The 56,737-nt window shown below is 69.1% G+C and carries 53 protein-coding genes and 1 tRNA gene (2 of these 54 running past the window's edge); 23 read left to right on the top strand and 31 right to left on the bottom strand.

The window, feature by feature from the left end; translation table 11 throughout:
* A protein-coding gene (mutY, locus tag DBV35_RS22685) for an A/G-specific adenine glycosylase (RefSeq protein WP_108662810.1) crosses the window boundary here: on the bottom strand, positions 1-555 show its 5' portion. Its footprint begins 528 nt before the window's first position; the window shows 555 of its 1,083 coding nt (coding positions 1-555); its start codon is at positions 553-555; its stop codon lies beyond the left edge, outside the window.
* A 140-nt stretch (positions 556-695) separates the two neighbouring features.
* Here mutY and DBV35_RS22680 point away from each other — a divergent pair, with 140 nt between their 5' ends.
* The 3 genes from DBV35_RS22680 to smc are packed head-to-tail and all read left to right on the top strand — an operon-like array spanning position 696 to position 5,346.
* Positions 696-1,226: a DUF721 domain-containing protein gene (locus tag DBV35_RS22680; protein WP_108662634.1), complete on the top strand. Its 531-nt coding sequence runs from the start codon at positions 696-698 to the stop codon at positions 1,224-1,226.
* Positions 1,227-1,257: 31 nt separating this feature from the next.
* A complete protein-coding gene (locus DBV35_RS22675) occupies positions 1,258-1,875 on the top strand; it encodes a DsbA family protein (protein ID WP_211100028.1) in 618 nt (205 codons plus the stop codon).
* A gap of 24 nt (positions 1,876-1,899) precedes the next feature.
* The gene (gene smc, locus DBV35_RS22670; protein ID WP_108662632.1) at positions 1,900-5,346 is read left to right on the top strand and encodes a chromosome segregation protein SMC; all 3,447 of its coding nucleotides are present in this window, start codon (positions 1,900-1,902) and stop codon (positions 5,344-5,346) included.
* A gap of 3 nt (positions 5,347-5,349) precedes the next feature.
* Here smc and DBV35_RS22665 read toward each other — a convergent pair whose 3' ends face one another.
* Genes DBV35_RS22665 through DBV35_RS22655 form a run of 3 tightly spaced genes read right to left on the bottom strand, consistent with a single transcriptional unit; the run spans position 5,350 to position 10,030 of the window.
* On the bottom strand, positions 5,350-6,069 hold the full coding sequence (locus DBV35_RS22665; RefSeq protein ID WP_157961913.1) for a hypothetical protein: 720 nt from the start codon (positions 6,067-6,069) through the stop codon (positions 5,350-5,352).
* Positions 6,070-6,080: 11 nt separating this feature from the next.
* A complete protein-coding gene (locus DBV35_RS22660; RefSeq protein WP_108662630.1) occupies positions 6,081-7,910 on the bottom strand; it encodes an adenylate/guanylate cyclase domain-containing protein in 1,830 nt (609 codons plus the stop codon).
* Positions 7,907-10,030, bottom strand: coding sequence for a caspase family protein (locus DBV35_RS22655; RefSeq protein WP_157961912.1), 2,124 nt, complete (start codon positions 10,028-10,030; stop codon positions 7,907-7,909). Before DBV35_RS22655 ends, DBV35_RS22660 begins: the two co-directional genes overlap by 4 nt.
* A 122-nt stretch (positions 10,031-10,152) precedes the next feature.
* Here DBV35_RS22655 and DBV35_RS22650 point away from each other — a divergent pair, with 122 nt between their 5' ends.
* Both DBV35_RS22650 and DBV35_RS22645 read left to right on the top strand, forming a co-directional pair.
* Entirely contained in the window at positions 10,153-11,655 is a 1,503-nt protein-coding gene (locus tag DBV35_RS22650) for a phytoene desaturase (protein ID WP_205648806.1), read from the top strand.
* Positions 11,652-12,575 (top strand): phytoene/squalene synthase family protein, encoded by a 924-nt coding sequence (locus tag DBV35_RS22645; protein WP_205648805.1) that lies wholly within the window; start codon positions 11,652-11,654, stop codon positions 12,573-12,575. The genes DBV35_RS22650 and DBV35_RS22645 overlap by 4 nt, the downstream gene beginning before the upstream one ends.
* Positions 12,576-12,580: 5 nt before the next feature.
* Here the strand turns inward: DBV35_RS22645 and DBV35_RS22640 are convergent, their stop codons facing one another.
* The 3 genes from DBV35_RS22640 to DBV35_RS22630 all read right to left on the bottom strand — a co-directional run bounded on the left by DBV35_RS22640 (position 12,581) and on the right by DBV35_RS22630 (position 14,616).
* The gene (locus DBV35_RS22640; protein WP_108662628.1) at positions 12,581-13,093 is read right to left on the bottom strand and encodes a sterol desaturase family protein; all 513 of its coding nucleotides are present in this window, start codon (positions 13,091-13,093) and stop codon (positions 12,581-12,583) included.
* A 17-nt stretch (positions 13,094-13,110) separates the two neighbouring features.
* A complete protein-coding gene (locus DBV35_RS22635; protein WP_205648804.1) occupies positions 13,111-13,839 on the bottom strand; it encodes a fatty acid desaturase in 729 nt (242 codons plus the stop codon).
* Positions 13,840-13,908: 69 nt separating this feature from the next.
* A complete protein-coding gene (locus tag DBV35_RS22630) occupies positions 13,909-14,616 on the bottom strand; it encodes a class I SAM-dependent methyltransferase (RefSeq protein WP_157961911.1) in 708 nt (235 codons plus the stop codon).
* Between the two features lie 70 nt (positions 14,617-14,686).
* Here DBV35_RS22630 and crtY point away from each other — a divergent pair, with 70 nt between their 5' ends.
* Positions 14,687-15,847: a lycopene beta-cyclase CrtY gene (crtY, locus tag DBV35_RS22625; protein ID WP_108662625.1), complete on the top strand. Its 1,161-nt coding sequence runs from the start codon at positions 14,687-14,689 to the stop codon at positions 15,845-15,847.
* A gap of 3 nt (positions 15,848-15,850) precedes the next feature.
* Here crtY and DBV35_RS22620 read toward each other — a convergent pair whose 3' ends face one another.
* Positions 15,851-17,083 (bottom strand): glycosyltransferase, encoded by a 1,233-nt coding sequence (locus DBV35_RS22620; RefSeq protein WP_108662624.1) that lies wholly within the window; start codon positions 17,081-17,083, stop codon positions 15,851-15,853.
* Positions 17,084-17,135: 52 nt separating this feature from the next.
* Positions 17,136-17,867 (bottom strand): Crp/Fnr family transcriptional regulator, encoded by a 732-nt coding sequence (locus DBV35_RS22615; RefSeq protein ID WP_108662623.1) that lies wholly within the window; start codon positions 17,865-17,867, stop codon positions 17,136-17,138.
* A gap of 151 nt (positions 17,868-18,018) precedes the next feature.
* On the opposite strand from DBV35_RS22615, the gene DBV35_RS22610 reads away from it, so the two are divergent.
* The gene (locus DBV35_RS22610; protein ID WP_342752398.1) at positions 18,019-18,453 is read left to right on the top strand and encodes a DUF6789 family protein; all 435 of its coding nucleotides are present in this window, start codon (positions 18,019-18,021) and stop codon (positions 18,451-18,453) included.
* A gap of 62 nt (positions 18,454-18,515) precedes the next feature.
* On the opposite strand, the gene DBV35_RS22605 is transcribed toward DBV35_RS22610, so the two are convergent.
* The 7 genes from DBV35_RS22605 to ccmA all read right to left on the bottom strand — a co-directional run bounded on the left by DBV35_RS22605 (position 18,516) and on the right by ccmA (position 22,730).
* Complete coding sequence (locus DBV35_RS22605; RefSeq protein WP_157961910.1) at positions 18,516-19,292, bottom strand: DUF1223 domain-containing protein; 777 nt, start codon at positions 19,290-19,292, stop codon at positions 18,516-18,518.
* 62 nt (positions 19,293-19,354) lie between these two features.
* The gene (locus tag DBV35_RS22600; RefSeq protein ID WP_108662620.1) at positions 19,355-19,897 is read right to left on the bottom strand and encodes an NUDIX hydrolase; all 543 of its coding nucleotides are present in this window, start codon (positions 19,895-19,897) and stop codon (positions 19,355-19,357) included.
* The gene (locus DBV35_RS22595; RefSeq protein ID WP_108662619.1) at positions 19,894-20,460 is read right to left on the bottom strand and encodes a DsbE family thiol:disulfide interchange protein; all 567 of its coding nucleotides are present in this window, start codon (positions 20,458-20,460) and stop codon (positions 19,894-19,896) included. Before DBV35_RS22595 ends, DBV35_RS22600 begins: the two co-directional genes overlap by 4 nt.
* Positions 20,457-20,615, bottom strand: coding sequence for a heme exporter protein CcmD (gene ccmD / locus DBV35_RS22590; RefSeq protein ID WP_108662618.1), 159 nt, complete (start codon positions 20,613-20,615; stop codon positions 20,457-20,459). Before ccmD ends, DBV35_RS22595 begins: the two co-directional genes overlap by 4 nt.
* Positions 20,615-21,373: a heme ABC transporter permease gene (locus DBV35_RS22585; RefSeq protein ID WP_108662617.1), complete on the bottom strand. Its 759-nt coding sequence runs from the start codon at positions 21,371-21,373 to the stop codon at positions 20,615-20,617. Before DBV35_RS22585 ends, ccmD begins: the two co-directional genes overlap by 1 nt.
* Positions 21,374-21,456: 83 nt before the next feature.
* Complete coding sequence (ccmB, locus tag DBV35_RS22580; protein ID WP_108662616.1) at positions 21,457-22,116, bottom strand: heme exporter protein CcmB; 660 nt, start codon at positions 22,114-22,116, stop codon at positions 21,457-21,459.
* Entirely contained in the window at positions 22,113-22,730 is a 618-nt protein-coding gene (gene ccmA / locus DBV35_RS22575) for a heme ABC exporter ATP-binding protein CcmA (protein WP_108662615.1), read from the bottom strand. Before ccmA ends, ccmB begins: the two co-directional genes overlap by 4 nt.
* Before the next feature lie 103 nt (positions 22,731-22,833).
* Between ccmA and acnA the strand changes: the two genes are divergently transcribed.
* The 4 genes from acnA (at position 22,834) to thpR (ending at position 29,216) form a co-directional block, all read left to right on the top strand.
* Positions 22,834-25,599 carry an aconitate hydratase AcnA gene (gene acnA / locus DBV35_RS22570; protein WP_108662614.1) on the top strand — a complete coding sequence of 922 codons (2,766 nt, stop codon included), beginning with the start codon at positions 22,834-22,836 and terminating at the stop codon, positions 25,597-25,599.
* Between the two features lie 129 nt (positions 25,600-25,728).
* Positions 25,729-27,456, top strand: a complete 1,728-nt coding sequence (locus DBV35_RS22565; RefSeq protein WP_108662613.1) for a methyl-accepting chemotaxis protein — start codon at positions 25,729-25,731, stop codon at positions 27,454-27,456.
* A gap of 286 nt (positions 27,457-27,742) precedes the next feature.
* On the top strand, positions 27,743-28,525 hold the full coding sequence (locus DBV35_RS22560) for a Bax inhibitor-1/YccA family protein (RefSeq protein ID WP_108662612.1): 783 nt from the start codon (positions 27,743-27,745) through the stop codon (positions 28,523-28,525).
* Positions 28,526-28,667: 142 nt separating this feature from the next.
* Entirely contained in the window at positions 28,668-29,216 is a 549-nt protein-coding gene (gene thpR, locus DBV35_RS22555) for an RNA 2',3'-cyclic phosphodiesterase (protein WP_108662611.1), read from the top strand.
* Between the two features lie 32 nt (positions 29,217-29,248).
* On the opposite strand, the gene DBV35_RS22550 is transcribed toward thpR, so the two are convergent.
* The 6 genes from DBV35_RS22550 to DBV35_RS22525 all read right to left on the bottom strand — a co-directional run bounded on the left by DBV35_RS22550 (position 29,249) and on the right by DBV35_RS22525 (position 34,595).
* Positions 29,249-30,223 carry an RluA family pseudouridine synthase gene (locus DBV35_RS22550; protein ID WP_108662610.1) on the bottom strand — a complete coding sequence of 325 codons (975 nt, stop codon included), beginning with the start codon at positions 30,221-30,223 and terminating at the stop codon, positions 29,249-29,251.
* Complete coding sequence (gene crcB / locus DBV35_RS22545) at positions 30,220-30,591, bottom strand: fluoride efflux transporter CrcB (protein ID WP_211100027.1); 372 nt, start codon at positions 30,589-30,591, stop codon at positions 30,220-30,222. The genes DBV35_RS22550 and crcB overlap by 4 nt, the downstream gene beginning before the upstream one ends.
* Positions 30,588-31,382 (bottom strand): sterol desaturase family protein, encoded by a 795-nt coding sequence (locus tag DBV35_RS22540; RefSeq protein ID WP_108662608.1) that lies wholly within the window; start codon positions 31,380-31,382, stop codon positions 30,588-30,590. Before DBV35_RS22540 ends, crcB begins: the two co-directional genes overlap by 4 nt.
* Complete coding sequence (locus tag DBV35_RS22535) at positions 31,379-32,743, bottom strand: replication-associated recombination protein A (protein ID WP_108662607.1); 1,365 nt, start codon at positions 32,741-32,743, stop codon at positions 31,379-31,381. The genes DBV35_RS22540 and DBV35_RS22535 overlap by 4 nt, the downstream gene beginning before the upstream one ends.
* Position 32,744: 1 nt before the next feature.
* Positions 32,745-34,115 (bottom strand): Do family serine endopeptidase, encoded by a 1,371-nt coding sequence (locus DBV35_RS22530; protein ID WP_205648803.1) that lies wholly within the window; start codon positions 34,113-34,115, stop codon positions 32,745-32,747.
* 228 nt (positions 34,116-34,343) lie between these two features.
* On the bottom strand, positions 34,344-34,595 hold the full coding sequence (locus DBV35_RS22525; RefSeq protein WP_108662605.1) for a hypothetical protein: 252 nt from the start codon (positions 34,593-34,595) through the stop codon (positions 34,344-34,346).
* A 246-nt stretch (positions 34,596-34,841) separates the two neighbouring features.
* Here DBV35_RS22525 and topA point away from each other — a divergent pair, with 246 nt between their 5' ends.
* The 6 genes from topA to DBV35_RS22495 all read left to right on the top strand — a co-directional run bounded on the left by topA (position 34,842) and on the right by DBV35_RS22495 (position 44,083).
* Positions 34,842-37,529 carry a type I DNA topoisomerase gene (gene topA / locus DBV35_RS22520; RefSeq protein WP_108662604.1) on the top strand — a complete coding sequence of 896 codons (2,688 nt, stop codon included), beginning with the start codon at positions 34,842-34,844 and terminating at the stop codon, positions 37,527-37,529.
* A gap of 164 nt (positions 37,530-37,693) precedes the next feature.
* A complete protein-coding gene (locus DBV35_RS22515) occupies positions 37,694-38,497 on the top strand; it encodes a sulfotransferase domain-containing protein (protein ID WP_157961909.1) in 804 nt (267 codons plus the stop codon).
* 135 nt (positions 38,498-38,632) lie between these two features.
* Entirely contained in the window at positions 38,633-39,910 is a 1,278-nt protein-coding gene (locus DBV35_RS22510) for a cytochrome b/b6 domain-containing protein (protein ID WP_170135011.1), read from the top strand.
* Between the two features lie 190 nt (positions 39,911-40,100).
* Positions 40,101-42,017 (top strand): molecular chaperone DnaK, encoded by a 1,917-nt coding sequence (gene dnaK / locus DBV35_RS22505; protein WP_108662601.1) that lies wholly within the window; start codon positions 40,101-40,103, stop codon positions 42,015-42,017.
* A gap of 83 nt (positions 42,018-42,100) precedes the next feature.
* Entirely contained in the window at positions 42,101-43,237 is a 1,137-nt protein-coding gene (gene dnaJ / locus DBV35_RS22500; protein WP_108662600.1) for a molecular chaperone DnaJ, read from the top strand.
* 48 nt (positions 43,238-43,285) lie between these two features.
* The gene (locus DBV35_RS22495; RefSeq protein ID WP_342752397.1) at positions 43,286-44,083 is read left to right on the top strand and encodes a class I SAM-dependent methyltransferase; all 798 of its coding nucleotides are present in this window, start codon (positions 43,286-43,288) and stop codon (positions 44,081-44,083) included.
* Between the two features lie 52 nt (positions 44,084-44,135).
* On the opposite strand, the gene DBV35_RS22490 is transcribed toward DBV35_RS22495, so the two are convergent.
* Entirely contained in the window at positions 44,136-45,158 is a 1,023-nt protein-coding gene (locus tag DBV35_RS22490) for a cation diffusion facilitator family transporter (RefSeq protein ID WP_108662599.1), read from the bottom strand.
* Between the two features lie 169 nt (positions 45,159-45,327).
* Here DBV35_RS22490 and hslV point away from each other — a divergent pair, with 169 nt between their 5' ends.
* Both hslV and hslU read left to right on the top strand, forming a co-directional pair.
* Positions 45,328-45,882: an ATP-dependent protease subunit HslV gene (hslV, locus tag DBV35_RS22485; protein ID WP_108662598.1), complete on the top strand. Its 555-nt coding sequence runs from the start codon at positions 45,328-45,330 to the stop codon at positions 45,880-45,882.
* Between the two features lie 68 nt (positions 45,883-45,950).
* On the top strand, positions 45,951-47,255 hold the full coding sequence (hslU, locus tag DBV35_RS22480; RefSeq protein ID WP_108662597.1) for an ATP-dependent protease ATPase subunit HslU: 1,305 nt from the start codon (positions 45,951-45,953) through the stop codon (positions 47,253-47,255).
* Here hslU and DBV35_RS22475 read toward each other — a convergent pair.
* The 4 genes from DBV35_RS22475 to DBV35_RS22460 all read right to left on the bottom strand — a co-directional run bounded on the left by DBV35_RS22475 (position 47,245) and on the right by DBV35_RS22460 (position 49,937).
* Positions 47,245-47,805 carry a GNAT family N-acetyltransferase gene (locus DBV35_RS22475; protein WP_108662596.1) on the bottom strand — a complete coding sequence of 187 codons (561 nt, stop codon included), beginning with the start codon at positions 47,803-47,805 and terminating at the stop codon, positions 47,245-47,247. The two genes, hslU and DBV35_RS22475, sit on opposite strands and share 11 nt — an antisense overlap.
* A 1-nt stretch (position 47,806) precedes the next feature.
* Positions 47,807-48,196 (bottom strand): VOC family protein, encoded by a 390-nt coding sequence (locus DBV35_RS22470; RefSeq protein WP_108662595.1) that lies wholly within the window; start codon positions 48,194-48,196, stop codon positions 47,807-47,809.
* A gap of 109 nt (positions 48,197-48,305) precedes the next feature.
* Positions 48,306-48,845 carry an AprI/Inh family metalloprotease inhibitor gene (locus tag DBV35_RS22465; protein ID WP_108662594.1) on the bottom strand — a complete coding sequence of 180 codons (540 nt, stop codon included), beginning with the start codon at positions 48,843-48,845 and terminating at the stop codon, positions 48,306-48,308.
* A gap of 81 nt (positions 48,846-48,926) precedes the next feature.
* Positions 48,927-49,937, bottom strand: coding sequence for a 2-hydroxyacid dehydrogenase (locus DBV35_RS22460; protein WP_108662593.1), 1,011 nt, complete (start codon positions 49,935-49,937; stop codon positions 48,927-48,929).
* 97 nt (positions 49,938-50,034) lie between these two features.
* On the opposite strand from DBV35_RS22460, the gene DBV35_RS22455 reads away from it, so the two are divergent.
* Positions 50,035-50,583 (top strand): SH3 domain-containing protein, encoded by a 549-nt coding sequence (locus DBV35_RS22455; RefSeq protein ID WP_245944031.1) that lies wholly within the window; start codon positions 50,035-50,037, stop codon positions 50,581-50,583.
* Between the two features lie 49 nt (positions 50,584-50,632).
* Here the strand turns inward: DBV35_RS22455 and DBV35_RS22450 are convergent, their stop codons facing one another.
* The 3 genes from DBV35_RS22450 to DBV35_RS22440 form a co-directional block, all read right to left on the bottom strand.
* Positions 50,633-51,838, bottom strand: coding sequence for an alpha-hydroxy acid oxidase (locus DBV35_RS22450; RefSeq protein WP_108662591.1), 1,206 nt, complete (start codon positions 51,836-51,838; stop codon positions 50,633-50,635).
* A gap of 236 nt (positions 51,839-52,074) precedes the next feature.
* Positions 52,075-52,151, bottom strand: a tRNA-His gene (locus DBV35_RS22445).
* A 173-nt stretch (positions 52,152-52,324) separates the two neighbouring features.
* Positions 52,325-52,822 carry a phasin family protein gene (locus DBV35_RS22440; protein ID WP_108662590.1) on the bottom strand — a complete coding sequence of 166 codons (498 nt, stop codon included), beginning with the start codon at positions 52,820-52,822 and terminating at the stop codon, positions 52,325-52,327.
* Between the two features lie 269 nt (positions 52,823-53,091).
* Here DBV35_RS22440 and DBV35_RS22435 point away from each other — a divergent pair, with 269 nt between their 5' ends.
* Positions 53,092-54,300, top strand: a complete 1,209-nt coding sequence (locus tag DBV35_RS22435) for a PAS domain-containing protein (RefSeq protein WP_157961907.1) — start codon at positions 53,092-53,094, stop codon at positions 54,298-54,300.
* Positions 54,301-54,324: 24 nt separating this feature from the next.
* Here DBV35_RS22435 and DBV35_RS22430 read toward each other — a convergent pair whose 3' ends face one another.
* Entirely contained in the window at positions 54,325-54,837 is a 513-nt protein-coding gene (locus DBV35_RS22430) for an Lrp/AsnC family transcriptional regulator (RefSeq protein WP_108662588.1), read from the bottom strand.
* Between the two features lie 127 nt (positions 54,838-54,964).
* Here DBV35_RS22430 and DBV35_RS22425 point away from each other — a divergent pair, with 127 nt between their 5' ends.
* Both DBV35_RS22425 and trxB read left to right on the top strand, forming a co-directional pair.
* Positions 54,965-55,933: a mitochondrial fission ELM1 family protein gene (locus DBV35_RS22425; protein WP_205648802.1), complete on the top strand. Its 969-nt coding sequence runs from the start codon at positions 54,965-54,967 to the stop codon at positions 55,931-55,933.
* A gap of 76 nt (positions 55,934-56,009) precedes the next feature.
* A protein-coding gene (trxB, locus tag DBV35_RS22420) for a thioredoxin-disulfide reductase (RefSeq protein WP_108662586.1) crosses the window boundary here: on the top strand, positions 56,010-56,737 show its 5' portion. It continues 247 nt past the right edge of the window; only the first 728 of its 975 coding nucleotides appear in the window; it begins with the start codon at positions 56,010-56,012; the stop codon falls past the right edge of the window.

Here is a 56,737-nt window from a genome sequence, read left to right as displayed (position 1 = left end):
AAGCATCGCCTCGACCGCCGCGCTCACCGCCGCCTTGGCGCTCTTCGGCGGGACGGGCAGCGCGAGGAGCCGGGCGACGACCCGTTCCACGTTGCCGTCGACCACCGGGACGCGCTCGCCGAAGGCGATCGCCGCCACCGCGCCGGAGGTGTACTCGCCGACGCCCGGCAGCGCCCGCAGCTCTTCGCGCGTCGTCGGGAAGGTGCCGCCGCGGGCGGCGACGGCGCGCGCGCAGGCGAGGAGGTTGCGCGCCCGCGCGTAGTAGCCGAGGCCCGCCCAGGCTGACATCACGTCCTCGTCGGGCGCGGCGGCGAGGTCGCTCACCGTAGGCCAGCGCGTCGTGAAGGCCGCGAAATAAGGGATCACGGCCGCGACCGTCGTCTGCTGGAGCATCACCTCGGAGAGCCACACACGGTAGGGGTCGGCCGCCCCCGCGGCCGTGCGCCAGGGCAGCGTGCGGCGGTGCCGGTCGTACCAGGCGAGAAGGGCCTCCCCCTCGCCCGAGCCGAGTCCATGGTCGGCGTCCGGCGCCGCAATCGTCCGTCCTCGCATCATGAAAGGAAGCGGATCAGGCACGGCGGCGCGGCGCAAGCGGGCATCGCATTTCCCCCCAATCATCCCCGCTCTTGTGGCCCCGCCCCGGCCCCGTCGCGCGCCCCATTGCGCCGCCCCCCGCGCTGGCGGAGAAAAGGGGCATGGTCACCATCAAGCGCAACAACGGCCCCCGCCCCCTCGCCGAGCTCGTCGGCGACCTCGTGACGCCCGCCTGCCGGCGCCGCGGCGTCGCGAACATCGCGCTGATGCTGGAGCCGGCGGACATTTTCGGCGAGCGCTTCGCCAAGAGCGCCGCGGTGGAGCGGATCGTGTGGCCGAAGGGCTCGCGCATCGACTCAGCGACCGGGGCCACCCTCATCGTGCGCGCCGACGCGGCGACCGCGCTCTCGATCCAGCACACCTCGACCCAGATCGTGGAGCGGGTGAACATCCTCATCGGCTGGCCCGCGATCGCGCGCATCCGCATCACCCAGACGCGGGGCGCCGCGCGGCCCACCCCGCGCCATCTCGCCCCCGTGATCCCGGCCGTCCCACCCGCCGATCCGGCCCGCGTGGAGGCCGTCGCGGAGCGCCTGCCGGACATTGCCCACCAAAATTTGAAGGCCGCATTGTCGCGACTGGGTGCCAGCATCGAGGCCCGCAGTTTAACCGAGCGTCGAAAGCGCCCATAAGAGGGCCACTGACCAGCGAGGTTTTTTTGTGATGCTGACCCGTCGTTCGTTCGCCGCGATGTCCGCGGCCCTTGCCCTGCCGCTCGCCGGCATGACCTTCCCCGCGTTCGCGCAGTCCACCGATGCCGTCGAGCCGCTGCCCGACATGGTGATGGGCAACCCGGACGCGAAGGTCACCATCATCGAGTACGCCTCGATGACCTGCCCGCACTGCGCCAACTTCCACCTGACGACCTTCCAGGACCTCAAGAAGGAATATATCGACACCGGCAAGGTGAAGTTCGTCCTGCGCGAGTTCCCGTTCGACCCGCTCGCAGCCGCCGTCTTCATGCTCGCCCGCTGCTCCGAGGACAAATATTACGACGTCGTCGACCTCTTCTTCGAGAAGCAGGGCCAGTGGGCCGTGCGCGACGGCGCGCTTGCTCAGATCCGCGGACTGGCGGCGCAAGCCGGCATCTCGAACGCCGAGTTCGAGGCATGCTTAACCAATCAGAAACTACTCGACGGCATCAATGCTGTGAAGGACCGTGGGTACAACGAGTTCGGCGTGTCGGCGACTCCGACGATCTTCATCGACGATGAGAAGTTCGAAGGCTCGCGGACGATGGACGCTTTCCGTGCACTAATCGACCCGAAGCTCGACTCGTAGGGCGAATCAGTATGAGGCGGAGCGATGAAATTCGACAAGCTCCGCCTCACTGGGTTCAAATCCTTTGTTGAGCCGACTGACGTTTTGATCGAACCGGGGCTGACCGGCGTTGTCGGCCCCAACGGATGCGGAAAGTCGAATCTCGTCGAGGCGCTGCGCTGGGTGATGGGCGAAGCGTCGTACAAATCCGTGCGCGGCTCGTCCATGGACGACGTCATCTTCGCCGGCTCCGGCCGGCGGGCGACGCGCGACACGGCCGAAGTCACCCTCTTTCTCGACAATAAGGACCGCTCGGCCCCGGCCGAGATGAACCACGCGGACGAGCTTGAGGTGACGCGCCGGATCACGCGCGCCCTCGGCTCGGACTACCGCGTCAACGGCAAGCTCGTGCGCGCGCGCGACGTGCAGCTCCTCTTCGCCGACGCCGCCACCGGCTCGCGCTCGCCCTCGATGGTGCGACAGGGCCAGGTCGCCGAGCTGATTGCCGCCAAGCCCACAGACCGGCGCAACATCCTCGAGGAGGCAGCCGGCATCTCGGGCCTGCGCGCGCGCAAGCACGAGGCGACGCTGAAGCTGAACGCGGCGGAGCAGAATCTCGCCCGCGTCGACGACGTGTCGTCCGAGGTCGAGCGCCAGATCGACAATCTGAAGCGCCAGGCCCGCCAGGCGAGCCGCTATCGCAACATCTCCGCCGAGATCCGCACGCTGGAGGCGACGGTCCACCATCTGCGCTGGATCGAGGCGCGCGCCGCCGTGCGCGATGGCGAGGCGGCCCTCACCGCCGCCCGCGCCGCGCAGAAGGAGGCGGCGGAGCGCCAGACGCGCACCGCGGTGGAGGAGACCGCCGCGCAGCACAAATTGCCGCCACTGCGCGAGGCGGAGGCCCTCGCCGCGCACAAGCGCCAGGAGGTCGCCGCCGCGATCGCCGCGCTCGACGCCAGGGACAAGCAGCTCGCCGAGCAGCTCGCGGCGCTGAAGGCGCAGGTCGCCGCTCTCGAGAAGGACCTTGCCCGCCAGGACGGGGCGAAGGCGGACGCGGCGAGCGCCGTCGACCGCCTCACCCGCGAGGAGGCCGACCTCACCCGCGCCAATGACGGTGCCGACGAGCGGATCGCCGCGCTCCAGTCCGGCGCCGACGCGGCGCAGAAGGCGACCGAGGCCGCCGACGCGGCCGCCGCCGCCGCGACGGAGAAGGCCGCGACCGTGCTCGCCGCCCGCGCCGCCGCCGACGCGCAGCTCTCCCGCGCGAGCGGGGAGGCACAGAAGGCCACCGCCGAGGTGCGGCGCCTCACCGCCCTCCTCGAAGAGGCGCGGCGCAACGATGCCGTGCGCCGCCGCGAGGAGGCCGCCGCCGCGCTCGCGAAGGCCGAGGCGGCCGAGACCGAAGCCGGCAACGCGCTGACCGAGATCGAGGCCGCGCTCCCCGCGCTGCGCCAGGCCGACGGCGAGACGCGCGAGGCAGTGCAGAAGGCCCGCGCCGCGATCGCCGAGCGCGAGACCGAGGCGAAGGCGCTCGCGCGCCTCACCGCGACGCTCGCGAAGGGCGGCGACGCGATCCTCGAATCCTGCACCGTCGCCGCGGGCTACGAGCAGGCCTTCGCCGCCGCGCTGGGGGACGACCTCCAGGCCCCGGTGAGCGCCAGCGCGCCGCGCCGCTGGGCGGTGAACGAGGGCACCGACGCGCCGCTTCCCGCGGGCGTGACGGCGCTCTGCGACAAGGTGAGCGCGCCCCCCGCCCTTGCCCGCCGCCTCGCCCAGGTCGGCGTGGTGGAGGATGCGGACGCGCCGGCGCTCCAGGCCGGTCTCGCGGCTGGACAGCGCCTCGTCAGCCGCGCCGGCGCGCTCTGGCGCTGGGACGGCTATGCCATGAACGCCGGCGCACCGAGCGCCGCCGCCGAACGGCTCGCCCAGAAGAACCGCCTCGCCGCGCTCGAAAAGGAGCTCGCCGCGCTCCGCCCCGCCGTGACCGCCGCCGAGGCGGAGAACGCGACCGCGCGCGAGGCGCTGAAGGGCGCGAGCGAGCGCGAGAGCGCCGCGCGCCAGGCCCTCACCGGCGCGCGCCGCGCCGCCGCCGAGGCGAAGTCGCGCCTCTCCGCCGCGGAGGCGAAGGCGCGCGAGGCCGAGGCCGCGCAGACCCGCCTCGCCGCCGCGTTGGAGGCCGCCGAGGGCCACGCCGCCACCACCGCCGCGACCCTTGCGGAGGCCGAAGAGGCCCGCGCCGCGGTGTCCGACGGGGCCGCCGAGATCCAGGAGCGCGACCGGCGCCACCAGGCCGCGCAGGCCGCCCGCCGTCAGGCGAACGAGGCCGCGAACGCCGCCGAGGCCGAGCGGCGCGCCGTGTTCGGCCGGGCGCGCCGGCTCGAACGCCTCGCCGCCGAGCTGAAGGACTGGCGCGGCCGCCTCGAGGGCGCGGACGGGCACCGCGTGGAGCTTGCCGCCCGCCTCGACACCCTCCGCAAGGAGCGCGACCAGCTCGCCGAGGCACCGGACGAGACCATCCTGGAGCGCCGCCGCCTCAACACCGCCGCGGCCGACGCCGAGGCCAGGGACAAGGCCGCGCGCGAGGCCCGCGCCGCCGCCGAAGCCGCCGAACGCGCTGCGATCGAGGCCGCGCGCAAGGCGCTCGAAGGCCTCTCCACCGCGCGCGAGGCCTCGGGCCGGGCCGAGGAGCGCCTCAACGCCGCGCGCGGCCGGCTGACCGAGGTGGAAGCCGCCCTCACCGAGACACTCGACGTCGCCCCGCAGGGCGCGGCGCGCCTTGCCGGCATCACGCCCGAGACGCCGCTGCCCGACCGCGCCTCCTCCGAGCACCGCCTCGAAAAGCTGAAGGGCGAGCGGGAGCGGCTCGGCGGCGTCAATCTGTGCGCCGAGGACGAATTGAAGGAGATCGAGGACCGGCGCGGCACGATGCTCGCCGAGCGCGACGACCTCATCGCCGCCATCGAGAAGCTGCGTCAGGGCATCAAGGAGTTGAACCGCGAGGCCCGCGAGCGCCTGGTCGCCTCCTTCGACAAGGTGAACTCGGAGTTCCAGCGCCTCTTCAAGCACCTCTTCGGCGGCGGCGAGGCGTCCCTCCAGCTCACCGAGGCGGAGGATCCGCTCGACGCGGGTCTCGACATCATCGCCCGTCCGCCGGGCAAGAAGCCGCAAGTCCTGTCGCTCCTGTCGGGCGGGGAGCAGACGCTCACTACGACGGCGCTGATCTTCGCGGTCTTCCTCACGAATCCCGCGCCGATCTGCGTCCTCGACGAGATCGACGCCCCGCTCGACGACGCGAATGTCGAGCGTTTCTGCGCGCTTCTCGACGAGATGGCGCGCTCGACGGACACGCGCTTCCTCATCATCACCCACAACCCGATCACCATGGCGCGGATGCACCGCCTCTATGGTGTGACGATGGTGGAAAAAGGTGTGAGCCAGCTCGTCTCGGTCACGCTGGAAGCGGCCGAGGAACTGCGCGAGACCGCCTGACCTTTACTGCCCGCGAATGGCGTCGACGAGCAGGCTCGCCTGCCGCTCGCACCCTGCCCCGCCGAGCCAGAGGAGGAGGCGCCCCGGCGCCTCACCGACCGAATCCGGCACCTTCTTCAACTCCAGGCGGCGCACCTGATCGCCGATCGAGACCGCGAGCGGCCCCTCCTGCGCAAGGTCGTCGGGGAGCGGGAGCATCGCCTCGCCCGACGCCCATTCGAGCGGCCCGGCGCGGCCGTGGGCCGAGCGGGCGGTGATCTCGGCCGCCGCGTCGGTGTCGCTGCGCCACAGGATCAGCCGGTCGCCGATGCAGCGCACGCCCGATGAGTCGACGTTGACCGCGAGGATATCCGCCTGCGGCGCGAACGCCCCGCCCGCCGCCTTGCGCGACGCGCCGACGACGTCGGACGTGCCGCTGTGGCCGAGGATCAGCGCGGCGACCGTGTCGACGAGCCCGGTCGCCTGCCCGTCCCCCGCCCCGATCGCGCCCTCGAAGGGCCCTTCGATCGTGACGATCTCGCCGGACTGGAAGAGGATCTGAAGCCGCTCGCCCTCCGCGAGGCGCACCGCGTCGCCCGCCGCGAGAACGCTCCCCGGCGCGAGCCCCGCCTCCTTGGCGGCCCCATCGAGGACGACGGCGTCGGCCGCCGCGGCCGGCGCGGCGAAGGCGAGGAGGATCAGGAGCGCGGCGAGGCTTCGCATGATCCGATGTCTGACACCCATCTCCACCTCCCTCAAGCGGTCTCGACGACGAGGTCGTCCACCGCGCCCGCGGCGAGACGGCGGGCCTGGAAGGCGACGAGCGGATCGTCCGGCCGCACCGCCGCGAGCCGCTTGAAGCCAGCGCCCCCATCCCCGCCTTCGAGCGCCGCGAAGGCGGCCTCATAGTCCGCGTCCGGCGCGGCGACGGGCTCGAACACCTCCACCGTCTCGCGGCGGCCCTTCACCCGGATGCGGCCAACGCGGCGATAGTCGCCGGCGGCCTCCGCGCGGGTCGCGGCGCTGACGAGGACGCGCGTGCCGATCGTGCGGTTCGCGCCTTCGAGGCGCGCGGCGACGTTCACGCTGTCGCCGATCGCCGTGTAGTCGAAGAAGTGCCGCCCGCCGAAATTGCCGACGACCGCGACGCCGGTGTGGACCCCGACCCGCGTCGCACCGAGGCGGACGCCCTTCGCGGCCCACTCGCCGCGCATCGCCTCGGTGAAGGCGGCGATCTCGCGCGCGGCGTCCACCGCGCGGCTCGCGTGGTCGCTCTGCGCGTCCGGCGCGCCGAAGAAGGCGACGACCGCGTCGCCGACGAGCTTGTCCACCGTCCCCTCCTTGGCGAGGATCCGCGTGATGATGCCATCCAGATAGGTGTTCAGCACCGCCGCCGTTACCTCCGGCTCCAGCCCTTCGGCGAGCGCGGTGAAGCCTTCGAGGTCGGTGAAGAGGTGCGTGATCTCGCGCCGCTCCCCGCCGAGCGCCGGATCCGTGCCCGAATCGACGAGCCGGTCCACCACGCGCGGATTGACATAGCGGCCGAACATCGCCCGCATCCGCAGCCGCTCGCGCCGGTCGCTCTGGAGGCGCTGGCCGAGATTGCCGCCCGCGGAGAGGACGAAGGCGGCCATCGGCGTCGCGATCGGCAGGATAGACACCGATACCGCCGCCACCGCGACGACGATCCCGGCATAGAGGGCGAGCGCCGCCGCCCCGCCCGCGAGCACGCTGAGCGGGCCGAACGGGCGCACCATCGCCCCGAGGAGCGCGGCGAGCACCGCCGAGGCGGCGAGCACGGCCCAGGACGGCGGGCGCAGCGCGCGCCCGGCGAGGATCTGGGCGAGGATGTCGGCATGGACGCGCACGCCGGGGACCACCCCCTCGTCCGCCCCGCGCATCGCGATGGTCGGGATGCGGTGCTGGTCGATCCCGTCGAGCGTGGTACCGACGAGGACGAACTTGTCCGCGAGCCAGGCCGGCGGCAGGAGGCGCACCGTGTGGGCCGGATAGCGCACGAAGTCCCCTTCGGCGAAGACGATCCGCCCGTCCGGCACGGCGGTGGCGCCGCCCGCGCGGGCGAGGCGCGCCGCGAAGGCGTCCGCCGCCTCCGGCATCGCGCGCACCGTCCCGTCGCGCCGGTCGCGCGGGAGGCGCGCGTCGCCCGCCTCGCCCGGAAAGGCGTTCGCCGCCCCGGCCGAGGCCACGGCGACGACCACCGGCGCGGCGGCCGCCTCGATGGCGGCGGCGAGCGCGGCGTCCTTCTGCGGCTCGGTCGGCTCGTCGAGGAGGAGGTCGAGGCCGATCGCGGCCGGTCCCGCCTTGTCGATCGTCGTCACGAGGTCGGCGAGGAAGGCGCGGTCGATCGGCGAGCGCACGGGCAACGTCGCGACCGTCGCCTCGTCGATGGCGACGATCACGATGCGCGGGTCCGGCGCGGGGGCGGTGAGGGCGAGGAGGAGATCGCCCGCCACCGGCTCGAAGCGCTGGCCGATGAGGAGGCCGAGCGCCGCCGCCGCCGCGATGATCGCGACGCGGGCGAGGCCCTCGCCGCGCCGCTCCGTCCGTGCCGCCGCCGCGCTCACTCGATCGGGAAGCGCTTGATGTCCGACTGGCTCCCATCCTTGTAGGTGAGCTGCACGCTGATGCTCTTCGCCCCCTTGGGCACGGTCGCGTAGATGTCGGTGTCCTTGCCGGTGGCGGTCTTCACGACGTGCGGGTCGTCCGGATCACAGGGCGCGAGGGCGTAGTCCTTGTCGAGCCCGTCCCCGTCATAGCTGTAGGCGACGTGGTCGATGGCGCAGCGATAGCTGATGAGGTGGGTGAAGTAGACGAGGGTCTTGCCGTTCCAGGGCCGCGTCGCGATCCAGGCGTTCGTCAGCATCTCCAGGATCTGCTTCTGGCCGGAGACGAGCGCGCTCATGGCGTCGAACGGGATCTCGAAGGGGCCGCGAATGTCGCCGCGCACGTCGGCATAACGCACGCGCAGGAGCACCTCGGTCACGTCCGGGTCGAGCTCCAGGCTGGGGTTCGGCAGCGGATAGCCGGTCTGCGGGTTCACCACCTGGAGGAAGCCGGTGGAGCGGAACTCCTCGCCGGGCTTGGCGACGAAGATCTCGCGCACCGTGTCGGCGATGTTCACCGTGACGGTCCAGCCGGCGTTGGAGCGCATCCCCATGATGGTCACGGGGTTCGCGAGCGCGCTCATGTTGACGGCCGACAGCGCGGCGAGGCGGCGGTCGACGTCCTCGATCGCGTCCGCCGCGGCCTGCTGGTCGAGATAGTGGCGCAGGAACTCGCCCGCCTCGTTCAGCTCCTTGAAGCGCTCCAGGAGCGCCTTTTCCTTCTCCTTGTCGGCGGAGGACTGGGCGCCGAGCGTCGCCTCGGAATACTCCTCGCTGAGCGCGTAGACCGCCGGGGCGTAGTCGGGCGACGCGGCGAGGATCGCCTCCAGCATCGCGATCCGCTCCGGCCGCTCCTGGAGGAGGGCCGCCGCGAAGCCCGTCGGCAGCGCGGACGCGCCGCCCGACAGCGCGGCATAGACGCGACGCGCCCCCGCCCGCCCGTCCTGCGCGGTGAGGAAGCGCTGGAAGCGCAGATGCGGGTCGACATAGGGCGGGTCGAACGCGAAATATTTGAGGTAGTCCTGGCGCGCCTTCAGATAGTCGCCGCGCACCTCGTGCAGGCGGGCGTTGGCGTAGAATTCGTGCGGGCGCGTCGGCTCCGGCACGATGGTGGAGCGCCGCTGCAGGGCCGCGAAGAGGCGCTCCACGTCGGACCCCGCCCCTTCCAGCGCGTCGAGCCGGGAGCGGGCGAGCGGGGCGAAGGCCCCGTCCGGGAAGCGGGAGAGATAGGCCTGCAGCTCGGCCGGGTCGTCGCTGTCCTTCACCGTGCTCCAGAATTCGAGCTCCAGCGCCATCTGCGGGCCGGTCGGCGGGGCCTTCTGCGCCTCGGTCGCGCCGGTGTCGGGCACGAACACGATCTCGGTCGTCAGCGAGGAATGGTCCCAGGGCACCTGGTCGCCGCCGGTGTCGCTGACGACGCGCCGCCGCACCGCCTTGAACATCGCCTCGATGGACTGGCCGGGGACCGTCATCTCGGCCGCGATCGCGGAGGTGTAGGGGCTGTTGAGGCCGCCCCCGTCCGCGGCGGTGCTGCCGGGTGCGGTCGCGAAGGAGATGAAGCTGCCGGGTGGGGTCGACTGGATGAGGGCGAGGCCGCCGCCGATCCCGCGCGACAGGGCGGTGTTGCGGCAGGCGTCGAGGATCACGATGTTCGCGCCGGCGTGCGCGCTTTCGAGGCGCGAGAGGACCCAGTCGACCGCCAGCGCCTCGAACTCGGCGTCCACCTCGTCCCTGAGGTCGGCGCCGATCGGGGCGAGATAGTTGAGGCCGTTCGCCTGGAAGCCGTGGCCGGAATAGTAGAAGAGCGCGGTCGCCCCCTCGCCCGCCTCGGCGACGGCGTTGGTGAAGTCGCGCAGCGCCTCCTTCATGCTGCGCAGATCGGCGTCGAGCACGAGGGTGACGGCGAAGTCGGCCTCCTCGAGGCGCTTCGCCATCAAGGCCGCGTCGTTGCCCGGATTGGCGAGGGCCGGCATCGCCTCGCCCTGGTAGGCCGCGTTGCCGACGACGAGCGCCAGACGTTGCGCCGCCTCCGCCGCGGAGGTCGCCAACAAGACGACGGCGCACAAGATCAGTCTCAGCATCGATGGTCCTCCCCACGCACATTTGAAAGCCGATGGAAGGACGAGAGGCAAGTGGACGCACTCTACCAATTGGCCAAGACGCGTTCGCCCGCTATTTCCTCTGCCCATTCGTGAGAGGGTCGATGCCAAAAGCTGTCGTCATCGGATCGGGGTTCGGGGGACTTGCGCTTGCCGTGCGGCTGCAATCGGCCGGCATCGACACGACCCTGATCGAGGCGCGCCCCCGTCCGGGCGGGCGGGCCTATGTCTACATCCAGGACGGGTTCGTGTTCGATGCCGGGCCGACCGTGCTCACCGACCCGACATGCCTCGAGGCGCTCTTTGCGCTGAGCGGCCGGTCGATCGACGACTATGTCACCCTCGTCCCGGTCAGCCCCTTCTATCAGCTCCGCTGGGAGGACGGGACGCGGTTCGACTATGTGAACGACCAGGAGACGCTGGACCGGCAGATCGCCGCCCTCAACCCGGCCGATGTCGAGGGTTATCGCCGCTTCCTCGCCTATTCGAAGGCGCTCCTCGAGGAAGGCTATATCAAGCTCGGCGCGGAGCCCTTCCTCGATTTCGGCGCGATGCTGCGCGTCGCGCCGCAGCTCGTCCGCCTCCAGGCCTACCGCTCGCTCTACGCCAAGGTCGCGAGCTTCATCGCGGACGAGCATCTGCGACAGGCCTTCTCCTTCCACACGCTGCTCGTCGGCGGCAATCCGTTCTCCACCTCCTCGATCTACGGCCTCATCCATGCGCTGGAGCGCAAATGGGGCGTGTGGTTCGCGCGCGGGGGGACGGGCGCGCTCGTCGCCGCCCTGGTGCGTCTCTTCGAGGAGCTCGGCGGCACGGTGCGGCTCGGCGCACCCGTCGCCCGCATCCTCACGGACGGCGCGCGCGCCACCGGCGTCGCGCTCGAGTCCGGTGAAACGATCCCGGCCGACATCGTCGCGAGCAACGCCGACATCGTCCATACCTACGGCACGCTCCTCGGCGGGACGGAGCGGGGGCGCAAGGAGGCGGCGCGGCTCACGCGCAAGCGCTACTCCAACTCGCTCTTCGTCCTCTATTTCGGCCTCGACCGCGAGGTGCCGGACGATCTCCCCCACCACACGGTGCTGTTCGGCCCGCGCTATCGGGGGCTGATCGACGAGATCTTCACCGGCGCGGCGGTGCCGGAGGACCTCTCCCTCTACCTCCACGCCCCCTCGAAGACGGACCCCTCGCTCGCCCAGCCCAGCCAGTCCGCCTACTACGTGCTCGCGCCGGTGCCGCATCTCGGCGCGGCGCCGCTCGACTGGGCGGTGGAGGGGCCTCGCGTCGCCGAGCGGATCCTTTCCATCGTCGAGGCGCGGGCGATTCCGCGCCTGCGCGAAACGCTCGTCTCCTCGCGCATCTTCACCCCGGCCGACTTCCACAGCGAGCTCAACGCCCATCTCGGCTCGGCCTTCTCGCTGGAGCCGATTCTCACCCAGTCCGCCGCCTTCCGCTGCCACAACAGGGACGACGTCATTTCCAATCTCTATCTCGTGGGCGCCGGCACCCACCCCGGCGCGGGCGTGCCGGGCGTCGTCGCCTCGGCGAAGGCGACGGCGGGGCTGATCCTCGACGATCTCGCCCCCGACGGGCGGCTCGCCTCGTGACGAGCGCGCACTATGCGCAGGAGAGCCTCGCCAAGGGCTCCAAGAGCTTCGCCGCCGCGACCCGGCTGATGCCGCGCGAAACACGCGAGGACGTCGCCCGGCTCTACGCCTGGTGCCGCCACGCCGACGACGTGATCGACGGGCAGGACCACGGCCACGACGCGCGGCCGATCGACGATGTCGCCGGCCAGCTCGCGATGCTGCGCGCGAAGACCGGCGCGGCGCTCGCCGGCGAGAGGACCGGCGAAGCGGTGTTCGACGGGTTCGGCGACGTCGCCCGGCGGCACGGCATCACCACCGCGCTCGCCGAGGACGTGCTCGCGGGCTTCGCGATGGACGTCGAGGGCCGCAACTACGCGACCCCCGGCGAGCTCGCGGCCTACTGCTACGGCGTCGCCGGGGCGGTCGGTGTGATGATGGCGCTCGTCATGGGGGTGCCGCCCGAGGAGGCCGACACGCTCGACCGGGCCTGCGATCTCGGCCTCGCCTTCCAGATGACGAACATCGCCCGCGACGTGGTGGCGGACGCCGAGGTGGGGCGGATCTATCTCCCCACCGACTGGCTCGCCTTCGAGGGGGTGCCCTCGACGCCCGAGGCGATCCTCAATCCGGAAAACGCCCAGGCCGTCTGGCGCGCCGCCGCCCGTCTCGTGGAGACGGCGGAGCCCTACTACGCCTCGGCCGAGGCGGGGATCGCGCGGCTTCCCTTCCGCGCGGCCTGGGCGGTCGCGTCGGCGGGCGCGGTCTATCGGGCGATCGGCATCCGCCGCCGCCGGGGCGGACCGTCGCGGCTCGCGACCCGCGTCGGCACCTCGGCGCCGACGAAGCTCGGCCTCATCGCGAAGGCGGCCATCGTCGCGCGGCGTCCAGCCACCGGCCACTCGCGCGAGGGGCTCTGGACGCGCCCGCCCCGGCCCTGAGAGGCTCAGGCGGTGCCGGCGCGCTCCGTCCGCCCGCGCGGGGCGCGGACCGAGGCGTTGCGCTGGAGCCGTGCCTTGAGGTCGGAGAGCGGCGGGGCGTAGAGGAAGCCGAACGAGACGCACCCGTCGCGCCCGTCGACCGCGTGATGCATCAGGTGCGCCTGGACGAGGCGCTTCACGTAGCCGCCGCGCGGGACGACGCGGAACGGCCAGCGCTGATGGACCAGCCCGTCATGCACGATGAAATAGAGAATGCCGTAGACCATCAGCCCGATGCCGACCTGGCGCAGCGGCCAGACGCCCGCCATGCCGATGGCGACGAGGAAGCCGGAGAGGATGGTGAAGACGACCGCGTAGAGGTCGTTGCGCTCGAGCACATGCTCGTGCGGCTCGTGGTGGGAGCGGTGCCAGCCCCAGCCGAGCGGGCCGTGCATGATCCAGCGGTGCGTCGCGTACGCGACCCCCTCCATCAGGACCACGGTGCCGAGGACCACCAGCGCGTTGAGTGCGAGCGACATGCCTCTTCTCCTCCGCCCTATCGGAGCGCGCCCGCGCGCGTCGCGCCAGGGGGGGCCGCATGGGCCATCCGCCGCACCTTCGGCAGGCGCCACCACGGCGTCGTCGGCGAGAGGTGGTGCTCGTGGTGATAGCCGAAATGGAAGCATGTCAGCAGCGACAGGAGCCACGGATAGTCGTTGGTCCGCGTCCTGTGCGCGTCGACGAATTCATCCTCGTCGAGCCGGTGGGGCCGGTAGGTGCCGAAATAGAAGAGCTGCACCGCCGAGAGGATTGCCGGCAGCGCGTAGAAGACGAAGAAGGGCACGATCGGCGGACGGAAAAGCGTGAAATAGACCGCGAGCGCGGCGGAGAGCGTCAGAAGCTCCCGCCAGCCGAAATAGTGGCGCATGAAGCGGACGAACCAGGGCAGGAAGGCGCGCGGATGGTCGGCGTCGAAGTCCGGGTCGTCGTCTGTGCCGGGGCGGCGGTGGTGCTTGTGATGGTCCGGCAGGAGGCGGTCGTAGGACATCGCCACGTAGAGGGCGAGGACGATGCGGCCGACCGTGCGGTTCACACGCGGGCGGCCGGGGGCGAGCGAGCCGTGCATGCAGTCGTGCGCAATGATGAAGAGGCCGACGAAGAGCCAGGTCGCGACGAGGATGATCGGCAGGGCGAGGACGCGCGGCGTCTCACCCCAGTCGATCGCATAGATCGCGAGGATGTGAACGGCGAGCCACGCCGCGACCACTAGGAGCGCGAGGCTCACCCCGATGATGGTCTGCTCCCGGCGATCCCGTCTCAGCGCGGCGGTGCGGTTCAGATGCGCCTCCCCTCCTCATGTCGTCTGCGGCACCGGCTTGCGGCGCGGCTTGAGGCGGCTGCGCAGCGACCAGTCCTCCCCCTCGCCGACGAGGTCGACGACGCGGAAGCCCCTATTCTCCTCCTCCGGCTTCAGGATCGCAAATTGGCGGAAGGGGAGGATCGCGATCGTCGCCTCCTGCGCCTCGGCGAAGTAGACCGCGAAGGGGTTCACCAGCGTCGGCTCGTAGGCGTCGCGGTGCTGCCAGACGGTCGCCGAGAAATCGTCCCCGCCGAGGATGCCGCCGGGGCGCACCTTCGGATAGGCGCGCATCAGGTCGATCGCGATGCCGCGCAGCGTGTGGTCCCCGTCGACATAGGCGATGTCGAGCGCGGCGTCGGGGATCGCGTCGATCATCTCGGCGGTGGTGCCGCGCAGGATGGTGCGGCGCGCGGCGGCGAAGTCCGTCGCCGCGATCGCCGCATCGAAGACGGCGGCGAAGGCCGCATCGTCCCGGTTGAAGGGCTTGTTCCACTGGGGGAGGCGGCGCCAGGGGTCGAGCATATAGTAGCGCGAAAGGGACGACGGGGCGGCGAGCATCGCGGCGGCGAAAGCGCCCTTCCACACCCCGATCTCCAGCATCGTCGCCGCCTCGGACGCCGCGACGATCGCCCGCCAGAGGGTGACGCGCCCCTCGGCCGTCGCGGCCGCCTGGGAAATGTCGGCGAGAGTCTTAGTATTCATGGCGCATCCCCCGGTCCGCGTCTGGGCTGATATCAATCTATAATTGCACATGAAGGGCAAATCTGGGAAGATGGCGCAACGTCTGGTGATCGTCGGCGGCGGGCTCGCCGGCACCCTCATCGCGCGCGCGTTCGCCGCGCGCCGGCCGGACGTCGCCCTCACACTGCTGGAGGCGGGGGACCGGCTCGGCGGCAACCACACCTGGAGCGCCTTCGCGACCGATTTCACGCCCGACGCCGCCGCCCTCGTCGCCCCGTTCGTGACCCACCGCTGGCCGGGCTATCGCTGCCGCTTCGAGAGCGGGACGATGGATTTCACGACCCCCTATCTCTCGATCGCATCGGAGACGCTCGACCGCGTCGCCCGCGCGGAACTCGGTCCCTCGGTGCGGCTCGGCCAACAGGTGGCGCGGGTGGCGCCCGACGGCGTGACCCTTGCCGACGGCACGCACCACCAGGCCGACGCGGTGATCGACGCGCGCGGGCCCCGCCGGCTCGACGGGACCACCCTGCGCTGGCAGAAATTTCTGGGGCGGGAGGTGGAGCTTGCCGCGCCGCACGGGCTCGACCGGCCGATCATCATGGACGCTACGGTCTCCCAGATCGACGGCTACCGCTTCGTCTACGTCCTCCCCTTCGGCCCGAACCGCCTCCTCATCGAGGACACCTATTATGCCGAGACGCCCGAGGTCGCCGGGGACATGCTCGCGGCGCGCATCGACGACTATGCGGCCGCGGAGGGGTGGACCATCGCGCGCGACGTGCGCACCGAGGTGGGCGCGCTCCCCCTCCTCCTCGCCGCCGATATCGGCCCCTTATGGCGCGGCGCGTCGGCGGACGGCGTGGTGCCGGCCGGGCTCCGGGCGGGCCTCTTCCATCCGGTCACGGGCTACTCGCTGCCGCTCGCGGCGGCGGCGGCGGTGACGCTCGCCACCCTCCCCGGCCCGGTGACGACGCCACGCCTCATGGACGCGATGGCGGCGATGGTGCGCGCCCACATCGCCCGCACCCGCTTCGACCGGACGCTGAACCGCCTCCTCTTCCTCGCGGGCGCGCCGGAGAAGCGGCATGGCGTGCTCGACCGCTTCCACCGCCTCCCCCAGCCCCTCATCGAGCGTTTCTACGCCGGACGGCTGCGGCGGCGGGACCGGCTGCGCATCCTCACCGGCAAGCCGCCGGTGCCGATCACGGCCGCGCTGAGGGCCCTCTCCGAACGCGCCGCCTTCGACTGAGGCCTAGGCCCCGGCCGCCGCGAGGATCGCGTCCGCCGCGTGGGCCGCGCCGTCCTCCGCCCCGATCACCGCCGCCGCACGGCGGGCGGCCGCCGCCATTTCCGCATCGTCGAGCATCGCGCCGATCGCCCGCGCCGCGCGCGCATAGCGCCAGCGGGGGATGATTCGCGCCGCGCCGAGGCGGGCGGCGCGGGCGGCGTTGTCGGGCTGGTCGTGCGCGAAGGGGACGAGCGCCATCGGGACGCCCGCCGCGAGCGCCAACGCGATCGTGCCGATCCCGCCCTGGTGGACGACGAGCGCGGCCTTGCCGAAGACGTGCTGGTAAGGCGCGGCGGTGACGGCGAGGAGGCCGGGGCGGCGCGGAAGCCCGTCGAGATTTTCCGCCCGGCCGACGAGGAGGAGCGCGCGCCGGCCGAGCCGGTCCGCGATCGCGGCGCTCTCGTGGAAGAAGCGCCGCGCGGCGTGGGCGGAGGCCGAGCCGAGCGTGAAGACGATCGGGGCCTCGCCCGCCGCGAGGAAATCGCCGACCGCGTCCGCGAGCGCGCCGCCGGTCTGGAGCGCCTGGCCGGTCTGGACCGTGCCCTGCGGGGCGTCCGGGGGCACGCGGCCGAAGAGCGGGGAATAGAGCGCGAGCACGCCGGCGGGGCTATGCTGGCCGCCGAAGATCGGGTGATCCGGATAGTCGCCGAGCCCTTCGGCGGCGCGATAGGCACGCAGCGGCGCGGCCCAGCTCTCCACCCCCTTGCGCGCCTGCTCCAGGAGCCAGCGATTGAAGCCCGGCGCGCCACGCACGAAAGGGAGCATCGGCAGGCGCGGCGGATCCTCGGCGCTGTAGAGCATCGCGGGCTGGAAGACGGCAGAGCGCCACGCGATCCCCGTCCGCGCCGCGACGATCGGCGCGGCGAGGGCGAGCGTCACCGAGACGAGGATGTCGGCGTCGCGGACGGCGGCCATCAGGTCGGCATCGCTTTCCGCAATCGCGGGGGCGAGCACGTCGCGCACCACGAAGGCCGCGCCGCGGCGCGGGTGCATGAAGCGGGCGTGGAAGGCCGGATCGTCCGGCCGGTCGGGCCGCATCGGCGCAAAGCCGAGCCCGGCCGCCTCCACGGCCGCGCGGTGGGCCGCGTGGGTCGCGACCGTCGCCCGGTGGCCCCGCGCGGCGAGCACCTTGCCGACTTCGAGGAACGGCACGAGGTCGCCGAGCGAGCCGTGGCTGGCGAAGACGATATTCACCATCGCCCGCGTGGTCCCTCCCTCAGCGCCTCGCCGGCCGGCGGCGCGTCCCGCCTCAGCGCACGCCGGGGAACCAGGAGGTGTCGATCGTCCCGGCGCCCTTGTACTCGCACACCTCCTTCATGCGCGGCAGGTCGAGCAGAGTAATCCGATTGCCCTGCCGGCTTATCAGGCGGTCCCGCTCGATCCGTGTCATCGTCTTGGAGACGTAGACGTTGGTGAGGCCGAGAAGGTCGGCGATGTCGCTCTGCGTCAGCGGCAGGCGGAACCCATGCTCGACGTCGCGCACGGTGAGGCGCAGCCGCTCGCTGATCTCGAGCAGCAGATAGCAGAGCCGCTCGTAGGCGCTGAGACGCCCGACGGCGCGGATCCGGTCGAGCAGCTCGCCATTCTCCTTCACCGTCATGGAGAAGAGCAGCGCCGTGAGGCGCGGCGAGGTGGAGAAGAGCGGCTCGAGCCCCGCCTTCGGGAAGGGGCACAGGACGGCGGCGGTGATGCACTTGATATCGTGCTGCGCCCGCACCAGCGCCACTTCGGAAAGATCTATGATGTCGCCGGGATAGAATATCTGGAGAAGCTGCCGCCGTCCGTCCTCCATGATGGAGAACGACACCAGCCAGCCGCTCTTGACGACATACATGTATTCGATCGCCTGCCCCGTTCTGCGGACGATCTGATCCTTTCGGAACTCACGCTCTTCTTCTTCGAGAACCGCAAGAAGGCGTCGATCCGCATCGGAGAGCTCGGCGTAGCGCCCGAGCTTGGTAACAAGACAGCTTTCAGTCACGAGGTCACAACACGTCCCGGAGTTCGACCATTTTACACCTTTATTTCAGATTCTATCCAGCTGGGACATAACCATCAGTGTCCAGATGGTCCGTTCGTTGCACCTGGGGTGACGATAGATTAAAGACGTCATTGATGGTGAGGTTTCCGAGATGGTTCGCGCGCTTTTCGCCGGTGTTGTTGCAACAGCAATTGTCTCGGCTCTGTTATATGTCAATCTTCGCATGGGCTTTCTGCCGCAGGTTGACCTTCTGAAAGAAGTTACGTCGTTCAACGTGCGTGTCGGCCTGCCGACCTCGAACCGGGCGGTCTGGGGCACGCACGTGGTGCTCGGCGTGCTGGTGTTCCCGGTGATTTTCGCGCTGCTCTGCTTCATCCTGCCGGGGCGGACCCTCAGCCAGGGGCTCACCTACGGGGTGATCCTGTGGCTCGCGATGATGACGGCCTTCATGCCGCTCGCCGGGCACGAGATGTTCGCGCGCGATCTCGGCCTCGTCTTCCTGGGCGCGACGCTCGGCTTCTGCCTCGTCTACGGCGCGCTCCTCGCGATCACCTATGTCGCGCTGACCCCGGTCGACGACGACTGACCGCCGCGCCCGCGTCACGGGCGTTCATCCCCATCTTTCGTTCGGCCTGAGGGCGGCGAAGCCTATTGCGACGTCGCCATCGTGCGGCGCGTGTCGATCGCGCGGGCGGGGAAGAGGTGTTCGAGCTTCGCCGCGCCGATGATCGGCCCCGGCCCCTTGAAGGTCTCGATCTGGGCGATCACGAAACAGCCGGCCCGCGCGTCCTTCTCGATGTCGTTCAGCGGCAGGTCGAAGGTCATCGGCTTGCCCTTCCACATGCCGATCGGGCGCATGTCCCGCACGACATTGTGGTAGGTGAGCTTGCGGCCGCGATTTTCGCCGTCCTGCACCGGCACGCGCACCTTCTCGTCGACGACGAGCAGCCACAGCGTCGCCTTTTCGCTCGGCGGATTGTCCGTCCCCTCCCCGACCGAGATCGACAGGACGCCGTTGGTCACCGACAGCGCGATCGGCAGCGTCAGATGATGCTCCGTCTCGCGGATCGCGCCGCGGATGGCCTCCATGTCGTTGCCCAGCACCGAGCGCTCGCCGTTCACGATCACCTGCGGGGTGAACACGTCCCGATCACCGCGCGCGACGGAATAGGCGATCTGCCGCTTGGTGAGATCATCGGTCGCGAGCGTGTCGGCCCAGCCGAGAAAGTCCCACAGCCGCACCGGCATCGAGACGGCGTAGAGCCCCTCGCGCTCGGCAAGCTCGCCGATGAGCGCGTCGGCGGCGGGGCACGACGCGCAGCCCTGGCTCGTGAAGAGCTCGATGAAGGCGCGCGGCTGCTCCTGCGCCGAGGCGGAGGCGAGGCCGAGAAGGAGAGTCAGCAAGCCGACGGTGGCACGCAGCATTGCGATGCTCCTTGTGGACGACGTGAGCCTCAGACTAATGCCTCGCGATCCCATTTGGCCAATCACTCGGCAGTGACGCCACCGAGAGGTGAGAGGCCCGCGGGCCCGTCGACCTCCGGTGGATTGACGAAGGGGCCGCCTTCCAGGCGTGCCTGCCGCAGCGCCCAGTGGACCGACGGAAAGGCCAGCGAATCCCAGGGAATCTCGGCTTCGTCATAGAGGGCGACGGCCTGGCTCTCGATGCCGGGCGCGAAGGCCGGCTCTGCGAGGCGCGCGCGGTAGATCAACTGGATCTGACCGAGGCGGCGGATCGTGTAGACCGCGAGGAGGCCCTCGATCTCGATCCTGGCCGTCGCCTCTTCGTAGGCCTCGCGCCGCGCGCCCTCCTCCGGCGTCTCGCCGTGTTCCAGGTAGCCGGCCGGCAGCGTCCAGCGGCCGCGCGACGGGTTTATGTCGCGCCGGCAGAGGAGAATGCGCGCCCCGCAGCGCACCACGGAGCCGACGACGATCTTCGGGTTGTCGTAGGCGATGAAGCCGCACGTGTCGCAGATCGCGCGCTCCAGCGTGTCGCCGTCGGGGACGCGGCGGGTGAACGCCTCCCTCACGACGACGCCGCGCCCTTGCCGGCGAGGAGGCCGCGCAGCGTGTCGCCGAACGGGCCGTCGAGAACGCTCTGGTCGAGCGGGCCGACATGCTTGGCGCGGATCGTCCCGTCCGGGCCGACGATGAAGGTCTCCGGCACGCCGTAGACGCCCCACTCGATGGCGTTGCGCCCGTCCGGGTCGATGCCGATGGCGTGATAGGGGTTGCCGAGCTCGGTGAGGAAGCGCTCGGCCGCGACCTGCTTGTCCTTGTAGTTCAGCCCCACGATCGTGAGCCCCTCGGTGGCCTTGAGGCCCATCAGGAAGGGATGCTCGACGCGGCAGGGCGCGCACCACGAGGCAAAGACGTTGACGAGCGTGACACGCCCCTTGAGCGCGGCCGGATCGAAGCCCGGCCCGTCGCCGAGGCCAGGGAACACGCCCGCCGGGACCGCGCGCCCGATGAGGGCCGAGGGCACCACCGAGCGATCCGCCCCGTCGGTCACGCGCCAGGCGAAGATCGCGGCGAGACCGATGAAGGCGACGAGTGGCAGGGCGACGAGGAGATGAGTCGTGCGCAGCTTCACCGCCCCTCTCCCCCGACGCGGGCGGCGGCCCGCTCGGCCCGCGCGAGGGCGCGCCGGGCGGCCCTGCGGTCGACGAGCACCCAGGCGATCAGCGCGGCGATCGTCGCCCCGGTGATGCCATAGGCGGCGATCACGTAGCCCGCATAGTCGCCCATCAGGCCCCTCCCCGCGCAAGGCGCAGCCGCACGGCGCGGGCGCGGCGCTTGATGAGGTCGGTCCGCATCGCGGCGAGATGCAGCGTCGTGAAGAGGAGCATGAAGGCGACCGCCATGATGAGGAGCGGGATCAGCATCGAGGAATGGATCGTCGGCCCGTCGAAGCGCAGAACGCTCGCCCCCTGGTGCAGCGTGTTCCACCAGTCGACCGAGAACTTGATGATCGGGATGTTGATGAAGCCGACGAGGATGACGATCGCGGTGACGCGCGCGGCGCGGGTCGGCTCGTCGATCGCGCGCCACAGGGCGATGATGCCGAGATACATGAAGAAGAGGATCAGCATCGAGGTGAGCCGCGCGTCCCACACCCACCATGCGCCCCACATCGGCTTGCCCCAGACCGACCCGCTCGCGAGCGCGCACAGGGTGAAGGCGGCGCCGATGGGCGCGGCGGCCTTCGCCGCGACGTCGGCGAGCGGATGGCGCCAGACGAGCGTGCCGAGGGCGGCCGACGTCATGACGAGATAGGAGAACATCGCGAGCCACGCGGCCGGGACGTGGACATACATGATCCGCACGGTCGAGCCCTGCTGATAGTCCTCCGGCGAGGCCCACAGGGCGAAATAGAGGCCGACCGCGAAGGCGATCACCGTCGCGGCCGCGAACCACGGGATCGCCCGGTCGGCGATGCCCGCGAAGCGGCCCGGATTGATGATCGACGGGCGCTGGCCCCTGTCGGCGGATGCGGTGCTGGTCAATCGGGCCTCCTCCCGACGATCGCTCCCGACGATCGTATGTCGAGACCTTCCGGCGTCCAAGCGGTCGTGGCGGGGCGCACCGGTCAGTCGATCTCGCGCAGCGCCGCCGCGGCGGCGATCGGCGCGACGACGCCGGCCACCAAGCTCATGGCCGCGAGAAGTGCAAGGGGCGGCAGCACCGCACGCCCCGATGCGCCGGCCTCGATCGCGGCCACCGCGAAGATGAGGACGGGGATCGAGAGCGGCAGGACGAGGATCGCGATGAGAACACCCGCGCGCCGCAGCGACACGGCGACCGCCGCGCCGATCGAGCCGATGAGCGCGAGCGCCGGGGTGCCGAGCACGAGCGTCACGAGCGTGAGGGCGAGCGTCGCCCCGTCGAGATTGAGGAGGATCGCGGCGAGCGGGGTCGCGACGAGAAGCGGCAGCGCCGCCGCCGTCCAGTGCGCCGCCGCCTTCACCAGCACGATCAACTCCAGCGGCGCGTCGCCGAGGCGCAGGAGATCGAGCGTCCCGTCCTCCTGGTCGGACTGGAAGACCCGCTCGAGGCCGAGGAGGAGCGCGAGGAGGACCGCGATCCACAGGAGGGCGGGGCCGAGGCGGGAGAGGAGCGGCAGATCCGGCCCGAGCGCGAAGGGCGCGACCGCCGTCACCGCCAGATAGAAGATGACGCCCGTCGGCCCGCCGCCGCCGGCGCTCCAGGCAAGGCGCACGTCGCGCAGAAAGAGGGCGAGGAGGCTCATGCGGGGATCAGCCGCAGGTCCTCGACGGCGTCGATTCCGAGCGGCTCGTGGGTCGCGGCGAGGATGAGCCCGCCGGTCGAAATGTGGCCCGCCATCATCGCGAGGAAGGCGGCGCGGGAGGCCGAATCGAGCCCCGCCGTCGGCTCGTCGAGAAGCCAGAGCGGGCGCGGCGCCATCGCGAGGCGGGCGAGCGAGAGCCGCCGCCGCTGGCCTTGGGAGAGGAATTGGGCGGGCGTCTCGGCGAGGTGCAGAAGGCCGACGCGGTCGAGCGCCCCTTCGACGCGTACGTCGATTTCGTCCGCAGGACCGGGCGATCCGAGCCAGCGGCACCAGAATGCGGCGTTGTCCGCGACGCTGAGTTGAGGCTTGACCGCGTCCGCGTGTCCGACGAAATGAATTGCGCTCGCCCGCTCTTCATTCCAATTCTGTAGCGTGATCGTCCCGCTTTCGACCGACGCCAGCCCCGCAATCGCCCGCAACAGGGTGGACTTGCCGACACCGTTCGGCCCTGTGACCGCGCGCGCTGTTCCGGGATCCACCGTGAAGCTGACGCCGTCGAGCACCCGTCGCTCGCCGCGATCCACGCGCAATTCGTCCACGATCAAGCTAATCATGTTTGCTGAATTGTCCGTCCGGACGCCCGGCCCGCTTGATCGTAGCGTCGATTGGGCGTTGATAGCGGCAACGTCTTCTAGTTCCAAACAAGGGAGTTGAGCCGTGGCCCGCTCGCTCGACAGCTTCCAAGCCCGCACCGAACTCACGGTTGACGGCAAGAGCTACACCATCTTCGACCTGAAGGCCGCCGAGCGCAACGGACTTGCGGGAATTTCCCGGCTGCCGATGTCGCTCAAGGTCCTTCTGGAGAACCTCCTGCGCTACGAGGATGGTTCAACCGTGACGGCGGACGATATCCGCGCCATCGCGCAGTGGGTGACGGATCGCAAGTCGGACCGCGAGATCGCCTATCGCCCGGCCCGCGTCCTCATGCAGGACTTCACCGGCGTTCCGGCGGTCGTCGACCTTGCCGCGATGCGCGACGCGTCGGAGGCCCTCGGCGCCGACCCCAAGAAGATCAACCCGCTCGTGCCGGTCGATCTCGTGATCGACCACTCGGTGATGGTCGACTATTTCGGCACGCCGAGCGCGTTCAAGCAGAACGTCGACCTCGAATATGAGCGCAACGGCGAGCGCTACCAGTTCCTGCGCTGGGGCCAGTCCGCGTTCGACAATTTCCGCGTCGTTCCGCCGGGAACCGGCATCTGCCACCAGGTGAACCTCGAATATCTCGCGCAGACCGTGTGGACGCGCGATGAGGACGGCGTGACCTACGCCTTCCCCGACACGCTCGTCGGCACCGATTCGCACACCACGATGGTGAACGGCCTCGCCGTTCTCGGCTGGGGCGTCGGCGGCATCGAGGCGGAAGCGGCGATGCTCGGCCAGCCGATCTCGATGCTCATCCCCGAGGTCATCGGCTTCAAGCTGCACGGCAAGCTGCCCGAGGGCACGACGGCGACCGACCTCGTCCTCACCGTCACCGAGATGCTGCGCAAGAAGGGCGTCGTCGGCAAGTTCGTCGAGTTCTTCGGCGCGGGTCTCTCGGCCCTGTCGCTGGAAGATTGCGCGACGATCGCCAACATGGCCCCGGAATACGGCGCGACCTGCGGCTTCTTCCCGATCGACGACGACACGATCCGCTACCTCACCTCGACCGGCCGCGACGAGCACCGCATCGAACTCGTGAAGGCGTACGCCAAGGCGAACGGCTTCTATCGCACGGACGAGACCGAGGATCCGGTCTTCACCGACACGCTCGAGCTCGACCTGTCGACGATCGTCCCCTCCCTCGCCGGCCCGAAGCGCCCGCAGGACCGCGTGGCCCTCACCGACGCCTCCAACGCGTTCGCGAAGGCCGTCGGCACCATCAAGGGCGGCGCGAAGTCCAAGGCGGCGCCGGCCACCAGCGAAGGCGAAGCCCGCTTCATGGCGGAAGGCGCGCAGATCGACCAGTCGGCCGAGCCCGGCCACGTGGTCGAGGGTGAGGAATATCGCCTGAAGGACGGCGACGTCGTCATCGCGGCGATCACCTCCTGCACCAACACGTCCAACCCGTCGGTGCTGATCGCGGCCGGCCTCGTCGCCCGCAAGGCGCGCGCGAAGGGCCTGAAGGCGAAGCCGTGGGTGAAGACCTCGCTCGCCCCCGGCAGCCAGGTCGTGACGGACTACCTCACGAAGACCGGCCTGCAGGACGATCTCGACGCCATGGGCTTCGACCTCGTCGGCTATGGCTGCACGACCTGCATCGGCAACTCCGGCCCGCTCCCGGAGAAGATCTCGAAGACGATCAACGAGAACGACCTCGTCGCCGTCTCCGTGCTCTCCGGCAACCGCAACTTCGAAGGCCGCGTGAACCCGGACGTGCGGGCGAACTATCTCGCCTCCCCGCCGCTCGTGGTCGCCTACTCGATCCTCGGCTCGATGACCAAGGACATCGCGACCGAGCCGCTCGGCGAGGACGAGAACGGCAAGCCCGTCTACCTGAAGGACATCTGGCCGACCACGCAGGAGGTCGCCGAGACCGTCCGCAGCGCGATCACCCGCGAGATGTTCGACAACCGCTACTCCGACGTCTTCAAGGGCGACGCGCACTGGCAGGCGGTGAAGACCTCCGGCGGCCTCACCTATTCCTGGCCGATGTCGTCGACCTATGTGCGCAACCCGCCATATTTCGAAGGCATGACGATGGAGCCGGATCCGGTGACCGACATCGTCGACGCGCGCATCCTCGCCCTCTTCCAGGACTCGATCACGACCGACCACATTTCCCCGGCCGGCTCGATCAAGACCACGTCGCCGGCGGGTGAATATCTGTCCGACCACCAAGTCTCGGTGAAGGACTTCAACTCCTACGGTGCCCGCCGCGGCAACCACGAGATCATGATGCGCGGCACGTTCGCCAACATCCGCATCAAGAACCAGATGGTGAAGGGCGTGGAAGGCGGCGTGACCTACCACCAGCCCTCCGGCGACGAGCTGCCGATCTACACCGCCGCGATGCGCTACCAGAGCGAGGGCGTCCCCCTCGTGGTGTTCGCCGGCAAGGAATACGGCACCGGCTCCTCGCGCGACTGGGCGGCCAAGGGCACGCGCCTCCTCGGCGTGCGCGCCGTGATCGCGGAGAGCTTCGAGCGCATCCACCGCTCGAACCTCGTCGGCATGGGCGTCCTGCCGCTCGTCTTCACCGGCGGCGACACGTGGGAAAGCCTCGGCATCACCGGCAAGGAGATGGTCTCGATCGACGGTCTCGCGGACATCAAGCCGCGCCAGACGCTGACGGCCGAAATCACCTACGAGGACGGCACGAAGAAGACGATCGAGCTGCTCTGCCGGATCGATACGGCCGACGAGCTCGCCTACTACAACAATGGCGGCATCCTGCATTACGTGCTGCGCGGCCTCGCCCGCGAGAGCGTCGCGGCCTGATCCAACGGCCGCCCGCAGCGCGCGGGCGGTCCGGGACGAACGAAAGGCGGCCTCCGGGCCGCCTTTTTTCGTGCCCAGCGCCACGCAACTTGCCGCCCCTATCCTCGCCGCGCTCACAGGGGGAATGGGATGCTCACGCTCTACCGGCGTCTTTCGATTGCGGCCAAGCTCTGGCTCCTCTCCGGGGTGAGCCTCCTCGCGCTCGTCATGCTGAGCGCCACGATCCTGCCCCAGGCGAGCCGCCTCGTGTCCGACCTCGAGGTCGGCAAGGTCCGCTCCGTCAGCGAGACGGCGATGAACCTCGCGCTCCAGCTCGAAACGCGCGCGGCCGCCGGCGAGATGACGCGCGAAGCTGCGCAGGAGACCTTCGCCCGCGCCATCCGCTCCATGTGGTACGACGACAAGCGCGAATATCTCTTCGTCATCAAGCTCGACGGGACCGTCTTTGCCCACGCCGCGAAGCCCGATCTCGAAGGCAAGCGCCTCTGGGACCTCGAGGACCAGAAGGGCTTCAAGCTCTTCCAGGCGATGACGGACGCGGCCCGGCGCGGCGGCGGCACCGTCACCTATTGGTGGCCGAAGGCGGGGAGCGACGAGCCCGTCCGCAAGATCTCCTACGTCGCCCCGATCGGTCCGTGGGGCATGTATGTCGGCACCGGCGTCTACACCGACCGGGTCGACGCCGTGTTCTCGACGCTCCGCCGCTTCACGATCCTCGTCACCATCGGCGCGATGGCGGCCGTGCTCCTCGGGAGCTGGCTCGTCGCGCGCGACATCTGCCATCCGGCCGGCGATCTGGCGGACCGGGTGAACCGCCTCGCGATGGGCGAGATCGTGGAGGACAGCCCCTATGGCGGCCGCTCCGACGCGATCGGCAAGATCGCCCGCGCCGTCACGGAGCTGCGGGCGATGGTGATGGAGCGCACCGCGCTGCAGGCGGCACAGGCGAACGCGGCGGTGGAGCGGCGGCGCGAGAAGGCGGCCGCGATGCAGCAGCTCGCCGAGGCGCTCGACGCCCGCGTCTCCACCGACGTCGACACGATGCAGGACCGGATGCGCGTCATGGTGTCTCATGCGGAGTCGATGCGCAGCCTGTCCGAGCAGATGCGCTCGACCGCGGAGGACACCTACTCGGCGTGCGAGACGAGCAATTCCAGCGTCACCCTCGTCGCCGCGGCGGCGGAGGAATTGAGCGCGAGCTCGCGCGAGATCAGCCGCCAGATCGAAGGCAACGCGGCAACCTCGAAGCGCGCCGCGGCCGCCGCGACCGACGCCGCGAACTCGATGGGCGCGCTCGTCCAGTCGAGCCGCAATATCGGCGAGGTCACGCGCCTCATCAACGACATCGCGGAGCAGACGAACCTCCTCGCCCTCAACGCCACCATCGAGGCGGCGCGGGCGGGCGATGCCGGGCGCGGCTTCCGCGTCGTCGCCGAGGAGGTGAAGAGCCTCGCCGAGCAGACGGCCAAGGCCACCGCCGAGATCGAGGCGCAGATCCGCACGATGCAGAGCGAAACCAACCAGAGCATGGAGGCGATCAACGGCATCGTGTCGACCGTGAACACGCTCTCCGGCAACACCGCCGCCATGGCCTCCGCGCTCGAGGAGCAGGACGGCGCGGTGCGGGAGATCGCCGCGAGCATCACCGCGGCGGCGCAGTCCTCCAACGTCGTCAGCACCAACATGATGGAGATGCGCGCGAGCGCGGAGAAGACGTGCGAGGCCGTCGACACGGTGTGGACCGGCTTCACAGCGCTGAACACCGAAAGCGAGGGCGTGAAGTCGGGCGTCGAAGCGTTTTTAGACAATCTGCGCCACGCGAACGACGACGCGGTGCCGGGTGAAGCGGTGGCGTAAGGGCGCGAATCGGGCCTTTCGCGGATCGGTGATCGGGAGTCGGCCGGGGGTGAATTCGCAGTCTTTCGCGTGTGCGACGCAATATTCTCTTCCCGGAATGGGAGGGCGCGACAATATTGTGTCGAAGAATTTAGCCAAAACGACCGAGGCGTCCCTCGGTCGCATGCCGCATCCGCTTGCGGCGCGGCTTCAAGCCATCCATATTTGCACTTAATGGACGGGGTGCGTCCGCTGTCGGCCGCGAGTTGTCGGGGCCGGCTCCACATAACGAAACATAGGGAAGCACATGGCGACCTACGATCGTAATCCGTACGCGCGGCCGACCGTCGGGGCCGCGCCCGTCGACGTCGGCATCGATCAGGGCCTTCGCAGCTACATGCTGCGCGTCTACAACTACATGGCCATCGGGCTTGTGGTGACTGGCGTTGCCGCTCTGGCCGTCTTCAATCTCGCTGTGACGACCAATGCGGCCGATGCTGTCGCGCAGGTCGGCAACGGCATGTATCTCACCCAGTTCGGCGTGACGATGTACACGAGCCCGCTGAAGTGGGTCTTCATGCTCGCACCGCTTGGCTTCATCTTCTTCCTCGGCGCGCGCATCGGCAAGATGTCGCTCCCCGCGGCGCAGATGACCTTCTGGGCCTTCGCGGCGGTCATGGGCATTTCGCTCTCGTCGATCCTGATGGTCTACACCTCCGAGAGCATCGGCCGCGTGTTCTTCATCACCGCGGCGGCCTTCGGTGCGCTGAGCCTCTACGGCTACACCACCAAGAAGGACCTGTCGGGCTGGGGTTCGTTCCTGTTCATGGGCCTGATCGGCATCATCATTGCCTCGCTCGTGAACCTCTTCCTCGCCTCCTCCGCGCTTCAGTTCGCGGTGTCGGTGATCGGTGTCCTCGTGTTCGCCGGCCTCACCGCCTACGACACGCAGCGCATCAAGGAAATGTACTATGTGGGTGATGACGGCTCCGTCGCCGGCCGCAAGGCCGTGATGGGCGCGCTGTCGCTCTACCTGAACTTCATCAACATGTTCATGATGCTGCTGTCGCTCTTCGGCAACCGCAACTAAGAACACCCGCCTCGGCGGACGAAGGAAGGCGCGGCGCAAGCCGCGCCTTTTTTGTTGCCCGGAATTCAGGCTGACGCACCCCCTTGCGTTCGGCGGCGCGAGTCGGGAAGAGTCCCCTTGTCGGATCCAAGGGAGGTGCCTGATGCCCCGCCTTTTTACCGCCCTCACCCTTCCCGAGGAGGTCCGCATGTGGCTGACAAGCCTCAGAGGCGGACTGCGCGGCGCCCGCTATATCGACGCCGAGAATTATCACATCACGCTCCGCTTCATCGGCGACATCGATGAGCGCACGGCCGACGAGGTGGCGCACGCCCTCTCTCGCATCCGCCGCGCCCCGGTGCCGATCCGCATCGACGGGCTCGGCTCCTTCGGGAGCAAGAAGCCGCATTCGGTGTGGGCGCGGGTCGAGCCCAACGCGGCCCTGTCGGAGCTGCAGGCCGAGCAGGAGCGCATCCTCCAGCGCCTCGGCCTTCCGGCCGATTCGCGCCGCTTCACCCCGCACGTGACGATCGCGCGCCTCAAGGGCACCACCCCGCGCGAGGTGGCCGACTGGCTGACCGTGCGCGGCGGCTTCTCCGCCCCGCCCTTCACGGCCGAGGCGTTCGATCTCCTCTCCTCGCGCGATTCGGTCGGCGGGGGGCCCTATCTGGTGGAGGAGCGCTACCCGCTCTCCCTCGCCAAGGCGGCCTGAAGCCTGTCAGCCGGCAACCAGGGCCGCTTGCCTCAGTTCTCGGACTCGGAGAGGCCGAGGACGTTGAGGCTCTGGCGGAAATGCTGGGAGACGGGCGCTGTCACGTCGAGCCGCCCGCCCAACGGGTGCGGGAGCTGGATCCTGCGCGCATGAAGGTGCAGGCGGTTCTGGATGCCGCCCGGCAGCGCCCAATTCTCGATGTTGAAATATTTGCTGTCGCCGATCATGGGCGTGCCCATGTGCGCGGCGTGGACGCGGAGCTGGTGCGTGCGCCCGGTGATGGGCGACATCTTCAGGAGCGAGAGCTGGCCGGACTGGTCGAGCGTCTCGTAGTCGCTGATCGCGCGCTGCGTCTCTTTCGTCTTCTGCTTGAAGACGCGCATCTTCTCCCCGTCCTCCGGGTCGCGCGCGAGCCAGGTGGCGATGCGCCCCTCGGGCGGCACCGGATGGCCGCGCACCAAGGCGAGATATTCCTTGTGCGCGTCCCGCCCCTTGAACATTTCGGCGAGGTGGGCGGCCGAGGCGCGCGTCAGCGCCACGACGAGCACGCCGGTCGTGTCCCGGTCGAGCCGGTGGACGAGGCGCGGCTTGCGGCCCTTGCGGTCGCGCCAGGCCTCCAGCATCCCGTCGATGTGGCGCGAGAGGCCGGAGCCGCCCTGCACGGCGAGCCCATAGGGCTTGTTGAGGACGACGAGCGCATCGTCGCGGTGGATCACCATCGCGTCGAGCGCGGCGGCGTCCCCCTCCGCGCGCGGCGGAGCGACGGTCTCGGCAACGCTCATCGGCGGCAGGCGTACGCTCTGGCCGGCCTCGAGCCGCGTCTCGAGCTTGGCGCGCGAGCCGTCGACCCGGACCTGCCCGGTGCGCACCACCTTGGAGAGCGCGCCGAAAGGCACGTCCGGGAATTGCTGGCGCAGCCACCGGTCGAGCCGCATCCCGGCATCGTCGTCCGCCACGACGACGTGGCTGACGGCCGGCTTCGGGCCCGCGAGATCGGGCGCGCTCATGAGGAGGTCCGCGTGACGGCGACGCCGAGCGCGGCGCCCCCGATCGCGAGCACGACCGACAGCCCGATATAGAGGACGGCGCGGCCGACGCGCCCCTCCTCGACCATGCGCACCACCTCCAGCGAGAAGGTGGAGAAGGTCGTGAACCCGCCCAGAAAGCCTGACATCAGGGCCGCCTTGACCATCGGCGTCGCCCACATGGACGAGCCGATCCAACCAATGAAAAAACCGCCGACCACGTTGACGAACAACGTGCCCGCGGGGAAGGCCGGCGAGAGCGCCATGCCGGCGACGCCGATCCAGAACCGGGCGAGCGCGCCCATCGCCCCGCCTGCCGCAACGAGAAGGCTCGCCGTGACCGGGCTCACGTGGCCGCGGCTTGGGTGCCGTCCTCGCCCGCGTCCGCCTTCGTCGCCTTCCGGCTGTTCGCCGCCGTCCAGTGGGCGACGCCGGTGTCATATTCCTTGTCGATCGTGCCCATCGCCCGATCCCAGAACGAGAAGAAGTTCGCGAAGTTCGTCTTGAACTTCGAATGGTGCTGGTCGTGGAAGAGCGTGCAGACCATCGGCGAGGGAATGCGCGTGAGGTCCGAGGCCGCGAACTCGAACCCGCAATGGCCGATCATGCCGTTGAAATGGTCGTAGAGGCGGTGCGCGATCAGCACGACCGCGGGGATCGGCAGGATCAGCGGAGCCCAGAGATAGTAGCTCTGCATCACGAACGCATCGACGAGATCGTCCGAGTAGTTCGACCACACGGTCGGCGCGACGGAGCGGTGATGGAAGGCGTGGAACTTGTAGAGCGGGCCCCAGTGCATCGCCCGATGGGCCCAGTAGAACCAGGTGTCGAACGCGAAGATCGACACGATGAACATCAGCGGCACCGACCACCAGGACAGTTCCAGCGGCGGGAAGAGCACCCAGCCCTTGTATTGCATGAAGAGACCGGCCGCGAGGCAGAAGCAGGTCGCCGTCAGCGACTTCGCGCTCTGACGGATCTCCTTCCACTTCCGTTTCTCGCCATAGCGGCCCTTCTGGATCCGGCGCTCGGGCGATTTGTGGATGAACCACTGAAGCAGCGCGCCGAAGCCGATATAGAGCCCGAAGGTGACGACATAGACCGCCGCCCACAACGCGAGAAACTCGACGATTGCGGTCATCTCTCCTCCTCATCCGGATTCGCGGGCCGCGCCTTGCGCTCGCGGTGCGACGCCTCTGCCCTCGCCCGTTCTGCACGCCGTTCGCTCAAGAATGCAAGCCGCGCTTTGAAGTCGCGCTCTTTGCCACGTTCGGTGGGCTGGTAGAAGGCCTGCGCTTCGAGCCCGTCCGGGAAGTAGGCCTGGCCGGAGACGGCGTCCGGGGTGTCGTGGTCATACTCGTAGCCGGAGGAGTAGCCCTCGTCGCGCATCAGGCGCGTCGGAGCGTTCAGGATGTGCTTGGGCGGCGGGAGGGACGGCGTGTCCTTCACGAAGCGCCTGGCGCCCTTGAAGGCCGCGTAGAGGGCGTTCGATTTCGGCGCGAGGGCGAGATAGACCGTGATCTGCGCGAGGCCGAGCTCGCCCTCGGGCGTGCCGAGAAACTCGTAGCTGTCGCGCGCCGCGATCGCGAGCGTGAGGGCGTGCGGATCGGCAAGGCCGATGTCCTCCGTCGCCATGCGCACGAGGCGGCGGGCGAGGAACATCGGGTCTTCGCCCGCCTCCAGCATCCGCATCAGATAATAGAGCGCGGCGTCGGGATCGGAGCCGCGGACGGCCTTGTGAAGGGCCGAGATGAGGTTGTAGTGGCCGTCCCGATCCTTGTCGTAGGACGGGGCGCGGCGCTGGAGGATCTCCTGCACGGCGTCGGCGTCGAGCGTCTCGCCGGGGGCGGCGACGCGGTAGACCTCCTCGGCGATCGTCAGAATCGAGCGCCCGTCCCCGTCGGCCATGCGGATGAGGCTCTGGCGCCCCTCCTCGGTGACGGGGAGCGGGCCGCGCAGGGCCTCGGCACGCGTCAGAAGCTCGCCGAGCGCGTCGGCCTCCAGCGGGCGGAAGGTCAGGACCTGCGCGCGGGAGAGGAGCGCGCCGTTCAGCTCGAAGGACGGGTTCTCCGTCGTCGCGCCGATGAGGGTGATCGTGCCGTCCTCCATCACCGGAAGAAAGGCGTCCTGCTGGCTGCGGTTGAAGCGGTGGATCTCGTCGACGAAGAGGAGCGTGCCGCGGCCGATGGCGCGGGCCTGGCGCGCCCGGTCGAACACCTTCTTGAGGTCCGCGACGCCCGTGAAGATCGCCGAGACCTGCACGAATTCGAGCTTCACGTGGGCGGCGAGGAGGCGGGCGAGCGTCGTCTTGCCGGTGCCGGGCGGCCCCCAGAAGATCAGCGAGCCGATGTGATCGCCGCGCAGGATGCGGGTGAGCCGCCCGTCCGGGCCGAGGAGGTGCGGCTGGCCCACGATGTCGGCGAGCCGCTCGGGCCGCAATTCGTCGGCGAGGGGACGCGGGGCGGATTTCTCCAGCCCGGCCGCGGCGAAGAGGTTCGACATCTCAGCCTCCGAGAACGAGGCTGAGCTGCTCGCCATCGCGCTCCAGGATGATGTCCCAATAGCGCTCGCGCCGCTTGGTCACCCGTTCGAGCGTCGCCGAATCCTTGATCTGCCAGCCGTTGATCTCGCGGATGATGTCGCCGGGCTTGAGGCCGACCCGGTTCGCGACCGTGCGGTCCTCGACGCGGGCGATGACGACGCCCGACATCGCCATGTCGAGATTGAGCTCGTCCGCGACGGCGGGGGAGAGGTTCATCGCGATGATGCCGGAGAAGGGGGACGGCCCGTCGAGCCGGCGCGCGTCGCGCGGGGTGGATTCGGGCGGCCGTTCGAGCGAGACGTTCATGGTGCGCGCCTCGCCGTCGCGCATGATGCCGACCGCGGCCGAGCCCGTCGTGCCGCGCGTCGCGAAGATGTAGCCGAACGAATCCTCGTCAGAGATCTCGATCCCGTCGATCGCGGTGACGACGTCGGCAACCTTGAGCCCCGCCTTCGCGGCCGGGCTGCCGCCGAGGATCTGGACGACGACCGCGCCGACCGGCCGGTCGAGGCCGAGCTGCTTGGCGAGCTCGCGCGTGACGCTCTCCATGCGCGCGCCGAACCAGGGGCGGCTCACCGTCTTCCCGGCGCGGGCGGAGTCGACAACGATCTTCACCATGTCGACGGGGATCGCGAAGCCGATGCCGTTGGAGCCGCCGGAACGGGTGTAGATGGCCGAGTTGATGCCGACGAGGCGGCCGGCCATGTCGATCAGCGCGCCGCCCGAATTGCCCGGATTGATGGCGGCGTCGGTCTGGATGAAGAAGCGCGAGTCGGAGACGCCGACCTGGGTCCGGGCGAGCGCGGAGACGATCCCCTGCGTCACCGTCTGGCCGACGCCGAACGGGTTGCCGAAGGCGAGCACGAGGTCGCCGACCTGGACGATCGAGGGGTCGCCAAGCTCCACATAGGGAAAGGCGGCGTCCTCGGCCGCCTCGATCTGGAGGACGGCAAGGTCGGTCCGCTCGTCCTTCAAGAGGAGGGCGGCCGGGAATTCGCGGTGATCGTTGAAGGAGACGCGGATCTCCATCGCGTCGCGGATCACGTGCGCGTTGGTGACGACGAGGCCGCTCGGATCGACGATCACGCCGGAGCCGAGCGCGGAGCCCTTCTGGCGCGAGCCCGGCCCGTGGAAGAAGCGCCGCAGGAACGGATCGTCGGGAAAGAGCGCCCGCGCCGCCTCCGGATTGGAGGAGTGGACGCTCACCACCGCCGGCGCCGTCTGGCGCACGATGGGGGCGAAGGTGAGCGCGATCTCGGCGCGCGACTGCGGCACCGCCTCGGCATGGGCGATGTCGGCACAGACGATCGACAAGAGACAAAGAAGCAGCACACGCACGGCCTGCCCCCGCATACACATCAACTGGATGGCCGGGACAATGGGATAGCGGCGTCATCCGAGCAAGCGCCCGCGCATGACAATCGTGTATTTTAACCGCAGGTTCGGGCGACGCCATCCTTCGCGCAGGACGCGATCCCTGCGCGCGGGCCGGCGGGTGGCCGTGTCAGCGTGACGCGTCGCGCGCTTCGCCCGACGCTTGTGGACCGGGCGAGGCGCCCGTCAGTTGCTGTTCGCCGGCTGGCGGGTGCGGAAGCTCGCCCCGCCATCGACCGCGACGGGTGCGGCGTGAAGCAGCGCCTCCTCCCGCGCCACCTCGAGGAGATAGGCGAGGAAGCCGAGGCCGCTCCGGTCCGCGATCGAGGCAAGCTCTGTGCACATCCGCTCGATATAGACGGCGGCGTCCGCCTCCGAGAGCGGCGGCGATGTGTCCCTCAACTCGACGTGTTCCTCGCCGTCCGTGTCTGCGTACATCTGCGCGATCCTGTCTCTGGCCGGTCCATTTCCCATCGCGTGGGGCGCGTGCCAGGCCGTGACGCCCGGGGCGGGATCCACTGTGCGACGCGACCCTGACTTCAACCTTGTCGCGCATAACATATACCATTAGTTGTGTCAGGCACGAGACCAAATCTGCGGTGCAGGACGCTTTTCCGCTCAAGGGTCTTTGCTTTGCGGGGGCCACATCTCTATGTGCGGTCCGGCGGAAGGGGAATCATTCGCATGAACGTCGTCGTTGTTGAATCTCCGGCCAAGGCCAAGACGATCAACAAATATCTAGGCAGCTCCTATCAGGTGATTGCCTCCTACGGTCACGTGCGCGATCTGCCGCCGAAGGACGGGTCCGTCGATCCGGACCATGATTTCGAGATGATCTGGCAGGTCGACGCGAAGGCCCAGAAGCGGCTGAACGATCTGGCGCGCGCGGTGAAGGACGCCGACCGGCTGATCCTCGCCACCGACCCGGATCGTGAGGGCGAGGCCATTTCCTGGCACGTCCTGCAGGTGCTGAAGGAAAAGAAGGCGCTGAAGTCGCAGCCGGTCGAGCGCGTGGTCTTCAACGCGATCACGAAGAAGGCCGTGCTCGACGCCATGGCGGCGCCGCGCGAGATCGAGTCCGACCTCGTCGACGCCTACCGGGCCCGGCGCGCGCTCGACTATCTCGTCGGCTTCAACCTGTCGCCCGTCCTGTGGCGCAAGCTGCCGGGCGCCCGCTCGGCCGGCCGCGTGCAGTCGGTCGCGCTGCGCCTCGTCTGTGACCGCGAGAACGAGATCGAGCGCTTCGTCGCGCAGGAATATTGGTCCGTCATCGCGACGCTGATCACGCCGGCGGGCGATGCCTTCGAGGCGCGCGTCGCGGTCGTCGACGGCAAGCGGCTCGACCGGCTCGGCATCAAGAGCGAGGCCGACGCCAAGCGCATCGTCGACCACCTGATGGCGGCCAACTTCGTCGTCACCTCGGTCGAGGCGAAGCCGCAGAAGCGCAACCCGTCCCCGCCCTTCACCACCTCCACGCTGCAGCAGGAGGCCTCGCGCAAGCTCGGCTTCTCCTCCGCGCGGACCATGCAGGTGGCGCAGAAGCTCTACGAAGGTGTGGATATCGGCGGCGAGACCGTCGGCCTCATCACCTACATGCGAACCGACGGCGTGCAGATGGCGCCGGAGGGGATCGCCTCGATCCGCTCCATCATCGGCAAGCGCTATGGCGAGCCCTACCTGCCGGAGAAGCCGCGCTATTACGCGACGAAGGCGAAGAACGCGCAGGAGGCCCACGAGGCGATCCGCCCGACCGACGTCTTCCGCACCCCGGCCGACGTGAAGCGCTACCTCAACGACGACGAGGCCCGCCTCTACGACCTCGTCTGGAAGCGCGCGGTGTCGAGCCAGATGGAATCGGCCGAGTTCGAGCGCACCGTCGTCGACGTCGACGCCCGCGCCGGCGGCCAGTCGATGGGCCTTCGCGCCAACGGCTCGGTCATGACCTTCGACGGCTTCCTCTCCGTCTACCAGGAGGGCGTCGACGATCCGGAGGGCGACGAGGACGGGCGCCTGCCCAAGATCGCGGCCAACGACGCGCTGACGCGCGAGGCCGTGAAGCCGTCCCAGCACTTCACCGAGCCGCCGCCCCGCTACACTGAGGCGACGCTCATCAAGAAGATGGAAGAGCTCGGCATCGGCCGGCCGTCGACCTACACGGCGACGCTGACGACGCTGCGCGACCGCGATTATGTGACGCTCGACAAAAAGCGCCTCATCCCCGGCTCGAAGGGCCGGATCGTGACCGCGTTCCTGGAGTCGTTCTTCGAGCGCTATGTGGAGTACGGCTTCACCGCGAATCTCGAGGAGAAGCTCGACGCGATCTCCGACGGGCAGATCGACTGGCGCGTGGTCCTGCGCGAATTCTGGGACGATTTCTCCACCCAGATCTCGCAGGTGCTCGAGGTGCGCACCGCCGCCGTGCTCGACGCGCTGAACGAGGACCTCGCCCCCCTCCTCTTCCCCCCGAAGGAGGACGGGTCGGACCCGCGTGTCTGCCCGGTCTGCGGCAGCGGCCAGCTCTCGCTGAAGAACGGCCGCTATGGCGCGTTCATCGGCTGCTCGAACTATCCGGAGTGCAACTTCACCCGCCAGCTCGGCGACGATCCGAACCAGGATCCGGCGGCGGCGGAGGGTCCGGTCGTGCTCGGCGTCCACCCGCAGACGGGGATGGAGGTGTCCCTGCGCACCGGCCGCTTCGGCCCCTATGTGCAGATGGAGGCCGCGGAGGGCGAGAAGCCGAAGCGCTCCTCGCTGCCGCGCGGCTGGACCGCCGAGGAGATCACGCTGGAGCGGGCGGTCAGCCTTCTCGACCTGCCGCGCGAGGTCGGCGCGCATCCGGAGACGGGTGAGCCGATCCAGGCGGGTCTCGGGCGCTACGGTCCGTTCCTCCTCCACCAGGGCAAGTACGCCAAGCTGGAATCGATCGAGGAGGTCTTCGAGATCGGCCTCAACCGGGCGGTGACGCTGATCGCGGAGCGCAAGGAGGGGAAGGGCTTCGGCCGCACCCCGACCGCGCTGAAGTCGCTCGGCGAGCATCCCTCGGGCGGCGAGATCACGGTGCGCGAGGGCCGCTACGGCCCCTACGTGAACCACGGCAAGGTCAATGCGACGCTGCCGAAGGGCACCGATCCGCAGACGATCACGCTGGAGGCGGCCGTCGCCCTCATCGAGGCGAAGGCCGGCAAGGCGCCGAAGGCCCCGGCCCGCAAGGCGAAGGCCGGCGAGACGAAGACCGCCAAGTCCGCCGCGAAGGGCGAGACCAAGGCGAAGACGACGAAGACCGCGAAGCCCAAGGCCGCCACGAAGGCCGGCACCAAGGCCAAGGGCGGCGGCAAGAGCGCGGCCGACACGAGCGCCGGCGGCGGGGACTGACCCGCCCCGACCACCTCCCCCGCCGCCGCGCCGCACCGGCGCGGCGCGCGGATCGATTGCGCGCGGGATCCTTTCCTCGCTAAACGCGATCGCACGACGGGACGGATGCGTGGCGGACGCCGCGCCCCGCCCCGTCGGCGGACGACGCTGGAGTGGACAACACCGTGATACGCAAATTCGTGGCGCTCGACGGCACCGAGTTCGAGGTCGACCTCGCTGAGCCGGGCGCGTTCGAGTCCGTCTACTTCCTGTCGGTCCACAAGGCCGGATCCACCCTCCTCCACCGCATGGTGCGCGACATCTGCGCCGCGGGCGGCCGGCCGCAGATCGAGCTCGAACCCGCGATGTTCCGCCGCGGCGTCGTGCTCGACGACTGCCCGCTCGAGGCGATGCAGCTCCTGGAGCTGAAGGGCTACGTGTTCGGCGGCTTCCGCGCGCCCTGGATGCTCTCCTTCGTGCGCCAGTACCGGACGGCGCGGAAGCTCCTCCTGGTGCGCGACCCGCGCGACATCGCCGTCTCCTATTATTTCTCCATGAGCCGCAGCCACGTGCTGCCGCGCCAGGGAACGGCGCGCGAGGAGATCCTCAAGCTGCGCGAGACGGCGCTGTCCCAGGAGGTCTCGGCCTACGTGATGAAGGGGAAGGTCAACCCGGTCATCAACAACCTGAAGCTCTTCATCGAGCACTCCGAGAATTTCGAGAACATGGAGGTGCTGCGCTACGAGGACGTGATCTTCGACAAGCCCCTCCTCGTCGACAAGATCTGCGACTATTGCGCGGTCGACCTCCCCGCCGAGGAGCGGACGCGGATCGCGGCCAAGCACGACATCCGCCCCGAGCGCGAGAACCCGAACGCGCACGTGCGCCAGGTGACGCCCGGCAACTACAAGACCCACCTCTCCGAGGAGGCGCAGACCTTCCTCACGCGCCGCTATCAGCGCCTGATGACGAAGCTCGGCTACATTTGAGCCGGCGCGCGTGCGGCGTTCTGGCCGACAATCCTCATGGCGTTGTGATCAAGTGGCGCGGCGCTCGCATCTATTTTGGCCGGCGTCGCGGCCCGGCCGGCGACGCTTGACGCCACAATGCAGGATGCCTCGCCCGTGACGACCACCGCTGCCCCGCCCTTCCGCTCCTCCCGCTACACGGCAGGGGCGATCCTCCTCCATTGGGTGATCGCGATCCTCGTGATCCTCCAGATCGCGAGCGGGTACGCGATGGGGAGCCTCATCGCCGAGGGCTCGCCGCTGCAATATGACGTCTTCCAGCTCCACAAGAGCTTCGGGATCAGCGTCCTGGTGCTGACGGTCGCGCGCATCATGTGGCGCCTCTTCAACGCGCCGCCGGCCGAACCGGCATCGGTGAGCCGCCTCGAGGCGTGGGCCGCGCACGCGGTCCACTGGATCTTCTACCTCCTCCTCCTCGTGATCCCGCTGTCGGGCTGGATCCTCATCTCGGTGACGCCGGTCCAGGTGGAGACGATCCTCTATTTCAACGCGCACCTGCCCTGGCCGAACCTGCCCGGCCTCGACGCGCTGGCGCTGGAGGACCGGCGCTCGCTGACCGGGATCATCGACGAGACGCACGAGATCCTCGGCTACGCGATGGGCGCCCTCGTCCTCCTCCACATCGCGGGCGCGCTGAAGCACCAGTTCGCGGACGGGTCCTATCTGCGCCGCATGTCGTTCCTCTCGGGCGGGGACGGGGCGCGCCGCGCCTTCGGCTACGTGCCGACGATCCTCGTCACGCTGCTCTTCGCCGGCGCCATGATCGGCGTCGCGACGCTCGTGCGAGGGGGCGGGAGCGAGAGCGCCGGCGCGACCCCCGCCGCGCCTGCCGCGACGGCTGAAAGCGTGGCGCCAGCGGTGGCCGAGGACGGCGCCGTCACGGCGTGGACGCTGGTGCCTGAGGAGAGCAGCGTCGGCTTCGCCTTCACCTTCCAGGGATCGCCGGTGAACGGCGCGATCGGCGCCTTCACGACCGACATCCGCTTCGATCCGGACAATCTGGAAGGCTCCTCGATCGCCGTCGATCTCGACCTTTCGAGCGCCACGGTTGAGGGCACGGCCGTCACCGCGAGCCAGCTCACCGGCGCGGATGGGTTCGCGGTCGCGACCGACCCCGGCGCGCGCTTCGAGTCGCAGACGATTGCGGCGGCGGCCGACGGTTCCTACCTAGCCGAGGGCACGCTCACCCTGCGCGGGAAGACCGTGCCCGTGACGCTGCCCTTCACGCTCGCCATCGCGGACGGACGGGCGGTCGCGGACGGCACGGTCGAGCTCGATCGGATGGCATTCCAGATCGGCGAGCAGAACGATCCCGGCGGAAGCTGGATCTCGCCGAAGGTGAGCGTTTCGGTTCACGTCACCGCGGTCGAATAGGCCGCGCGCGGTGAAATCCACCGTTGAGGAAGGCGTTCACCGACTTGTGTGCTAGGCCCTTGGCCTTATATCTGCCCTTGGTACGGAGTTTGTCGCACTCCGAATTCTGAAGCCACGCGAACCCGGGGGCCGGTTTCGCGACACACGGGACGCCTTAGGGGTCTCACCGGTCCGCCATGAAGGAGTATCCATGAGCAAAGTCATCGGCATTGACTTGGGCACCACCAATTCGTGCGTCGCGGTGATGGATGGCAAGAACGCCAAAGTCATCGAGAACGCCGAAGGGATGCGCACGACGCCGTCGATGGTCGCGTTCACCGAGGATGGTGAGCGCCTCGTCGGCCAGCCCGCCAAGCGCCAGGCTGTCACCAATCCCGAGAACACCCTGTTCGCCGTGAAGCGCCTGATCGGCCGTCGGTACGACGATCCGACCGCGCAGAAGGACAAGGATCTCGTCCCCTACAAGATCGTGAAGGCCGACAACGGCGACGCCTGGGTCGAGGCGCGCGGCAAGTCCTATTCGCCGAGCCAGATTTCCGCCTTCATCCTCCAGAAGATGAAGGAAACCGCCGAGGCCTATCTCGGTGAGACCGTCACGCAGGCCGTCATCACGGTTCCGGCCTACTTCAACGACTCCCAGCGTCAGGCCACGAAGGACGCGGGCAAGATCGCCGGCCTTGAGGTGCTTCGCATCATCAACGAGCCGACGGCGGCCGCCCTCGCCTACGGTCTCGACAAGAAGGACGGCAAGACCATCGCGGTCTACGACCTCGGCGGCGGCACGTTCGACGTGTCGATCCTCGAGATCGGCGATGGCGTGTTCGAGGTGAAGTCGACGAACGGTGACACGTTCCTCGGCGGTGAGGATTTCGACATCCGCATCCTCGACTATCTCGCCGACGAGTTCAAAAAGGAGCAGGGCATCGACCTGCGCAAGGACAAGCTCGCGCTGCAGCGCCTCAAGGAGGCCGCTGAAAAGGCGAAGATCGAGCTGTCGTCCGCGACGCAGACCGAGGTGAACCTGCCCTTCATCACGGCCGACCAGACCGGTCCGAAGCACCTGACCATGAAGCTCTCCCGCGCCAAGCTCGAGCAGCTTGTCGAGGATCTCGTCGAGCGCACCATGGGCCCGTGCCGCGCGGCCCTGAAGGACGCCGAGCTCTCCGCCGGTCAGATCGACGAGGTCGTCCTCGTCGGCGGCATGACGCGCATGCCGAAGATCCAGGAGAAGGTGAAGGCCTTCTTCGGCAAGGAGCCCCACAAGGGCGTGAACCCGGACGAGGTCGTCGCCATCGGCGCCGCGATCCAGGGCGGCGTGCTCCAGGGTGACGTGAAGGACGTTCTGCTCCTCGACGTGACCCCGCTGTCGCTCGGCATCGAGACGCTCGGCGGTGTCTTCACCCGCCTGATCGACCGCAACACGACGATCCCGACGAAGAAGTCCCAGGTCTTCTCGACGGCTGAGGACTCGCAGTCGGCGGTGACGATCCGCGTGTTCCAGGGCGAGCGCGAGATGGCGGCCGACAACAAGCTGCTCGGCCAGTTCGACCTCGTGGGCATCCCGCCCGCGCCCCGCGGCGTGCCGCAGATCGAGGTGACGTTCGACATCGACGCCAACGGCATCGTGAACGTCTCCGCGAAGGACAAGGGCACGGGCAAGGAGCAGCAGATCCGGATCCAGGCCTCGGGCGGTCTCAGCGACTCCGACATCGAGAACATGGTGAAGGACGCCGAGAGCCACGCCGAGGAAGACAAGCGCCGCCGTGCGCTCGTCGAGGCCCGGAACCAGGCCGAGGCGCTCATCCACTCGACCGAGAAGATGATCTCGGAGAATGGCGACAAGATCGCCGCCTCCGACAAGTCCACGGTCGAGGGCGCGATCGCCGACCTCAAGTCCGCGCTGGAAGGCGAGGACGCGGCCGCGATCGAGCAGCGCACCCAGGCGCTCGCCCAGGCTTCCATGAAGCTCGGCGAGGCCATGTACAACGCCAGCCAGTCTGGCGACGACGGCGCGGGCCCGGACGCCGAGGGCCCCGGTCAGCAGGACGATGTTGTTGACGCGGACTTCGAAGAGGTCCAGGACGACGAGCGCAAGCGCTCGGCGTAATCATCGCCAAGGGCCGTTTGGAACCTCCAGACGGCCCTTTCCACGACATCGCGGCGCTCAGGCGCCACTTATTTTTGAACTCCATGGCATCGACAGAAAAGCGTGATTATTACGAGCTCCTCGGCGTGCCACGCTCGGTGGACGAGAAGAGCCTGAAGTCAGCCTATCGCAAGCTCGCCATGCAGTATCACCCCGACCGCAATCCGGGGGATGCCGAAGCGGAACTCACCTTCAAGGAAGTCACCGAGGCTTACGAGGTTCTGCGGGACCCGCAGAAGCGCGCGGCGTATGACCGGTTCGGACATGCCGGAATCGACGGCCGGGCCGGCCCCGGTTTCGGCAACGACTTCGCGTCGGCCATGTCCGACATCTTCGACGAGTTCTTCGGCGGCGGCGGTGGACGCGGTGGCCGGACCGGCGCGGGCGGACGCCAGCGCGGATCGGACCTGCGATACAATCTCGAAATCTCGTTGGAGGACGCCTTCAACGGCAAGACCGTCGAGATCAAGGTCCCGACATCGGCCACCTGCGAGGTTTGCGAGGGCTCCGGCGCCGAGCCGGGATCGAGCCCCGTCACCTGCCCGACCTGCTCGGGGACGGGCCGCATCCGCGTGGCGCAAGGCTTCTTCACCCTGGAACGGACCTGCGTCTCCTGCCAGGGCCGCGGCACCGTCGTGCGCGACCCCTGCCACAATTGCGGTGGCGCGGGCCGTGTCGCCCAGGAGCGCGACCTCTCGGTCAACATCCCGTCCGGGATCGAGGACGGCACCCGGATCCGCCTCGCGGGCGAGGGCGAGGCCGGCCTCATGGGCGGTCCTTCGGGCGACCTCTACATTTTCCTCTCCATCCGCGCGCACGACTTTTTCCAGCGCGAGGGGTCCGACCTTTATTGCCGCGTTCCGATCTCGATGGCCCGCGCCGCGCTCGGCGGCACGATCGAGGTGCCGTCCATCGACGGCGAGAAGGCGCGCGTGAAGATTCCGGAATCGACCCAGACCGGTCGCCAATTCCGCTTGCGCGGCAAGGGGATGCCCGTCATGCGGTCATCACAAAAGGGCGACATGTACATCCAGGTCGTTGTCGAGACACCGCAGAATCTCACCCGTCGCCAGCGCGAGCTGCTGACCGAGTTCGAGGAATTGTCATCGACGGAGAACCATCCCGAGAGTCATGGGTTCTTCTCTCGTGCTAAAGAGTTCTTTGACAATCTCAGCCAATAGCGTTTTTTGCTTTTGCGCCGGATGACGCGCAGCCTCGGAGCCTAACCCATGATCGATGCAGCCCGCCAACGCGCCAAGGAAATGCAGCTTCGCCTCTCGGCCGAGATCCAGGCGTTGAGACAGAAGCCCGCGTCCGCCGGCGATGACGGGATGCGAACGCGCGAGCTGCGGCTCCTCAGCGAGTTGCGCAACCTCGCAAGCCGCGTCGAGACCGACCTTCGCCCCTCCGACACGACGCGGCAGAAGCTGCGCAAGCTGCAGCTTCGCGTGATCGACGAGGCACGCTTCCTGCGCAACTGGGCGGGCAACCCGCTGAAGACTGGCGCGGTCGCCCCGTCGAGCCAGGAGCTGTCACGGCTGATGGCCCATCATGTCGAGGCCGACCGGCCGGGCGTGATCGTGGAACTCGGACCAGGTACCGGCGCGGTGACGCAGGCTCTGCTCGAGCGCGGCGTGCCGGCCGAACGCCTCGTCCTCATCGAATATTCGCCGGATTTCTGCGAGCTTCTGCGCCAGCGCTTTCCGGGCGCGACCGTCGTCAACGGCAACGCCTATGCGCTCAGCGAGACGATGGCGACCCTCGGCAACCCGCCGATCGCCTCGGTCGTCTCGGGCCTGCCCCTCTTCACGCGGCCGCTGCCGGAGCGTCAGGCGCTCCTGTCGGACGCGATGCGGCTGATGGCGCCGGGCGCGCCCTTCATCCAGTTCTCTTACGCGCTGGTGCCGGCCGTGAAGGACCTCGTGGGCATCACCTGGTCGACCTCGCGCTGGGTGATCGGCAACCTGCCGCCGGCCCGCGTCTGGCTCTACCGCTCCGCCGCCGAGCGCTCGTCCGTCGCCGCCTGAGCCCGTCGCTCGGCCGACGGTGACGCGGGGCCCCTCGCCCCACCCCTCTCCCTCAATGTGACGCCGTCGCCGGCCGCGCCCCGTGGCTGTGCCCCGCCGCGCCATGATCGTGGTCATGGTCCGGGTGGTCGTGCGCGTGGTCGGGATGCGCGCCGCTCGTCTCGCCATGGCCGAACACGGTCCGGTCGCTGCACGGATGGGCCGCGCACTCGAGCTCCAGCGTCGCGTGCTCGATCCCGAACCGCTCGGCCAGCATCGACTTCACCGCCAGCTTGATCGCATCGGCCCGCGACCAGGCGCCCGACTCGATCATGATGTGCGCGTCGAGCGAGGCCTCGTGCTCGTTCATCAACCAGAAATGGGTGTGGTGGACGTCAATCACCCCGTCGACCGCGCGGATCCCGTCGACGACGTCCTCGGAGGCCATGTCGGGCGGGCTGCCGAGCATCAGGATGCGGATCACCCCGCCGATCTCGCTGAAGGCCTGCCACAGGATGTAGCCCGCGATCATCAGCGTCACGAGCGGGTCGACGAGCTGCCATCCGAACAGGATGATCAGCGTGCCCGCGATGATGACGCCGATCGAGCCGAGCGCATCGGCGACATTGTGGAGGAAGGCCGCGCGGATGTTCGCGCTCGACTTCGACATCGAGAAGGTGAGGAGCGCGGTTGCGACGTCGATCACCAGCGCGACGCCGGCGATGATCACGATCATCCACCCGGCCACCGGCTCCGGCTCGAAGAAGCGCATCACCGCCTCGTAGACGAGGTAGAGGCCGATCACGATGAGCGTCGTGTAGTTGATGAGCGCGGCGACCACCTCCGCCCGGCCATAGCCGAAGGTCATGTCGGAGTTGGCGGGGCGGCGGGCGATCTTGCGCGCGCCGAAGGCGATCACCAGCGAGATCGCGTCGGAGAAATTGTGGAGCGCGTCGGCGACGAGGGAGAGCGAGCCGGCGAGGACGCCGCCCACCACCTGCACGACCGTGAGGCCGACATTGACGAGCACCGCGAGGGCGACGCGCCGGTCGCCCGCCTCCGGGTCGACATGGTGGTGATGATGCCCGTGTCCCATAGAGCCTCCAGAAGCGGGGCCGCAGCCTCGTTGCAATCCGACGGTCGGTCTAGCAGCGGCCGCCTCATTCCAACCAGGGCACAAAATGCCCAGGTCCGCGCGGCCATCCCGCCTCGTTGCGCGCCTTTATCCTGCGAACCATATGACTAGCACACGATACAGGTTGAGTATGACAAACACGACAGAAGCGCCGTGGCACGGCACCACGATCCTCACCGTCCGCAAGGGCGGGAAGGTTGTGGTCGCGGGCGACGGCCAGGTTTCCATGGGGCCGACCGTCATCAAGGGCACGGCCCGCAAGGTCCGCACCATCGGCAAGGGTGACGTGATCGCCGGCTTCGCGGGTGCGACGGCCGACGCCTTCACGCTGCTCGAGCGGCTGGAGCGCAAGCTCGAACAATATCCCGGCCAGCTCATGCGCGCCGCCGTGGAGCTCGCGAAGGACTGGCGGACGGATCGCTATCTGCGACATCTCGAAGCGATGATGATCGTCGCGGACAAGACCGAGACGCTGGTCATCACCGGCAATGGCGACGTTCTCCAGCCCGAGCACGGCATCGCCGGCATCGGCTCGGGCGGCATGTACGCCCTTTCGGCCGCCCGTGCGCTCGCCGACACGGACATGAGCGCCGAACAAATCGCGCGCCGCGCGATGGCCATCGCCGCCGAGATCTGCGTCTACACGAACGACCAGCTGATCGTCGAAACGCTCGACGAGGCTTGAGGATCGAGAAGGCCGCGCTTCGGGCGGCATCCGGCGGGGCCCAAGGCACGCTGGAGGAAAGGACATCCATGACGAATTTTTCCCCACGCGAGATCGTCTCCGAGCTCGACCGGTTCATCATCGGTCAGAAGGACGCCAAGCGCGCGGTCGCCATCGCGCTGCGCAATCGCTGGCGCCGGCAGCAGCTCTCGGAGGATCTTCGCGAAGAGGTGATGCCGAAGAACATCCTGATGATCGGCCCCACCGGCGTCGGCAAGACGGAGATCTCCCGCCGCCTCGCCAAGCTCGCCAACGCGCCCTTCATCAAGGTCGAGGCGACGAAGTTCACCGAGGTCGGCTATGTCGGCCGCGACGTGGAATCGATCGTGCGCGACCTCGTGGAGATCGGCATCACCCAGGTGCGCGAGCGTCGCCGCAAGGAAGTGCAGGCGACCGCCCACCTCGCCGCCGAGGAGCGGGTGCTCGACGCGCTCGTCGGCAAGTCGGCCTCGCCCGCGACGCGCGAATCGTTCGGCCGCCGCCTGCGCGCCGGCGAGCTCGACGACCGCGAGATCGAGGTCGAGATCGTCGCGACGCCCCAGATGCCGAGCTTCGACATCCCCGGCATGCCCGGCGCCAATATCGGCGTGATGAATATCGGCGAGATGTTCGGCAAGGCGTTCGGCGGGCAGAAGAAGTCCCACCGCACCAGCGTGCGCGACAGCTACGAGCTTCTGATCGCCGAGGAGTCGGACAAGCTCATCGACCAGGAGAAGCTCATCAAGGAGGCGCTGCGCCAGGTCGAGCAGAACGGCATCGTCTTCCTCGACGAGATCGACAAGATCACCGTGCGCTCCGACCGGATGGGCGGCGACGTCTCCCGCGAGGGCGTGCAGCGTGACCTCCTGCCGCTCGTCGAAGGGACCGCCGTCGCGACGAAGCACGGCCAGGTGAAGACGGACCATATCCTCTTCATCGCGTCCGGTGCTTTCCACGTCTCGAAGCCGTCCGACCTCCTGCCGGAGTTGCAGGGCCGCCTGCCGATCCGCGTGGAGCTTCAGCCGCTGACCAAGGAGGATTTCCGCTCGATCCTCACCGAGACGGAAGCCTCGCTGATCAAGCAGTCCTCGGCGCTGCTCGCGACCGAGGGCGTGACGCTCGACTTCACCGAAGACGGCATCGACGCGATCGCCGAGATCGCGGTGGATATCAACGCGACGGTTGAGAATATCGGCGCGCGGCGTCTCCAGACGGTGATGGAGCGCGTGCTCGACGAGATCTCCTTCACCGCGACCGACCGGTCCGGCGAGACGCTGGTGATCGACCGGGCGCACGTGAACCGCATGGTGTCCGACATCGCGGCGAACGCGGACCTGTCGCGCTTCATCCTCTGACGGGACGGGCCTCCCAGCGGGCCCGCGGCAGGGCGAGATCGATCTTCTCGATCTCGTCCCCCGTCGCGACCGGGACGCATCGCGAGCGCCCGGCCGCGACGAAGCCGAGCTTTTCAAGAACGCCCGCCGATCGCGCATTGCCGGCGAAATAGCCGGCGGTGAGGCGGTCGGCGTCGAGCGCCTCGAATCCGAAGGGGACGAGACGGCGCGCCGCCTCGCTCGCATAGCCCGCCCCCCAGAAGGGCCGGCCGATCCAATAGCCGAGCTCCCACGCGCCCGGCCCGTTCGGGGTGAGGCTCATGATCCCGAGAAATGCTCCATCCTCGCGCCGGCGCAGCGCCACGGCGCATTCGGTCGGCGCGACCCGTTCCAGATAGAAGACCGCATCGGCGTGCTCGTAAGGGTGCGGGACGCGCAGGAGCCAGCGGCTCACCTCCAGATCACCGACGAGGCGGACGATCGCCGCCGCATCGGCGCGCGCCGGCGGGGTGAGGTCGAGCCGCGCGGTCGCCAGCACCGGACGCGGCATGCCGTCCGTGCCCGGTCCCATCTCAGCCCGCGGCGGGGAAGTGGACGGCCTCGATGTTGTTTCCGTCCGGATCCAGCACGAAGGCCGCGTAGTAGGCGGGGTGATAGTGGAGGCGCGGGCCGGGCGGCCCGTTGTCGCGCCCGCCCGCCTCCATTGCCGCCGCGTAGAAGGCGGAGACGGTCGCGTGGTCGGGCGCGGTGAAGGCGATGTGGACGCCGGTCGAGGCCGGGGCGAGGTCGCTGATCCAGAAGTCCGGATGGGCGCGCCTGCCGTAGCCGTAGCGCGTGGTGCCGCCGCTCTCCTGCGGGGTAACGGACATCACGATCCGCAGGCCGAGGGGGGCGAGCGCCGAATCATAGAAGGCGCGGGCCTTCTCGATGTCGCGCACGTGGATCTCGATATGGTCGAGCATGGCGGTCCCTCGCGACGGAGCGCTTACCGCAGCGGCCGGGCCCCTATCGGTCCGGCCAGGTCGTCCGGGCGCGGCGCGCCCCGTTGCCCGCTGCCCGCTGCCCGCGAGATTAGCGGGAGACGGTGATGCCGGCGCCGCCGGTGGTCGAGCCGTTGAACTGCTGGGGCTGGCTCGCGGTCAGCGTCGCGACGGTGTTCGCCCCGTCGCCGCCCTTCAGCGTGACGGTGTTGCCGCTGAGGTCCCACGCGCTGATGCCGGAGAGCTGCGGCGAGGAGCAGCCGCGCGTCGAGGCGCGATAGCCGCCCGTCCACGTCGTCAGCGACATGAAGAGCTGGCAGGTCTCACCGCCCGAGGAGAGCGTCCAGCCGCCGAGAAGGTCGGTGCGGCCGACCGACACGCCGCTCGATGCGGGCGGGGCGGCGGCCGTCTGCGTCTCTGCCGGCAGCGGCGCTTCGGCGACCGGCGCGACGGGCGCGACGGGCTGCGGCGGCGGCGCGAGCTCGGCCGACTGGACCGGCGCGGACGGCGCGGCCTGGATCGGAGCGGGAGCGCGGCGCTGGCTGGAGGAGAAGCAGCCGGCGAGGGCGAGCGTCAGGATGCACACAAGCCCCACTCCTCGAGCGCGGCTGGTCGTGACGGTCGCAAGCATGAGCGGTTTCCTCTCAGACGGATCGTGTGGAAGGACAAATAGAGACAAATTCAGACTCGGACGTACACACCTACCTGCCCGTCAAACCATGAGCGTTGGGTGAACGCCACCGGAATGGGGGAGGACGAGGTCGGGCGGGCGGTGGCCATCGAGGAAGGTCCGGATGTTCACGATGACCTTCTCCCCCATATCGATCCGCCCCTCAATGGTGGCGGACCCCATGTGCGGCAGAAGGAGCGCCTTGCCCTCCCGAGCCAGTTTCAGAAGCCGCTCGTCGATCGCGGGTCTGCGCTCGAACACGTCGAGCGCCGCGCCCGCGAGGGCGCCGGCCTCGAGCTGCCGGATGAGGGCCTCCTCGTCAACGATCTCACCGCGGGCAAGGTTCACGAGAATGCACTCGGGCCGCATGAGGGCGAGGCGGCGGGCCGAGAGGAGATGGAATGTCGCGGGCGTGTGCGGGCAATGGATCGACACGAAATCCATCCGCGCCAGCATCTGGTCGAGGCTCTGCCAGTAGGTCGCGCCGAGGGGCTCGGCGACGCTCTGCGCAGCGGGGCGGCGGTTGTGATAGTGGACCGCCATGCCGAAGGCGCGGGCGCGGCGGGCGACGGCCGCGCCGATCCGACCCATCCCGACGATGCCGATTCGCTTGCCCGAGACGCGGTGGCCGAGCATCCAGGTCGGCGACCAGCCGGGAAAGCGCTGCTCCTCGATGACGCGCACGCCCTCCACCACGCGGCGCGGCAGCGACAGGATCAGCGCCATCGTCATGTCGGCCGTGTCCTCGGTGAGGACGCCCGGCGTGTTCGAGACGTCGATTTCGCGCGCGCTCGCCGCGTCGAGGTCGATATGGTCCGTCCCCGCCCCGTAATTGGCGATGAGGCCGAGATCGGGGCCGGCCTGCTCCAGCACGCTCGCGTCGATACGGTCGGTGATGGTCGGCACCAGAACGCGCGCCTCGCGCACGGCCTGGACGAGTTCGGCCTGCGTCAGCGGCCTGTCGCTCTCATTGAGGCGCACGTCGAAGAGCTGACGCATGCGGGCCTCCACCGTTTCCGGCAGACGGCGCGTGACGATGACACTGTCCCCCATGGCGATCTCCTCGGACCGGCGAACGTGGTTCGCAGATCGGTAACGATCGCGCAACCCGGCCGTGGCAGCTTATGGCCCTCAAGAGATCGAGGCTCCTATGAAACGGATCGGATTTCGTGGTGCGCCGCGCTGGGCCGCCATGGCGTTCGCCACCACGCTTGCCGCCCTCACCCTGTCGTCCGGCGCCGCTTCGGCGGCCGAGGCGCTGGAGCGCGGGGCGAGCGGTCTGCCCCTGCCGCGCTTCGTCAGCCTCTCCTCATCCGAGGTGAACGTGCGGGTCGGCCCGTCCTTCAATCACAAGGTCGTCTGGACGTTCACCAAGTCCGGGCTCCCGGTGGAGATCGTGCGCGAGTTCGGCAACTGGCGCCAGGTGCGCGACGCCGACGGCGAGGAAGGCTGGGTCCACCAGTCGCTCCTGTCGGGCCGCCGCACGGTCCTCGTCAGCCCCTGGAGCCAGAACGAGAACGTCCCGCTGCGCGCCGAGGCGAAAGCTTCGGCGCACCCGGTTGCCTATTTGCAACCCAATGTGCTCGGCAATGTCGATCGCTGCGACGGATCGTGGTGCTCGATCTCGGGCAAGGGCTGGCGCGGCGTCGTCCCGCAGCGCCAACTTTGGGGTGTGTATCCCAGCGAAGAGGTGAAGTAGGCCTCCGGGAGGCCCGGGCGGGCCGCGCCCGCCCCGTCGACCGTCCGCGTCAGGCGGCGCCGACACCCTCGAGCGAGACGCGCTCGAGGTCGGCGGTGAGCGGCACCGGGCGCGGCACGCCGCCCCAGACATTGTGCGGGCCGAAATCGGTGAGCTTCGTCTCCCCGCACAGCGCCATCGTGATGTCCATCTCCTTGCGGATGATCTCCAGCGCGCGCGTGACGCCCGCCTCGCCCATCGCGCCGAGCCCGTAGATGTAGGCGCGGCCGATGGAGCAGACGTCGGCGCCGAGCGCCAGCGCCTTCAGGACGTCCTGTCCGGAGCGGATCCCGCCGTCAAAATGGATCTCGATCTTGTCGCCGACCGCCTCGGCAATCTGCGGCAGCATGTGGATCGAGGCCGGCGCGCCGTCGAGCTGGCGGCCGCCATGGTTCGACACGGTGATCGCGTCGGCGCCGGTCTGCACCGCGATCTTCGCGTCCTCCACGTCGCCGATGCCCTTCAGGATCAGCGGCCCGTCCCACTGCGACTTGATCCACTCGACGGACGACCAGTCGAGCGAGGGGTCGAACTGGGAGTGGGTCCACTCCACCAACGAGGACATCGACGTCACCCCCGGCGCGTGACCGACGATGTTGCCGAAGGTGCGCCGCTTCGTGCCGAGCATCCCGAGGCACCAGGCCGGGTGGCGCATGAGGTCGAGGATCACCTGCGGCGTCATCTTCGGCGGCGCGGAGAGGCCGTTGCGCAGGTCGTTGTGGCGCTGGCCGAGGATCTGAAGGTCGAGCGTGAGGACGAGCGCCGCGCAGCCCGCCGCCTTGGCGCGCGCGATCATGTCGGACACGAAGCCGCGATCGCGCATCACGTAGAGCTGGTACCAGAAGGGTTTGGTGGTGTTGGCCGCCACGTCCTCGATGGAGCAGATGCTCATCGTCGAAAGCGTGAAGGGGATGCCGAACTTCTCGGCCGCGCGCGCGGCGTGGATCTCGCCGTCCGGATATTGCATCCCCGTCATGCCGACGGGGGCGAGATAGAGCGGCAGCGAGGCCGGCTTGCCGAGGATCGTCCCCGACAGGTCGCGATGGTCGATGTTGCGGGCGACGCGCTGGCGCAGCTTGATGCCGGCGAACGCGCTTTCGTTCTCGTTATAGGTGCCCTGCGTGTAGGAGCCGGAATCGGCGTAGTCGTAGAACATCTTCGGCGTGCGGCTGTGGTGGCGCACGCGCAGGTCTTCGATCGTGAGATAGTGTGCCACTGGGCCTCCCCCGGCCGGTGGGTCCGGCCCTCTTCTCGCTCACAAACTATGGCAACGCCGGCGTGGCTGTACACAGCATCGGCGCAAAAGACACCGCGCGCGACCGCCGGACGTGCGCCTTCTCCCTGAACCGAAATCGGCGCGCGTTCAATCGCCTCGCGTGGAGACGGCGCCGTCGCGGCGGGAAAAGACCGTGGCCGCTGTTGCGGCGCGAGAAACGGGGAATGGGGCTTGAATGGTACCGACGCCTGGGTTCGAACCAGGGACCTCTGGATCCACAATCCAGCGCTCTAACCAGCTGAGCTACGTCGGCCCGGGGACGCATCGATAGCGTGATCGGCGTCTTGGCACAAAAAAAGCGCGTCGGGAAGGCCCGACGCGCGTTTCTGGTGGAGGGGGGCAGGACGCATCCACAAAACTGCCCCCGCTCGAACCGTCAGGTGCAGCCCTTCACCTGTATGTCAGGTGAACGGCGCCGCGCCGGACTTACGCGTTGAACTTGTTGGTCGCCTTTTCCCAGGCGTCCTTCATCGGGCCGGCGGTCTCGCTGGCCAGCTTCTGAGCGGTTTCCTGAAGCTCGCGAGCCTGGCTGGCGAAGGCCTCAAACTGCTCACGCGCGAACTTGGTCTGCAGTTCAACCGCCTCGGAGACGGTCTTGGCGCCAGCGACTTCCTTGGCGAAGGCAAAAACGCGGTCGGCGTTGGCCTGGGCCTGATCGATGAGCTTAAGGTTCATCTCGGTGAACGACTTGCGGGCGTTCTCGTAGGTATCTTCCATCATGTCCGTCGCTTCCTCTGCTGCATTACGCGCGGTTTCATACACATTGCGGGCCGCTGCAATGCCCTGCACTGCCATCTCGCGGACCATGTTTGGGGCATCCGTCCCGGGTAACACTGACGCAAACTCCTCGGTCGCCTTCTGAGCGGCCACGAAGGTCTGTTCGGCAACCGTGTCCGGGCTGGGCAGATTCTCGTTGGTCGACATTTGACCCTCCTCCACAAATTGTGGCGCCGCCACCAGCGTGGCGCCTTCGACTGCGGCCAATCACCGCCGTCAGGACCAAACATAGTTGGTCTTTTGTGCGGTGCAACATTTTTCTTTTGCAACCGCAAATGGCCCGGCCGAGGGTCGGACTTTTTCTCTTAACGCAATAGAAGCACACTTCGGCCACTGATGGTCCGCTGTTGCGTCGCGCAGGAGGAGAGAAAGGGTCCGCCATGGAGGGACGGGAGGCACATATCGACGTCGATCGGATGTCGCGACCCGAGGCGGATGCTTATCGCTACATCGCCAAATCGCTGGGCGCGCGCTTCGCTGGCGACATGGTGACGCAGGCGGAGGAAACCGTTTCCGGCGCGCCCCAGACGGGCTCGACCCTCGACGTCGCCCCCGCCGACCCGCGCGCCGCCGCCCTTCTCGACCGCGTCCCCGTCGCGATCCTCGTCGTCACGCGCAATTCCCTCGCCTTCATGAACAAGACGGCGGTGACGCTGTTCGGCTACTCGTCCTGCAACGTGCTGGAGGCCGCGGGCGGGCTCGGCGCCCTCTTCCATGGCGGCATCGCCGGGGAGGAGGGCATGATGGTGATGACCACCGCCGCCGGCGCCACCTTCCACGCCAAGGTCACGATGGCGGCGAGCGACTGGGCGCGCGGCCGGGCGATGCTGATCACCGTCCTGCCGCTGCAGCGCGGCGAAGCGGAGAAGGCCGGGGCCGCGAAGGCCGCCGCACGCCGCGACCCGCTCGCCTCCCTCCTCGACGCGAACCCCGATCCGGTGGCGCTCGTCACCGTCGCGGGCACCGTCTCGGTCTCGAACAGCGCCTTCCGGGCGATCAACGGCGACGAGGCCCGGCTCGACGAGCGCCTCTCGGCCGCCGACCGCAGCCTCGTCCTCAACCTGATCGAGATGTCCTTCTGCCTGTCGGACGGGTGTGCCGAGAGCCCGCACGCGATCCGCCTCGACGGCAAGGCCTATCATGTGAGCGCCGGTGCGCTCTTGGACGGGGGGCTCGCCTGCCTCGTCTTCCACCCGGTGCTCGCCGACCTCGCTCCCTCGGCCGCCGCCGAGCCGACGCCCCGCAAGCCCGGATCGCCGCTGGAGCAGGCCGTGCGCGAGGTGCGCCGCCTCGTGACGGACGCCGCGATCCTCCTCGTCAGCGAGGACGACACGCCGCTGTCGGAGGCCCCGCCCGACGCGGAGGCCCACCTCCTGCGCCTCGTCCTCCTGTCGATGGCCGCGCGCGCCCCGTCCGGCAGCATCGTGACTGCGCGGCGGCACGAGGCCTCCATCGTGATCTCGGCGAGCGCCGAAGGGCTTCTCGAAGTGGTGCTGCAGTCGGAGCGGGTGCGCACGCTCGCCCAGACGGCGCGCCTCAACCTCTCGCTCGCGGAGAACGGGACCCTCACCATCACGCCGTTGCGCGCGAGCGGGATCCTCTCCTTCCTCGACCATTGGCGCTGAGGCCGCCGGGGCGGCCCCTGCCGTTCAGGCCGGCTCGAACTGGGCCTTGCCGTCGTCCTCCGCGCCGACATTCGCCATCGGAACCCGCGGTTCGGACTTCGACTGGCGGATCGTCAGCGAGGTGCGCACGCTCTCCACATTCTCGGCGGAGGTGAGCGTCTCGATGATGAAATTCTGGAACGAGCGCAGCGTGTCGGTGATGCAGAAGAGGATGAAATCCACTTCGCCCGACACCATCCACGCCTCGCGCACGACCGACCACTGGCGGACCTGCTCCTCGAAGCGCACGAGTTCGGCTTCGGTCTGGTTCTTGAGGCCGACGAACGCGAACGCCGTCAGGTCGTAGCCGAGTTCTTTCTCGTCGATCAGCGTGCGATACCCTTTGATGATACCGCCCTGCTCGAGCGCCCGCACCCGCCGCAGGCAAGGGGGTGCCGAGATCCCGGCGCGCCGGGCAAGCTCCACATTGGTGATCCTGCCATTGGCCTGCAAAGCCGCGAGGATCTTCCAATCGACAGAATCAAGACGAACTTTCATGGGTTAAAGGGCACTTTCCGCACAAATGAGATGAGCGACGTGTCATGTCGTATGAGGACTTGTGTCCCTCTTGAGACAGGTCAAGCTCTCGGCACGTACAGTCCCGCGTATTTTGATGCCACAAGCCATGTCCCGGTGTTTGATCATTTCAGCCAAAGGCAAGAAAGGGCACGAGCGCCAGGCGCTCGCCATCGCCCGTCGCCTGGGGCTTGAGACCACAATCCGCACGGTCGACGGGCGTGAGGATCCGGACGCGGTGTGGGCGGACGTCGCCGCGATCGCCCCGGCGCTGGTGATCGGCGCGGGGCGGCAGAGCCTGCGCTTTGCCCGCGCCATCGCGCGGCGGCCGGCGCCGCGCCCCTGCGTCGCGGTGTTGCAGCCCGTGCTGTGGCGGCCGAACGAGTTCGACTTCGTCTGGGCCCCGCTCCACGACCGCACCTCGCTCGGCTACGCGCGCCGCAACCGGCTGGAGACGCTGACCGCCCCCTCCGCGGTGACGCCGGAGGAGCGACGAGAGGGCGCGGCCTGGATCGATACGGTGCGGCCGGACCTTTCGCCGCCCCGCGTCGGCGTGCTCATTGGCGGAGCGAGCCGGTCGCACCGCTTCGGACCCGACGAGGCGCACGAGCTCGCCGCCCGCCTCGCCGCCTTCGCCGACACGCACGATGCGAGCCTTCTCGTCACCACCTCGCGCCGCACCGGCGCGGCGCAGAGCGCGATCCTGCGCGAGACGCTCGCGGACGGGGGTGCGCTCTTCGTGGACGCCATGATGCCGCAGACGAGCGCCCCCGTCGGCGCGTCAATCGCCTATGCGGGGATCCTCGAGAAGGCGGACGCGTTCGTCGTCACCGCCGATTCCTTCGCGATGCTGAGCGATGTCGTCGCGACCGGCAAACCCGCCTATGGCTGGCGCCTGCCGGGCGGCAAGGCGAAATTCGACACGTTTTATGACGGGCTCGTGGAACACGGCGCCATGCAATGGTTCGACGGGAGCCTAAAATCGTGGAAATACGACCCGCTCGATGCAGCGGACACAATAGCTGATACCTTGCGTGCATCATTAGGGTTGCTGGAGGATGCGCAGGACCGCATTTGATGGCGATCAAGTCGGCCTCCATCGGGCCGACCGCAATCGAGCGCAACTGACGAGCTGGACGAGGAGAACACGCATCATGGTGGAGACCGTCAGGACAAAGCTCCTCATCGTGGGTTCGGGTCCGGCCGGCTACACGGCGGCGATCTACGCGGCGCGCGCGATGCTGGAGCCGGTGCTCGTCGCGGGCATCCAGCCCGGCGGGCAGATGACGATCACGACGGATGTCGAGAACTATCCGGGCTTCGCCGACGTCATCCAGGGCCCCTGGCTGATGGAGCAGATGCGCGCCCAGGCCGAGCATGTCGGCACGAAGATGGTTTACGACCACCTCCTCGAGGCGGACCTCTCGCAGCGCCCCTTCCGCCTGAAGGGCGACAGCGGCACCGAATATGTGGCCGACGCGGTGGTGATCGCGACCGGCGCGCAGGCGAAGTGGCTCGGCCTGCCGACCGAGGAGCAGTTCAAGGGCTTCGGCGTCTCGGCCTGCGCGACGTGCGACGGCTTCTTCTATCGCGGCAAGGAGGTCGTGGTGATCGGCGGCGGCAACACCGCGGTCGAGGAAGCACTTTACCTCACCCACCACGCCTCGAAGGTGACGCTCGTCCACCGCCGCGACTCGCTGCGCGCCGAGCGGATCCTGCAGGACCGCCTGTTCGCGCACCCGAAGATCGAGATGGTCTGGAACGCGGAGCTGATCGATGTTGAGGGCGGCGGCACGCCGCTGGGCGTCACCGGCGCGCGCATCCGCGACACCAAGACGGGCGAGGAGCGCTCGATCCCGGTCGACGGCATTTTCGTCGCGAT

Source organism: Acuticoccus kandeliae, assembly GCF_003073115.1.
This window is presented reverse-complemented; position numbering and strand designations above follow the sequence as displayed.

Coding starts and splice junctions, on each gene's coding strand:
- DBV35_RS22680 (WP_108662634.1), top strand. CDS start 696: ATGGTCACCATCAAGCGCAACAACGGCCCCCGCCCCCTCGCCGAGCTC.
- DBV35_RS22675 (WP_211100028.1), top strand. CDS start 1,258: ATGCTGACCCGTCGTTCGTTCGCCGCGATGTCCGCGGCCCTTGCCCTG.
- smc (WP_108662632.1), top strand. CDS start 1,900: ATGAAATTCGACAAGCTCCGCCTCACTGGGTTCAAATCCTTTGTTGAG.
- DBV35_RS22665 (WP_157961913.1), bottom strand. CDS start 6,069: ATGGGTGTCAGACATCGGATCATGCGAAGCCTCGCCGCGCTCCTGATC.
- DBV35_RS22655 (WP_157961912.1), bottom strand. CDS start 10,030: ATGCTGAGACTGATCTTGTGCGCCGTCGTCTTGTTGGCGACCTCCGCG.
- DBV35_RS22650 (WP_205648806.1), top strand. CDS start 10,153: ATGCCAAAAGCTGTCGTCATCGGATCGGGGTTCGGGGGACTTGCGCTT.
- DBV35_RS22640 (WP_108662628.1), bottom strand. CDS start 13,093: ATGTCGCTCGCACTCAACGCGCTGGTGGTCCTCGGCACCGTGGTCCTG.
- DBV35_RS22630 (WP_157961911.1), bottom strand. CDS start 14,616: ATGAATACTAAGACTCTCGCCGACATTTCCCAGGCGGCCGCGACGGCC.
- crtY (WP_108662625.1), top strand. CDS start 14,687: ATGGCGCAACGTCTGGTGATCGTCGGCGGCGGGCTCGCCGGCACCCTC.
- DBV35_RS22620 (WP_108662624.1), bottom strand. CDS start 17,083: ATGGTGAATATCGTCTTCGCCAGCCACGGCTCGCTCGGCGACCTCGTG.
- DBV35_RS22610 (WP_342752398.1), top strand. CDS start 18,019: ATGGTTCGCGCGCTTTTCGCCGGTGTTGTTGCAACAGCAATTGTCTCG.
- DBV35_RS22605 (WP_157961910.1), bottom strand. CDS start 19,292: ATGCTGCGTGCCACCGTCGGCTTGCTGACTCTCCTTCTCGGCCTCGCC.
- ccmD (WP_108662618.1), bottom strand. CDS start 20,615: ATGGGCGACTATGCGGGCTACGTGATCGCCGCCTATGGCATCACCGGG.
- ccmB (WP_108662616.1), bottom strand. CDS start 22,116: ATGAGCCTCCTCGCCCTCTTTCTGCGCGACGTGCGCCTTGCCTGGAGC.
- ccmA (WP_108662615.1), bottom strand. CDS start 22,730: ATGATTAGCTTGATCGTGGACGAATTGCGCGTGGATCGCGGCGAGCGA.
- DBV35_RS22565 (WP_108662613.1), top strand. CDS start 25,729: ATGCTCACGCTCTACCGGCGTCTTTCGATTGCGGCCAAGCTCTGGCTC.
- DBV35_RS22560 (WP_108662612.1), top strand. CDS start 27,743: ATGGCGACCTACGATCGTAATCCGTACGCGCGGCCGACCGTCGGGGCC.
- thpR (WP_108662611.1), top strand. CDS start 28,668: ATGCCCCGCCTTTTTACCGCCCTCACCCTTCCCGAGGAGGTCCGCATG.
- DBV35_RS22550 (WP_108662610.1), bottom strand. CDS start 30,223: ATGAGCGCGCCCGATCTCGCGGGCCCGAAGCCGGCCGTCAGCCACGTC.
- DBV35_RS22540 (WP_108662608.1), bottom strand. CDS start 31,382: ATGACCGCAATCGTCGAGTTTCTCGCGTTGTGGGCGGCGGTCTATGTC.
- DBV35_RS22535 (WP_108662607.1), bottom strand. CDS start 32,743: ATGTCGAACCTCTTCGCCGCGGCCGGGCTGGAGAAATCCGCCCCGCGT.
- DBV35_RS22525 (WP_108662605.1), bottom strand. CDS start 34,595: ATGTACGCAGACACGGACGGCGAGGAACACGTCGAGTTGAGGGACACA.
- topA (WP_108662604.1), top strand. CDS start 34,842: ATGAACGTCGTCGTTGTTGAATCTCCGGCCAAGGCCAAGACGATCAAC.
- dnaK (WP_108662601.1), top strand. CDS start 40,101: ATGAGCAAAGTCATCGGCATTGACTTGGGCACCACCAATTCGTGCGTC.
- dnaJ (WP_108662600.1), top strand. CDS start 42,101: ATGGCATCGACAGAAAAGCGTGATTATTACGAGCTCCTCGGCGTGCCA.
- DBV35_RS22495 (WP_342752397.1), top strand. CDS start 43,286: ATGATCGATGCAGCCCGCCAACGCGCCAAGGAAATGCAGCTTCGCCTC.
- DBV35_RS22490 (WP_108662599.1), bottom strand. CDS start 45,158: ATGGGACACGGGCATCATCACCACCATGTCGACCCGGAGGCGGGCGAC.
- hslV (WP_108662598.1), top strand. CDS start 45,328: ATGACAAACACGACAGAAGCGCCGTGGCACGGCACCACGATCCTCACC.
- hslU (WP_108662597.1), top strand. CDS start 45,951: ATGACGAATTTTTCCCCACGCGAGATCGTCTCCGAGCTCGACCGGTTC.
- DBV35_RS22475 (WP_108662596.1), bottom strand. CDS start 47,805: ATGGGACCGGGCACGGACGGCATGCCGCGTCCGGTGCTGGCGACCGCG.
- DBV35_RS22470 (WP_108662595.1), bottom strand. CDS start 48,196: ATGCTCGACCATATCGAGATCCACGTGCGCGACATCGAGAAGGCCCGC.
- DBV35_RS22465 (WP_108662594.1), bottom strand. CDS start 48,845: ATGCTTGCGACCGTCACGACCAGCCGCGCTCGAGGAGTGGGGCTTGTG.
- DBV35_RS22460 (WP_108662593.1), bottom strand. CDS start 49,937: ATGGGGGACAGTGTCATCGTCACGCGCCGTCTGCCGGAAACGGTGGAG.
- DBV35_RS22455 (WP_245944031.1), top strand. CDS start 50,035: ATGAAACGGATCGGATTTCGTGGTGCGCCGCGCTGGGCCGCCATGGCG.
- DBV35_RS22440 (WP_108662590.1), bottom strand. CDS start 52,822: ATGTCGACCAACGAGAATCTGCCCAGCCCGGACACGGTTGCCGAACAG.
- DBV35_RS22435 (WP_157961907.1), top strand. CDS start 53,092: ATGTCGCGACCCGAGGCGGATGCTTATCGCTACATCGCCAAATCGCTG.
- DBV35_RS22430 (WP_108662588.1), bottom strand. CDS start 54,837: ATGAAAGTTCGTCTTGATTCTGTCGATTGGAAGATCCTCGCGGCTTTG.
- DBV35_RS22425 (WP_205648802.1), top strand. CDS start 54,965: ATGTCCCGGTGTTTGATCATTTCAGCCAAAGGCAAGAAAGGGCACGAG.